Source organism: Halomonas caseinilytica (genome assembly GCF_001662305.1).
In the GTDB taxonomy this organism is placed as follows: Bacteria; Pseudomonadota; Gammaproteobacteria; order Pseudomonadales; family Halomonadaceae; genus Halomonas; species Halomonas caseinilytica.
This window is the reverse complement of the sequence record NZ_BDEP01000019.1, coordinates 1-55,186: the sequence shown is the minus strand read 5'-3', so window position 1 is coordinate 55,186 and position 55,186 is coordinate 1. Positions and strand designations below refer to the sequence as shown.

The window sequence follows — 55,186 nt, the reverse complement described above, 5'->3', positions numbered from 1 at the left end:
CGACATCCCACGACACGGAGCGAACATGAGCACCCAACAGACCCTGCCCAACCCCGGTCTCGGCACCTATCGCCTGGAAGGCGACACGGTGAGGCGCGTCATCGATACTGCCCTGAAGCTGGGTTATCGCCATATCGACACGGCGCAGTTCTACGACAACGAGGCCGATGTCGGCGCCGCCATCGCTGCCAGCGAGGTCCCCCGCGAGGAAATCTTTCTGACCACCAAGGTCTGGTTCGACCGATTGCAACCGGCCGACCTCAAGGCCAGCGTCGACGAGAGCCTCGAGAAGCTCGGCACCGAGTATGTCGACCTACTGCTGATCCACTGGCCCTCGCCCGGCGACGAGGTCCCGATGGCCGACTACCTGACGGCCCTGAGCGAAGTGCAGCAGGCCGGCAAGACCCGCCATATCGGTGTTTCCAACTTCACCCGGGCGCAGATCGACCAGGCCGTGGACATCCTCGGCCCCGGAGCCTTGCTGACCAACCAGATCGAAGTCCACCCCTTCCTGCAGAACCGGGACCTGGTCGCCCATTGCAAGAGCCACGACATCACCGTGACCGCCTTCATGCCGCTAGCGGTGGGCAAGGTGATGGAGGATGCCACCCTGCAGCGCATCGCCGAGGCCCATGACGCCACGCCGGCACAGGTGGCCATCGCCTGGCTGAACCAGCTGGACATCGTCACCTTCCCGTCCTCCACCAAGGAGACCAACCTCAAGCGCAATATCGAGGCCCTGGACATCACCCTGAGCGACGAGGAAATGGCCGAGATCGCCACCCTCGATCGCGGCGAACGCATCGCCAACCCCGAGATCGCCCCCGACTGGGACCAATAAACCGGCCTGCACCTCCTCGACTCGGCAGCTTCCGACAGCGGAGCTGCCCGGTGAACTGCGCAATTCTGTCCAAGCCCCGGCGGCCGAGTGACGCTACAGTGGTGGCGTACAGGGCACAGACGCCGCCCGAGGAGGTGCGACCGTGATGCAACAGAGCCAGTTTCGCTTCACCAGAAGCCGGCATGTGCCGGGGCTCACCATGCTGCGCGCCGCCATGAGCGACTTCCGCTATGATCGCCACGCCCACGAGGAGTATGCCTTCGGCGTGACCCTGGCCGGACGCCAGGACTTCTTCAGCAGCGGCGAATACCACTGCAGCCGCCCCGGCACCGTCATCGAGCTCAATCCGGACGAGGTCCATGACGGCCAGGCAGGCAGCGACGCTACCCTCGACTATGTGATGCTCTATGTGGACCCGGCGCAGCTCGCGCCGCTGTTCGCCAGTGCAGCAGGCCGGGAGAGCGCCAGCCAGTTTCGCGCCACCGAGACATTGCTCCACGACGACACCCTGCGTGGCGAGATCCTCGACCTCGCGCGGCGAATCGATACCGACACGGGCAGCCGCATCGATCAGGAGTACGCGCTCTATCGGATCGCCGCTCGGCTGATCCAACGGAGCGGCAACCTGGATGAGGAAGTGTCGACGGGGCGCACCGACAAGCTGCTGGAGCGGGCAAAGGCATTCATCCATGCCCACGCCGAGCACGACCTTTCCCTCGAGGAGATCAGTCAGGCGGCCCATCTCTCCAAGTATCACTTCCTGCGGTTGTTCCGTCGCCAGTTCGGCATCACCCCGCACCAGTACGTGCTCAACTGCCGCATCAACGCCGCCCGCTCGGCCCTTGATGCGGGCCAAGAGCTCAACGACGTGGTCGGCCGCTACGGTTTCGCCGACCTGAGTCACTTCAACCGCCGCTTCAAGCGCATCTACGGCATGACGCCGAAACAGTATCAGCGCAACGTCACCACCTGACCGGACCCCATCATGCTCGAGATCCTCGCCTATGCCATTGGCGTGATGTACACGCCAGGGCCAGTGAACCTGTTTGCCCTGAATTCCGGCCTGAACGGCCGCTTCGCCTCGTCGCTGGGCTTCTTCGCCGGTGTCGGCACGGCCATGCTGCTGTTGCTGCTGTTGTTCGGCTGGGTAGGGGCTCGCTGGGTCCGCGGCGATGCCTTGCTGGTAATCAGCGCACTGGGCTGCCTCTATATCGCCTACCTTGCCCTCAAGGTCATGCGCGCCGAGGTCAGCATCGACGGAACGACCCAAGGCACCCGGTTACGCTTTCGCGATGGCCTGGCCATGCAGCTGATGAACCCCAAGGGGCTGGTGGCCACTCTGCCCATCGCGACCCTCCAGTTTCCCCACGCGGGCATCGAAGGGCCTGGACTGCTGCTCGCCTCCCTGGGCCTTGCGGTGCTGGCCTCAGGCGCGCCTGGCAGCTATGCTCTGGCGGGCTTCCTGGCCGGCCGCCGCCTCGGGAACCCGCGCGTCTTCAAGACGCTCAACCTGGTCATGGCGGTCCTGCTGATTGGCGTGGCAGGCTCGATCGGCTACGAACACGTCTACCTGCCGCTTCAGGTTTAAGAGGGCTCTCCGGGTATCGCCCTCACGATGAGTCTCGCTGCTTGCGCACCTTGTTGCGCCGGTACAACCTCACCAGGGCGATCCACAGGGCCGCCACCACCATGGCCGCCAGGGTCCAGCCCTGCCAGGGGCGAGCCGCGTCCCCCATCACCGTTTCCAGAGTAATAATGAGAATGAAGCCCAGGGCCTGGCTGGCGATGGCCAGGGCGCGAAGGGTATCGAAGGCTGGTTTTGCCATGAAAGCTCCCGCTGGATGACAGCCTTGCTCGCCGGCAGTAGGCTTGGCGAAACGAATCCGCCAAGTGTAACCGGTCCGGCGCAGTGCGCCGACCCTCGACCCGGAAGCCCGAACCACATCATGGATGCCATCGCCCTGGGGCCCGTGCTGATCCCCCTGCCACGCCTCTATGCCCTCGCCGTCACGCTCTTGCTGCTGGCACTCAGCGCCTTTTTGCTCGGCCTCCCCAGGCAGCGCCATATTCGCTGGTTCAATGGTCTGCTCATCGTCTGGCTGGTAGCGGCCCGGCTCGGGCATGTCGCACTGCATCCGGCGGCCTATGCCGAGGCGCCACTGGACATCCTCAAGTTCTGGCAGCCCGGCTTCCAGGGCGTCGTGGGACTGCTGGCGGCACTGGCCTGGACGCTCTGGTCGCTGCGCGACCGGCTCGACGCCCTGCTCGGTGCCACAGGGCTGACGATCGGCGCCTCGCTGCTGTGGCTGGCCCTGACGGCACTGGCGCCGCTGGGCAACGGCATGCCGCTGCGACAGCTCCCCGACATCACCCTCGAGAACCTGGACGGGGAAAGCGTCACTCTGGCCTCCTTGAACGGCGAGCATGTGCTGATCAACCTCTGGGCGACCTGGTGTCCGCCCTGCCGGCGAGAAATGCCGCTGCTCGATGAGGTCGACGACCGCGAAGACGTCACCGTGGTGGTGGTCAACCAAGGCGAAGACCTGCTGCCTGTGGTCCGCTACCTCGATGAACAGGGGCTCACCTTCGAACATGCCCTGCTCGATCCCCGCCAGTCACTGATGGTCGAGAGCGAATCGCCGGGGCTGCCCACCACCCTGCTGTTCGACGCCGAGGGACGCGGCGTTGCCCAGCATGTCGGCGAGCTCACCCGCGCCACGCTGGACGACTGGCTGGGACCGCACTGAAACGCCTCCCGGGAGGCTTAAGCCATGGAGCGCTTTGCTGTAATATACCGCGCCCTGTATCTCGCGGTCCCATCTCATCGCGGCCGCGACGCGAGACATGATTCCTAGCATCCCGAGGCACCATGAGCGACTTCTCTCCCGGCCAACGCTGGATCAGCGACGGCGAGGCCGAACTCGGCCTGGGCACCATCCTCAACTGCGACAACCGCAGCGTTACCGTCCTCTTCGGCGCCAGCCAGGAAACCCGCACCTACAGCAGCCGGCAGGCGCCCCTGACCCGCGTGGTCTTCGGTAGCGGCGACCGCATTCAGTCCGCCGATGGCTGGCACATGACCGTCGACGACAGCAAGGAAGTCAACGGCCTGATCACCTACATCGGCGAAAGCGAACAGGGCGAGCTCTGCGAGCTGCCTGAAGCCAAGCTGGCCGATACCATGCAGTTCGACCAGGCCAGGGATCGACTGCTGACCGGCCAGGTCGACCGTAACGACTGGTTCGACCTGCGCTTCAGGACCCTGCACCACCATCACCGCGTCGAACAGAACCCGGCCCTGGGCCTGGCCGGCCCGCGTGTCGACCTGATTCCCCATCAGCTCTACATCGCCGACGAAATCGCTCGCCGGTCTTCGCCTCGCGTGCTGCTGGCCGACGAGGTCGGGTTGGGCAAGACCATCGAGGCCGGATTGATCCTGCACCGCTTGCTGCTCACCGGCCGCGCCGAGCGCGCGCTGATCCTGGTACCGGCCAGCCTGACCCATCAATGGCTGGTGGAGCTGCTGCGTCGCTTTTCGCTGGAGGTCACCCTGCTGGACGAGCAGCAGAGCCTGGCCCACGGCGACGCCAACCCCTTCGAAGCCGGTCAGCTGATCCTGGCCAGCCAGGACTGGCTGTTCGCCGATCCACACCGCCAGTCCCAGGCCGAAGCCTGCGACTGGGACCTGCTGATCGTCGACGAGGCCCATCATCTGGAGTGCTCCGAGGAGCGAGTCGGTCCCGGCTATGCCTGCGTAGAGCGCCTCGCCGCCAACGTGCCTGGCCTGCTGCTGCTCACCGCCACGCCGGAGCAGATGGGCCAGGAGAGCCATTTCACGCGCCTGCGCCTGCTCGACCCGGACCGCTACCACAGCCTGGCCGACTTCCAGGAAGAGGAACGCCACTACATCGAGGTCGCCGAGGCCATCGATGCCCTGGAGCGCCTGCCCGGTCAGGAAGAAGACCGCCAACGGGTCGCGGCGGTCATCCACGAGGCCGACAGCCAGGCCCTGCTGGACACACTGGCCTCGACGGAAAGCGATGCGGCGCAGCGCGACGCCGCCCGCGACCAGCTTCGCGACCAGCTTCTGGATCGTCATGGCACCGGACGGGTGATGTTCCGCAACAGCCGGCGCCATGTCGGCGGTTTTCCCGAGCGTCGCCTGCACGTCGAGCGCCTCGAGCCGCCGGCCGCCTACCGTCGCGTGCTGCGTCGCCTGGGGCGCGACGAGGACTACCTGGACGAGTTGCTCATCGAAAGTGGCCTCGATCATCCCGAGGTGCTCGTCTATCTGGACGCCATGTATCGGGCCCTGGCCAACGACCCCCTGAATGCCGAACCCTGGTGGCAGATCGACCCCCGGGTAACCTGGCTTCTCGAGCGCCTGACCGATCTCGGCGACGACAAGGCGCTGGTGATCGCCCATGATCGCGAGACCGCCACCGGCCTGTCCGAGGCCCTTCGCGTGCTGGGCGGCATGCATGCCCCCGTGTTCCACGAGGGCCTCTCGCTGGTGGAGCGCGACCGCGCCGCGGCCGCTTTCGCCGACGAGGAGGAAGGCAGTCAGGTGCTGATTTGCTCGGAAATCGGCTCCGAAGGTCGCAACTTCCAGTTCTGCCATCACCTGGTGATGTTCGACCTGCCGCTGCATCCGGATCAACTGGAACAGCGCATCGGCCGCCTGGATCGAATCGGCCAGCGTCATCCCATCGAAATGCATGTCCCGGTGTTCGCGAACAGCCCCGGCGAGCGCCTGCTGCGCTGGTACCGCGACGGCATGGACGCCTTCAGCGCGCCCCATGGCCTGGGCAGCGACATCTACGCCGCCTTCGGCGATACCCTGGCCGATGCCCTGCTCGACGAAGAAGCGCTGGAAGAAGTCATCGACGAGACCCGGAGCTTCTTCGAATCCCGACTGGCCGAACGCGACGCCGGCCGCAATCGGCTGCTGGAGCTCAACGCCTGCCGTCACGAACGTGCCGAGGCCGTCATCTCGTCGATTCACGAACTGGACACCGACCGCGCCCTGCGCCGCTACATCGACCAGGCCCTGGACATCTTCGGCGTCGACAGCCAGGACCTGGGCGGCGACATCCAGCTCCTGCGCCCCAGCCCGCAGATGCTTGATGGCCTGCCCGGCCTGGTCAAGGGCGAAGAAGGCTTCTCGGCGACCTTCTCCCGGGAGCGCGCCCTGGCACGCGACGATGTCCAGCACCTCAGTTGGGAGCACCCGCTGACCCGCGAGATGATGGCCCGCATCCTCGAGGGTTCCATGGGCAACACCGCCCTGGCGCTGCTCAAGCATCCGTCGATTCCCGGCGGTCGCCTGATGGCCGAACTGGTCTTCCGCACCCATTGCCCGGCGCCCAAGCGGTTGCATCTCAACCGCTTCCTGCCGCCCACGGCGGTTCGCGTGCTGCTGGGCGAGTCCGGCGCCAACCTCACCGACAAGATCTCGTTCAGCGGGCTTTCGAAGAACCTGAACAAGGTCAAGAAGGCGGTGGCCCGCGACCTGATCAAGAGTCGTCACGACCAGCTCCGCGAGCTGCTCGACCGCGCCGAGACCGAGGCCGAACGCGAGTTGCCGAGCATCGTCGAGGCCGCCCAAGACCGCATGCGCACCGCCCTCGATAGCGAACTGGCTCGCCTGGAAGCCCTGGCGCAACGCAACCCCTCGGTGCGCGAGGACGAGCTGACCGCCCTGCGCGACGAGCGCGCCACACTGGATGCCGCCATCGAAGGTACCCGGCTGCGCCTCGACGCCGTGCGCGTCATCGTCACCGTGGACGAGGACACCCGCTAGGCGCGCGTGCCTCTGGCGATCGGGCGCCGCCGGACGTCGGCGCCCGATGATGCCTCCGGGCGGTCCCGGATCGACAAGGCGTCCGCCATCGTCGATATTGGTGCGTGCCCTCAGCTCCACTCGATCCCGAAGGAGGCCGCCATGCTCGACGATACCGACATGACCCATCTGCGCCGTTGCGTGGCGCTGGCAAGCGAAGCGCTCGATCACGGCGACGAACCCTTCGGCAGCGTGCTGGTCGGCGCCGATGGTGAGGTGCTGGCCGAGGATCGCAACCGCATCGCCGGTGGCGATGCAACGCGTCATCCGGAATTCGCCCTCGCGCGCTGGGCCGCGGAACACCTTCCCCCGGCGGCTCGGGCCACTGCCACCGTCTATACCTCAGGCGAACACTGCCCGATGTGCGCTGCCGCCCATGCCTGGGTGGGGCTTGGGCGCATCGTCTACGCCAGTTCCTCGGCGCAGCTCACCGCCTGGCTGAACGAATGGGGCATCGCCCCGCCGCCGGTTCGGCCACTACCGATTCAGGAGATCGCGCCGAGCATCGAGGTCGACGGCCCAGCTCCCGGCCTGGACGACGAGGTCAAGGCCCTGCAGCGACGCTGCCACGCCTGACGCCCTCGCGCTTCCTCGCTGGCGGCCCCGGCCGGCGCTTCCGCCATGGCCGCCTCCACGCTCATCCTCGTCCGATGATGTCGTCCAGCGCCTCGGCAAGCGTCGGAAACCGGAAAGTGAACCCCGCCTGCTCGAGGCGCCGGGGCCGCATGTCGGCGCCGGTCAGCAACAGCCGGGACATCTCGCCGAACACGCCTTCCAGCAACCAGGCCGGCACTGGCAAGCGCGCCGGCCGCTTGAGCCGTTTCGCCAGCTCACGCGTGAACTCGGCATTGGTCACCGGCTGCGGAGCACTGCCATTGAACGCGCCCTCGTGCGCTTCGTGCTCGAGCAGAAAGAGGATCATCCGCACCAGATCCTGACGGTGAATCCAGGGCATGAACTGTCGACCATCACCGAAGCGGCCTCCCAGCCCGAGGCGGAACGGTGGCAACATGCGCTGCAGGGTACCGCCGCCCTGGTCGAGCACCAGTCCGATCCGCAGGATGGCCAGTCGGGTTCCGTACCCCGTCACGTCCTGGGCGGCTTCCTCCCAGCGCCGACATAGGCGGTGCGCGAATTCATCATGGGGCGGCGTGTCTTCGTCGACCTCCCGTTCGCCCTGATCGCCATAGAAACCCATGGCCGAGCCCGACACCATCACCCGGGGCGCGGTGCCGGTGTGCGACAACTGTTCGCACAGGGTGACCAGATCGTGAGTGGCATTGACTCGGGAGTCGATCAGACGCTCTTTCTGGGTATCGCTCCAACGCCGCGCCGCGATGGGTTCGCCTGCCAGATTGACAATGGCATCCGGCGGGGTGTCGACGAAATCGAGCGCCGACCGGCGGATATCGGTGCCCTTCGGCAAGCGCTCGCGCACACGTTCGGGGGTGCGCGACACGACCATCGGCCGATGGCCGTTTTCCTTCAGCAACGGACAGAGCGCCTGCCCCACGAAGCCGCTACCGCCAGTGATCAAAACGCGCATGGCTCTCTCCTTGCATGGCGGTGTGTTATACAGCCTTTGTACACCTTTGTTAGTCTAGTTGACACACGGCGACACTTGCATCGTCATCGACACAATGCCCCGCAGGAGGCCCCATCATGCACAAGGCCCTGATTCTGATGGCCCACGGCTCGAGCGATCCACGCTGGCGGGAGCCCTTCGAGCGGGTCTACCAAGCCCTCGACGAGCGACTCGCCACGCCCTTGCGCCTGGCCTACATGGAACTCTGCGACCCCTCGCTGGAATCCACCGTTGCCGAGCTGGCCGATGCCGGCATCGAGCGGGCCGAGATCCTCCCGCTGTTCTTTGCCGCAGGCCGCCACCTCCGCAAGGACGTGCCTGCCCAGGTGGAGGCTCTCGGCGCCCGTCACCCCGACATTTCCCTGACACTGCTGCCCCCGGTGGGCGAGCACCCCGACTTCATCGAGGCGCTCGCCGCGGTCATTGCGGAACGCGCCGGGGAGTGAAGCCGTCGGCTTGTACATCCGGGCCATCCTGTACAACAATCGTGGAATGCGCATGACATCAATGACAACAGCATGAGGCCCGCATGAGCGACAAGGCGAATCCCCCAGGCGACACGCCCCGTTATCCGATTCGCGAAGTCTCGCGCCTGACCGGTGTCAACTCGGTGACCCTGCGGGCCTGGGAGCGCCGCTATGGCCTGTTGCGGCCCCATCGCACCCCCAAGGGACATCGGCTCTATGCCCGTGAAGACATCGAGCGCGTCGAACGCATCTTGCAATGGCTGCACCGAGGCGTCCCGGTCAGCCAGGTGAGAGAACTGCTCGAACAGCCCGACGCCCCGGCGAGCGCCCGTCCCGGCGCCGATGACTGGGCGAGTCAGCGCCAGCAGTTGATCACCGCCATCGAGGCCCTGGACGCCGTGCGACTGGACGATCTCTTCAACCAGGTCCTGGCGCTCTACCCGGCACACGTCTGCATCGAGAAACTCTGGCAACCGGTCATCAACCACCTGGAGGAGCGCTGGGACGACCGGCTGGGCGCCGCACTGCAACGTCGCGCCCTGGAGGCCTTCCTGCGCACGCGCATCGGCACCCGCCTTTACCACGCCAACCCGCAGGCCGGGCCGCTCCGGGTTCTGATTGCCCCACTCCCCGAGGCCGACGGCCCCTTGTGGAGCCTGCTGGCAGCCCTGCTGCTCAGCGAGCAAGGCCATCGCGTCCAACTGCTGGACGCGCCATTATCGCCCCAGGAGTTGACGCTGGCAGTCGAGCGACTCGGCGCCGATGCCCTGCTGCTGACCAGTGGCAAGGCCGAGAAACCCGACCTGGTGAAACGCCAGTTGCCCCGGCTCGCCGACCAACTGGGCGTCCCCCTGGCCCTGTGCGGTCCGGTCGCGCGCATTCGTGCCGCTGATCTCGAAGATACCCGCGTCGCCGCCCTCGGCGATGACCTCCCGGCCGCGGCCTCGCATCTGAATGCCCTGCTGGCCGAGACCGCTTCCGACCGAGACCAGAGATGACCGACAACCGTTCTTGGCCATGCCTTCCACCGAAACCGGGAGCACCATGTCCCCCAATCTGATGTGGTTTCGCAGCGACCTCCGCGTACACGACAACACCGCCCTGGCCGCCGCGGCAGCGGAGGGCCCTGTGGTGGCCGTCTTCCTGCGCAGCACCGCCCAGTGGCGCCAGCATGGCCACGGCGCCAACAAGCTGGACTTCTGGCATCGTGGCGTCCTCGCCTTGCGAGACATCCTCCACGGGCTGGGCATTCCCCTGCTGCATCGTGACATCGACAGCTTCGACGCCGCGCCCGATGCCCTGCTGGCGCTCGCCCGCGAGAGCGGCGCCCGTCGCCTGCACTTCAACCGCGAGCATCCGCTCAACGAACGCCGGCGTGATGCCCGCGTCGTATCCGCTTTCGAGGAGGCCGGGCTCACCGCCGTCGGCCACCATGACGGGGTGGCCTTTGCTCCGGGGGAACTGCGCACCGGCAAGGGGAACTTCTATGGCATCTTCACGCCCTTCGCCAAGGCCTGGCACCGGCAGATCACGCCCGAACGCCTGGCACTGCGCAACGCCCCCGGGGCTCAGACCTGCCGCTCCATCGACAGCGACCCGGCGCCCGAGCCCCCGACACTCGATCAAGCACCGGCCGCCCCGGAGGACTGGCCCGCCGGGGAAGATGCCGCCGCCGACCGCCTGGCGCGTTTCTTGCGCTTCCGCGCCCGACACTACGCCGAACAGCGGGACTTTCCGGCCGAACCCGGCACCAGCGCGCTCTCCCCTTATCTGGCATTGGGCATGATATCGCACCGCCAGTGCCTGCAGGCGGTGCTCGCCGAGAACGGCGGGGGACTCGCCGAAGGCGACCTCGGCTTGACCACCTGGGTCAGCGAGTTGATCTGGCGAGAGTTCTATCAGCACGTGGCGGTCGGCTTTCCCGAGGTATGCCGCCATCGCGCTTTCCAGTCGCCCACCGAGGCACTGCCGTGGCGGGACGACGCCCCCGGCTTGCAGGCCTGGCAGGAGGGCCGCACCGGTTACCCGCTGGTCGATGCCGCCATGCGCCAGCTATGTGCCACCGGCTGGATGCACAACCGACTGCGCATGGTGACCGCCATGTTTCTCGCCAAGCACCTACTCATCGACTGGCGCAAGGGGGAAGCCTTCTTCATGGAACACCTGGTCGATGGCGAGTTCGCTGCCAACAACGGCGGCTGGCAATGGGCGGCCTCCACCGGTACCGATGCCGTGCCCTATTTCCGGATCTTCAACCCTACTACCCAGTCTCGTCGCTTCGATCCCGACGGACGCTTCATCGCCAACTGGGTACCGGAACTGGCCGACCTGCCCGCCAAGGACCGGCATGCCCCCTCCCCCGAACAGCGCGTGACCAGAGACTACCCGGCCCCGATCGTCGATCATCGCACCGCTCGCGCCAGGGCGCTCGAGGCCTTCAAGGGGCTGACGCCTTGAGCCCGAACCACGCCAGCCAAGACGGCCTGATCCGAACACTCCCGGCCACGCGATGGCATGGTGTCGTTACCGAGCCCCGTCTTCCCGTCTGTCAAGACAAGGGCGAGTGCTCGGCTCGATGCCCGCTCGGCGTGCATTCGACGAACGCGAACAGTAGACTAGGCGGTGCCGCCTGGCGGTCGCATGCCGTAAAACGGCATACAGTAATCTCGACTCTCGGAACGATTCAGTGACCAAGCAACATTCCTTTGATCGCGAAGCACTGCTGGCATGCAGCCGTGGCGAGTTGTTCGGCCCCGGCAACGCTCAATTGCCGGCCCCCAACATGCTGATGCTCGATCGCATCACGCACATCCATGAAGAGGGTGGCGAACACGGCAAGGGCGAACTGATCGCCGAGCTGGATATCCACCCGGACCTTTGGTTCTTCGACTGCCACTTCCCCGGCGACCCCGTGATGCCGGGCTGTCTCGGCCTCGATGCCATGTGGCAGCTTGTCGGTTTCTATCTCGGTTGGCTGGGTCATCCCGGTCGAGGACGTGCGCTAGGCTGCGGAGAGGTCAAGTTCACCGGTCAGATCCTGCCCGAGGCCCGCAAGGTCACCTACCATATCAATATCAAGCGCATCATCACGCGGCGCCTGATCCTCGGCATGGCCGACGGCACCGTCTCCGTCGATGGCCGCGACATCTATCAGGCCAACGATCTTCGTGTCGGCCTGTTCACCTCCACCGCGAATTTCTGAACAGGAGGCTCCCATGCGACGAGTGGTAGTCACCGGTCTGGGCATCGTGTCCTGCCTGGGCAACGACGCACAACAAGTCCTCGAGGCACTACGCCAGGGGCGATCAGGCATTCGTTTCAAAGACGACTACGCCGAACGTGGCTTCCGCAGCCAGGTTGCCGGCGTCGTCGATATCGACCTGGAGACACTGGTCGATCGCAAGCTGCGACGCTTCATGGGCGACGCGGCCGCCTATGCCTATGTTTCCATGGCCCAGGCCATCGAAGACTCGGGACTCGCCCCGGACCAGGTCTCCAACGAGCGGACCGGCCTGATCGCCGGCTCCGGCGGCGCTTCCAGCGCCAACCAGGTGGAGGCTGCCGATGTCATGCGCGAGAAGGGACTGCGCCGCGTCGGCCCCTATCGTGTCACCCGCACCATGGGTAGCACCGTCTCCGCCTGCCTGGCTACGCCCTTCCAGATCAAAGGCGTCAACTACTCGATCTCCTCGGCCTGCGCCACCTCGGCACACTGTATCGGCAACGCCATGGAGCAGATCCAGCTCGGCAAGCAGGATGTAGTCTTCGCCGGCGGCGGCGAAGAGGAGCACTGGACGCTGTCCTGCTTGTTCGATGCCATGGGGGCGCTGTCGACCCAGTACAACGAGTCTCCCGAACTGGCCTCACGCCCCTATGATCAGGCCCGTGACGGCTTCGTCATCGCCGGCGGCGGCGGCATGCTGGTTCTCGAGGAACTCGAGCATGCCAAGGCACGTGGCGCCAAGATCTATGCCGAGCTCGTCGGCTACGGCGCGACGTCCGACGGCCATGACATGGTCGCCCCCTCCGGGGAGGGCGCGATACGCTGCATGCGCCAGGCGTTGGCCTCGGTGGACGGCAACATCGACTACATCAACACCCATGGCACATCCACGCCAGTGGGCGATGTCGCCGAGCTCAAGGCCGTGCGTGAAGTCTTCGGAGACAGCACGCCGGCGATGAGTTCCACCAAGTCGTTGACCGGCCACTCGCTGGGCGCGACCGGGGTGCAGGAAACGATCTACTCGCTGCTGATGATGGAGAACGATTTCATTGCCGCCTCGGCCAACGTGGAAAATCTCGACGAGCAGGCGGCAGGCTTCGATATCGTCACCGAGCGTCGCGATACGCCCGTCGAACGCGTGCTATCCAACAGCTTCGGGTTCGGCGGCACCAACGCCTGCCTGGTATTGCAGCGATATCGCGACTGACGCGCGGTACACCATGGTAAATAAACATGGCAAATAAAGAAGGGCGCCCTTGGGCGCCCTTCTTTCGTTTCGGGCCTGGCATGCCTCGCCGGGCTACCTGCCCGCTGCCACCCCGAACGCCATCAGCCTGGCTGGGCTTCGCCGTCGGCCGCCTGGCGCGCGTCGTGCGGTCTCGGCACCTCAGAGATCTCGGCGAGCTGTGCCTCGATCCAGGCCTCGGTTTCGGCCAGCACTTCTTCCGCACTGCGCCCGACGGTCTCGATGGGCTCGCCGACCACCACCGTCAGACGTCCCGGGCGCTTGACCCAGTGACGCCCCGGCCAGCGCTCTCCGGCATTGTGAGCCACGGGCACCACCGGCATGCCGGCACGGCAGGCGATCACCGCCCCGCTCTTGTTGTAGCGTCGCCGTTGCCCCGGCTCGACACGGGTACCCTCCGGAAAGATCAGCACCGAAAGCCCTTCCTCGAGACGCTGCTTGCCCTGAGTCAGCACCTGCTTCATGGCGCGGGCAGGCTTGGAGCGATCCAGCGCAATGGGATGCAGCAGACGCAGCCCCCAACCGAAGATCGGGATATTGAGCAGTTCCTTCTTGAGCACCGTGCAGACCGGTGGCTTGAGCAACTGCAGGTAGACCGTTTCCCACTCGCACTGATGATTGGCCAGCAGGACACAAGGCCCCTCGGGCAGGTTCTCCCGGCCACGCACCTCGTAGCGTACGCCGCACACCAGGCGGAACCAGGCGATGATGAAATGGTTATAGAGGTTGAGCAGGCGATAGCGACCCGCCAGCGGCAGGAAGGGTGAAGGCGGCAGAAACAACACGCCGCAGATGAGCATGGCCAGGAAATAGCCAAGATAGAAAACCGTGCTGCGAATCACGTTCATGCCTTCCCGGGCTCCTCTTTCGTGTCGCCATCCTCGTCCCGCGCCAGGCACCAGAGGTCCAGCATTCGGCCTACCTCGAGCCGCCAGGGCTTCTGGTGCACGCCGAAGGCCTCCAGCACACGACGGCAGTTGAGTACCCGGCGCAGTGGCTGATCGTGGTGATGGTTCAGCGCCTTGACGTTGCCCAGCTCGACCGACTCGCCCCGCCCTTCGAGACGGGTAGCCAGTTGGGTGCGAACCATCGAGATGAAGGTATAGGCACTGACCGGCTCCGTCCCGGCCAGGTGATAGCTGCCCCAGGCATCGGCGCCGCAATGCTGTTGCTGCAACATGCCGATCAGCGCCATGGCCACGCCATCGGAGGACGTCGGGCAGAAGATCACATCTGACGCGGCACGCAGCTCATCGCCTTCCATCAGGCTATCGAGCAATTCGCCGAGCCAGGCATGACTGCCTTCCAGGGCAAAGAGTGGCCCGAGTCGCACGATCAGGTGGCGAGGCAGTTCGGCGCGAATACGATCTCCCGTGCGCACCAGGCGCCTCAGGCCGTCATCTCGCGGCTCGGGGATCACGTGCTCGTCGATGGGCCCCTCGAGCCCCTCTTCATAGAGCTGGTCGGAGACACACCAGACCAACGGGACGTCGCGTTCGCGGCAAGCCCGCATGCAGGCTTCCACCGCTTCGGCATGTGCCGTCACCGAGGCCGGGTCGGCATTGATCGGATGAGACAGCGGCGGAATGATCAGCGCATCGGGAACGACCTCATCGAGGCGCTCGAGCGACAGTTCCAACCCGGGCTCAATGACCAGTTCGACATCGCTACGCCGGTTACTCTCCCGGGCCAGCGCCAGGCTCAGACAGTGACCGGCATCCAGTATCAGCAGCTTCACGGCGGCTCCTTACTCGGTCATGGGGCGACCCACGTCGCGCCACGCGCCCTGGCGATCAGCGCATTGGCGATCCAAGGCCCCGCATTTTACACGAACTGCCAGGCATGCGCGGCTACTACCTCGACGACAGTGACCCTTCATTGTCGATTTGCCGAGCGCTCGCGTGACGCCGTCAATGCCAAGGCCATGGCAGACATCGATTTCGCCACATTGCCCTCCGATGCCCAGCGCATGCTCCGGGGCGGTTTCAAGGTACTGGTCGACGCCAGAACCTGGCCTTGACCTCAACTATACTTGAGGCCCTATAAACTGACGTGTCCTCACAACCAATGACCAAGGAGACACGCCAGATGTCACAGCCGCTCAAGCTCGTCTGGTGGGGGCGAACGCTGCGCGAGGCGCGCTGCACCCCGCACGATACGGAGGTCGTGGCATGACGCAACGTATCCTGCTGCTGGGCTATGCGCCCCAGACTCTGGAGGCACTGCGCGACGAACTGGCCGAACTCGGCATCGCGGCAAGTGCCATGGCATCGACCTCGCCTTGCGACGGTACCGAATTCGAGCTCGGCCTCTACGCACCTGATACATCGCCCGCCGAACGCCACCGCGCCCGAGAACGACTCGACGCACGCACCGCGCTCATCGAAGCCCCCGCGCCGCTCGCCGTCTCCCGCGCCGTCTCGGCCCTCGATGGCGCCCCTGCTCCCAGCATCGATCTGGATGCCTACTGCACGCGAATCGGCTACCGGGGGCCCAGGGAGGCAAGTTTCCGAACGCTCGCGGCACTACAGGAACACCATCCGGCCGCCATCGCCTTCGAGAATCTCGATGTCCTGCTCGGCAAGACCATCGACCTGACGCCCGAGCATCTCGATGCCAAGCTGATCGACGGCCGGCGCGGCGGCTACTGCTTCGAGCACAACAAACTGTTCAAGCGCGCTCTGGAGGCGCTCGGCTTCAAGGTCGACGGCCTGATCGCGCGCGTGCTCTGGCAAGCACCGGCAGGCAGCGCCCCCGGGCTACCGACCCATATGGCGCTACGTGTCTGGCTGGATGGTACCCCCTGGCTGGTCGACGTCGGCTTTGGCGGCAACATGCCCACGACACCGCTCGACATGACCTCCAGTGCGCCGCAGCCGACGCCTCATGGCCTTTACCGGGTCATGCCCTTCGGCGATGGCTGGCGGCTGCAGGTGCGGATCGATGACCGCTGGCACGCGCTCTACGAGCTGTCACCGACACCGCAGCTCGACATCGATTATGAGCTGCCCAACTGGTACACCGCCACTTACCCCGAGTCGCATTTCCGACATCACCTGACGGTGGCGCTCAGCACCCCGGAGGCACGCTACAGCCTGGCGGATCGCCGGCTCACCGTGCGCACGATCGAGGGTCAGCAGACGCGCACCCTGCTGGATGCCGATGGCCTGGAGCGCGCCCTGCGTGAGGCCTTCGGCCTGGCCGTCAGTCCCGACTGGCGGCCACTGCTCGAACGCCTTGCCGAGACTTGAGTGACGCCGACGGGTTGGATGAGAGAGCGAAAAGATCCCCCAGACAGTAAAACACCCCGTCACCGCGGGGCGTTTCACAAGACCTGGCGAACGACTCAGAACGGGATTTCGTCGTCGAAGTCGTCGAAGCTGCCCGGATCGGGGGCACCGTAGTTGCCACCCTGCTGGCCGCCCTGAGCGGGGGCCGGCGCAGGGGCCGGTTGCGGCTGGGGACGCTGCTGCGGCTGACCACCGCCATAGCCGCCACCCTGCTGCGGCTGGCCGCCGAAGCCTCCCGGTTGAGGCTGGCCACCGAAACCACCCTGCTGTTGCTGCTGGGGCTGGCCACCACCGAAGCCCCCCTGCGGGGCACCGCCCATGTCGCCACCGCGCGAGTCGAGCATCTGCATGTCGTTGGCGACGATCTCGGTGCTGTAGCGATCCTGGCCGTTCTGGTCCTGCCACTTGCGGGTCTGCAGGCGCCCCTCGATGTACACCTTGGAGCCCTTGCGCAGGTACTGCTGGGAAATCTCGGCCAGCTTGTTGAACATCACCACCCGGTGCCACTCGGTGCGCTCCTGGCGCTGACCGCTCTGACGGTCGGTCCAGGTATCGGTGGTTGCCAGGTTGAGGTTGGCCACCGCGGTACCGGAGGGCGTGAAGCGCACTTCCGGGTCTTGCCCGAGGTTGCCGATGAGTATGACCTTGTTGACGCCACGGGCCATGGTTGACTCCTTAATCGAATACGTAGTGCTGCGGATTCCTTGGCGCCGGCGCACCGGCGCCGCCATCATGTCAGGGTCTCACGACCCGGTGGGTTCAAGCACCGTCCTGCTTCCCGCCCTTGGCGACCAGCTCCGCCAACGCCTTCTCGTCGAGGCGTTGACGGTCGACCTTGAGGTAGGCCAGCCGCTCCTCGGGGACCACCAGCACGTCCTCGACCCCGGCTACATCGGCGAACTTCGCCATCAGGGTGTCCAGGGCATCGTCACGATGCCGTTCATCCAGCGCCACCACCTCGCTGGAGAGATGGCGTGGCGGTGTCATGCCGATCATCAGCATCAGCCAGCCCCCTCCCAGCATGGCACATCCCGCAAATACTGCGGAAAGCCCCCACTGCTGAGACAACCAGCCCCCCAGCACACCACCGAGGAAGGCGCCCAGAAACTGGCTGGTGGAATAGAGTCCCATGGCCGTGCCCTTGGCACCGGCCGGGGCCAGCTTGCTGAGCATCGACGGCAAGGTCGCCTCGAGCAGATTGAACGCCGTGAAGAAGACCAACAACCATACCATCAGTCCACGCAATCCCTCGGCGAATCCGGCCAGGCCGATCAGGCTCAGGGTGATCGCGACGATGGCCCCCAGGCACATGGTCTTCATCCGGCGACGTTTCTCGGCCACGATCACCAGCGGCACCATGGCAACGAAGGCCACCGCCATGATGCCGAGGTACACCCAGCCATGCTGCGCACTTTCGATCCCGGCATCGACCAGGCGGAACGGCACGGCAACGAAGATCGCCATCAGGATGAGGTGCAGCGAAAAGATCGAGGCATCCATGCGCCACAAGTCGATTCGCCCCAGGATGCTGGAAAGCTGGCCGCGGTCCAGCCCCACGTCGCGATGGCGGCTACGTCGAGGTGCCGGTGGCACCAGCTTCCACAGTACGGCCAGTCCCACTGCCGAGAGTCCAGCGGTGAACCAGAAGATGCCCGGCAGCCCGAATCGGGTTGCCACCAGCGGCCCCAGTACCATGGCCACGGCGAAGGCCACACCGATCGACAGCCCGATGGTGGCCATGGCCGCGGTACGCACCTGTTCACGGGTCTGGTCGGCGAGCAGGGCCATGATCGCCGCTGCCACGGCACCGCTGCCTTGCAGACAGCGACCGATGATGATGCCGCCGATGCTGTCGGCCTGAGCCGCCACCACGCTGCCGACCATGAACAGCAAGAGACCGCAGGCGATGACCGGCTTGCGGCCGATGCGATCCGAGACCAGCCCGAACGGGATCTGCAGGGCAGCCTGGGTCAGGCCATAGATGCCCAGTGCCAGGCCGACCAGCAGCGGCGTTGCTCCGCTCAGATCCTCGGCGTGCAGAGCCAGCACCGGCAACACCATGAACAACCCCAGCATCCTCGAGGCGTAGAGCCCGGCCAGGCCGGCGATGGCACGACGCTCGGAAGCCAACAGCAGTCCAGAGACCTTTCGCATAGGAATCGCGTTTCCGTAAACGGGCTGGCGCCCTTGAATGGACCGCATATTCTAGCGGTTCGTCACCACCCGGGGAAAGCCGAAGCGCGCCGGGGCTTTGCCGGGGCCACGAGCGGCCACGTATAATCGAGCTTTTGCCGCGTCTCGCAGAGGTGGGAATGGACAAGATTCTGGTCAGGGGTGCACGCACCCACAACCTCCAGCAGATCGACGTCGAGCTGCCGCGGGACAAATTGATCGTGGTCACCGGCCTGTCCGGTTCGGGCAAGTCCTCGTTGGCCTTTGACACGCTTTATGCGGAAGGCCAGCGCCGCTATGTGGAATCGCTCTCCACCTATGCCCGCCAGTTCCTGTCGATGATGGAAAAGCCGGATGTCGACCACATCGAAGGTTTGTCGCCGGCGATCTCCATCGAGCAGAAGTCCACGTCCCACAATCCTCGCTCCACCGTCGGCACCATCACCGAGATCTACGACTACCTGCGCCTGCTCTACGCCCGCGCCGGCACGCCGCGCTGCCCCGAGCACGGCGAGGATCTCGAAGCCCAGACCATCTCGCAGATGGTCGACCAGGTCATGGCCCTGCCCGAAGGCAGCAAGCTGATGCTGCTGGCCCCGGTGGTCAGTGGTCGCAAGGGAGAACACCTGCAGCTGCTCGCCGAGTTGCGCGCCCAGGGCTTCGTCCGCGCCATGGTCGATGGCCAGGTACTCGAACTCGACGACATCGCCCCGCTGGACAAGAACAAGAAGCACGACATCAGCGTGGTGGTCGACCGCATCAAGGTTCGCGATGGTCTGGCACAACGCCTGGCCGAATCCTTCGAGACGGCGCTGGGACTCGCCGAGGGCACGGCCGTGGTGCATTTCATGGACGGCGAGGCCGAGGATATCGCCTTCTCGTCGCGCTTCGCCTGTCCGGTGTGCGGCTATTCCATCGCCGAACTCGAGCCCCGGATGTTCTCCTTCAACAATCCGGCCGGCGCCTGCTCAACCTGCGACGGCCTCGGCGTCCAGCAGTTCTTCGCGCCGGACAAGCTGATCAGCCATCCCGAGCTGTCGCTGGCCGAGGGCGTGATCAAGGGCTGGGACCGCCGCAGCGTCTACTACTTCAATCAACTCCAGGCAGTGGCCGATCATTATCGCTTCACCCTCGAGACGCCCTGGCAGGATCTGGCTCGCCACGAACGCGACATCGTCCTCCACGGCAGCGGCAGCGAAGACATCGCGTTCAGCTACGTCAATGACCGCGGCCGCAAGGTGACCCGCGAGCATCCCTTCGAGGGCGTGCTGCCCAACATGCAGCGCCGTTACCGGGAAACCGAATCCAGCGCGGTGCGTGAGGAGCTCTCCCGCTACATCTCGACCCAGGCCTGTCCCGCCTGCCAGGGCAGTCGTCTGCGCAAGGAGTCCCGTCACGTCTACATCGACGAGCGCACCCTGCCGGAGGTGGTGGGCCTGCCGATCGGGGAGTCGCTGCGCTACTTCCAGGAGCTCTCGCTGCCCGGACGACGCGGCGAGATCGCCGAGAAGATCCTCAACGAGATCCGGGCACGGCTGGAATTCCTCGTCAACGTGGGGCTCGACTACCTCAATCTGGAGCGCAGTGCCGAGACGCTTTCCGGCGGCGAGGCTCAACGCATCCGCCTGGCCAGCCAGATCGGCGCCGGCCTGGTGGGGGTCATGTACATCCTCGACGAGCCCTCCATCGGCCTGCACCAGCGCGACAACGACCGCCTGCTCAAGACGCTGGAACGCCTGCGCGACCTGGGCAACACCGTCATCGTGGTCGAGCACGACGAAGACGCCATTCGCGCCGCCGACCATGTGCTCGACATCGGCCCCGGGGCAGGCGTGCATGGCGGCCGTATCGTCGCCCAGGGCACGCCCGACGACATCATGGCAACACCAGACTCGCTGACCGGCCAGTACCTGGCCAGGCAACGCCGCATCGAGGTACCGCCCTGGCGAATTCCCGGCAATCCCGAGAAGCAGGTCGTGCTGTCTGGCGCCTCCGGCAACAACCTCCAGGATGTCACCCTGACGCTTCCGCTGGGGCTCTTCGTCTGCGTGACAGGCGTCTCGGGGTCCGGCAAGTCGACGCTGATCAACTCGACGCTGATGCCCATCGCCGCCCGCGAGCTCAACCGCGCGACCGCGCTGAGCCCCGCTGCCTACGAGAGCATCGAAGGGCTCGAGGCGCTCGACAAGGTCATCGACATCGACCAGAGCCCCATCGGTCGTACCCCTCGCTCCAACCCGGCCACCTATACCGGTATCTTCACGCCGATCCGCGAACTCTTCGCCGGCACCCAGGAAGCCCGAGCACGCGGCTACAAGCCGGGGCGCTTCTCCTTCAACGTCAAGGGCGGCCGCTGCGAAGCCTGCCAGGGCGAGGGCATGATCAAGGTGGAAATGCACTTCCTGCCGGACATCTACGTGCCCTGCGATGTCTGCAAGGGCAAGCGCTATAACCGCGAGACCCTCGAGATCGCCTACAAGGGCAAGAGCATCCACGAGGTGCTCGAGATGACCGTCGAGGAAGCCCTGGAGTTCTTCTCGCCGGTGCCGGCCATTGCCCGACGCCTGCAGACGCTGATGGACGTGGGACTGTCCTACATCCGCCTCGGCCAGAGCGCCACCACCCTGTCCGGCGGCGAGGCGCAACGCGTCAAGCTTGCCCGCGAGCTGGCCAAGCGCGACACCGGCAAGACGCTCTACATCCTCGACGAGCCGACCACCGGCCTGCACTTCGAGGACATCCGCCAATTGCTCACGGTACTGCACCGCCTGCGCGACCACGGCAATACCATCGTGGTCATCGAGCACAACCTGGACGTGATCAAGACCGCCGACTGGCTCATCGATCTCGGCCCCGAAGGCGGCTCCGGCGGCGGGCGCATCATCGCCGAAGGCACGCCCGAACAGGTCGCCAAGCAGGAAGCCTCGCACACCGGCCGCTTCCTCAAGCCGATACTGGAACGCGCCAAGGCGCCCAAGGGCCAGCCGGAGACAACGGCATAGAAGAAGAAAGCAGGAAGAAGAGGCGTAAGTCCAGACACTGCGGCGTCACGGGCTTTCTTCCCTCTTAAAGGCGCCAAGTGCGGTTCTCCCTTCTTCCAGCGTCGTCAGTCGCGTTCTTCCTTAGGCGCGTAGCGACGCTCTTCGCCCTCCCGCTTCCGGCGCCACCGGGCATAAAAAACCGGCTCCCTACGGGAGCCGGTTTTCGTATCGGCCTTGAGTCGCGCGACGCGAGGATCAGTCCTCGGCGGCTTCCTCGACGACCGGACGGTCGACCAATTCGACGTAGGCCATGGGGGCGTTGTCGCCGGTGCGGTAACCGCACTTCAGCACACGGACGTAACCGCCCGGACGCTCGGCATAACGCGGACCCAGCTCGTTGAAGAGCTTGCCGACCGTTTCCTTGGAACGGGTACGGCTGAAGGCCAGGCGCCGGTTGGCGACGCTGTCCTGCTTGGCCAGAGTAATCAGCGGCTCGATATGACGACGCAGTTCCTTGGCCTTGGGCAGGGTTGTCTTGATCACTTCGTGCTCGACCAGCGACACGCACATGTTCTTGAACATGGCCTGACGATGTGAGCTGGTACGATTCAGGTGACGACCACTCTTACGATGACGCATGGTTGTGATTCCTTACCAAACTGGGACTCGAGTCGACGCTCACGCGGAGGCCTTGTCGTCCTTCAGGCTAGCGGGCGGCCAGTTCTCCAGCCGCATGCCGAGGGACAGACCGCGGGCGGCCAACACGTCCTTGATCTCGTTCAACGACTTCTTGCCGAGGTTCGGGGTCTTCAGCAGCTCCACCTCGGTGCGCTGGATCAGGTCCCCGATGTAATAGATATTCTCGGCTTTCAGACAGTTGGCGCTGCGAACGGTCAACTCGAGATCGTCCACGGGGCGCAGCAGGATCGGATCGATGTGATCCTCTTCCTCCTCGACTTCCTGTTCCTTGTCGGCTTCCAGGTCGACGAACGCGGCCAGCTGCTCTTGCAGGATGGTAGCGCTGCGACGGATCGCCTCTTCCGGATCCAGGGTACCGTCGGTTTCCAGATCGATGATCAGCTTGTCGAGGTCGGTGCGCTGTTCGACACGCGCCGCTTCGACGGAGTAGGAAACCCGACGGACGGGGCTGAAGGTCGCATCCAGCTGCAGGCGGCCGATGGCGCGAGACTCATCGTCGGCGTCGCCACGCACGTCGGCCGGCTCGTAGCCACGGCCACGCGCGATCTTGAGCTGCATCTTCAGCTCGGCTCCCTCGTTGACGTGGGCGATGACATGCTCGGGATTGACGACCTCGACATCATGGTCGAGGGCGATGTCACCCGCTGTCACGACGGCCGGGCCCTGCTTGTTCAGCGAGAGCACTGCCTCGTCGCGGCTATGCATCTTGATCGCCACGTCCTTGAGGTTCAGGAGGATCTCGATGACATCTTCCTGGACACCCTCAATCGCGCTGTACTCATGGTCGACACCGGCAATCTCGGCTTCCACCACGGCACAGCCGGGCATGGACGAGAGCAGGATGCGACGCAGTGCATTCCCCAGCGTGTGGCCGAAACCACGCTCGAAGGGTTCGAGCACGATCTTCGCGTGATGTGCGCTGATCTCTTCGACCTTGATATCGCGAGGACGGAGAAACTCTGTCACTGAACGCTGCATATGAACACCTTTCAGGCTGCCAAACGGATACTCGGTTCTGAGGGCCGCTTCCCCATCGGGAAGCGGCGCGGCCCGGCCGCTTATTTCGAGTACAGCTCGACGATCAGGTTTTCGTTGATGTCGGCAGACAGGTCACCGCGTTCAGGCAGAGCCTTGAAAGTGCCTTCCATCTTCTTGGCATCGGTCTCGACCCAGGCCACGTCACCACGGTTGGCGGCGATGCCCAGGGCATTCTGGATGCGGGCCTGGTTCTTGGCCTTCTCGCGAACGGAGACCACGTCCCCCGGCTTGACCTGGTAAGACGCCACGTTGACGGTCTTGCCATTGACGGCGATCGCCTTGTGGCTGACCAGCTGACGCGCCTCGGAACGCGTGGAGCCGAAGCCCATGCGGTAGACGACGTTGTCCAGTCGGGATTCGAGCAGTTGCAGCAACAGCTCACCAGTCGCGCCCTTCAGACGGGCCGCTTCCTTGTAGTAGTTGCGGAACTGCTTCTCGAGCACGCCGTACATGCGACGTACTTTCTGCTTCTCGCGAAGCTGCAAGCCGTAGTCGGAAATACGCTGACGACGCTGGCCGTGCACACCCGGGATCTGCTCGGATTTGCACTTCTTCTCGAAGGGAGTGACACCGCTCTTCAGAAAGAGGTCGGTGCCTTCACGACGAGACAGTTTGCACTTCGGTCCAATGTAACGAGCCATGAATCTGTCTCCTTAAACGCGGCGTTTCTTCGGCGGACGGCAGCCATTGTGGGGAATGGGCGTCGCGTCGGTGATGCTTTGCACGCGGAAGCCGGCGGCATTGAGTGCACGCACGGCGGATTCACGACCCGGACCGGGGCCTTTGACCAGCACGTCGACGTTTTTCACACCATACTCGGCTGCAGCGGTCGCTGCACGTTCACTTGCCACTTGAGCAGCGAACGGGGTGCTCTTGCGAGAACCACGAAAACCCGAACCACCGGCAGTCGCCCAAGAGAGCGCATTGCCCTGGCGGTCTGTGATCGTAATGATCGTGTTGTTAAAAGAGGCGTGGATATGCGCGACCGCATCCACTACCTGCTTTTTAACCTTTTTACGGTTGCTACGCGGGTTAGCCATGTTGATGTCTATTCCTGTCGTTACGCCAGAACGTGCGTGTTATTTGCGGATCGGCTTGCGCGGGCCCTTGCGGGTACGCGCATTGGTCTTGGTACGCTGACCGTTCAGCGGAAGACCACGACGATGACGCAGACCACGATAGCAACCCAGGTCCATGAGACGCTTGATGTTCAGCGTCACATCACGACGAAGATCGCCTTCAACGGTATACTTGCCGACCTCGGTACGCAGGGTGTCCACTTCCTCAGAGGACAGGTCCTGAACCTTGGTGGTCGGTGCAATGCCGGCCGCGACACAGATTTCCTGAGCGCGTGTACGGCCAATCCCGAAGATATAGGTCAGCGAGATCGCCGCATGCTTGTTGTCCGGGATATTGACGCCTGCTATACGGGCCATCAGCTTACTCCGAAGTTTACGAAAAACCGCTTGAACGGCTTGACGGGGCGAACCGCAGTGCTGCGCTTCGCGCCGCTCACCGATTCACTCGGTATTTTCTGAGCGGCTTGCTCGTTTGATCATCTACAAAAGGCGCAACAGCATACCCCTTTCCCTACCAAAGGGCAAGGGGCATGCCGGCACCCGGTTCATCACAACCCAGGGCTTTCAGCCCTGGCGCTGCTTGTGCCGCGGCTCGCTGCAGATGACGCGCACGGCGCCATTGCGACGAATGATCTTGCAGTTACGGCACATTTTCTTCACGGAAGCTCGAACTTTCATCGTTCTTTCTCCAAATTCGGCTCTCGGCCGCCCAAATCGATCGGCGGCGCCTTCAGCGCATGATGCCGCCGCTGCCGTAGCCTTTCAGGTTCGACTTCTTCATCACTGACTCATATTGATGCGACATGAGGTGCGATTGCACCTGGGCCATGAAGTCCATGATGACCACTACCACGATCAACAGCGACGTACCGCCAAAGAAGAACGGCACGTTCCAGGCCACGATCAGGAACTGGGGCATCAGGGAAACCGCAGTGATGTAGAGAGCACCGAACAAGGTCAGACGCGTCATGACCTTGTCGACGTAGCGAGCGGTCTGCTCGCCGGGACGGATACCCGGCAGGAAAGCTCCCGACTTCTTGAGATTGTCGGCAACATCCTTGGGGTTGAAGACCAGCGCTGTGTAAAAGAAGCAGAAGAATACCACCGCCGCCGCGAAAAGCAAGATGTAAAGCGGCTGACCGGGCCCCAGTGCCTGGGATGCCCGCTGCAACCACTCCATGCCATCCCCGGCACCGATCCACTGTCCCAGCGATGCCGGGAACAGCAGGATGCTCGAGGCGAAGATCGCCGGAATCACACCCGCCATGTTGACCTTCAGCGGTAGATAGCTGCTCTGACCGGCATACATCTTGTTGCCGACCTGACGACGTGGGTAATTCACCGTGAGGCGGCGCTGGCCTCGCTCGATGAACACCACGAAGGCCACGGTGGCGATGCCCAGCGCGGACAGGGCCAACAGCGGCAGCACGTTCCAGGCGCCTTCATTACGGGCCAGCTCGAAGGCCTGTCCCACGGCACCCGGCAACCCGGCGACGATCCCCGAGAAGATCAGCAGCGAAATACCGTTGCCGATGCCCTTCTCGGTGATCTGCTCACCCAGCCACATCAGGAACACCGCCCCGCACACAAAGGTCACGATAGCGGTGAAATAGAAACTGAAATCGGCCGTATAGGCGATCCCCTGGCTCGCCAGGCCTACCGACATGCCGGTAGCCTGAATGAGCGCCAGGAGCACGGTGCCGTAGCGCGTGTACTGGCTGATCTTGCGGCGGCCGGCCTCGCCTTCCTTCTTCAACTGCTCGAGCTGGGGCGAGACCGCGGTCAGCAGCTGCATGATAATCGACGCCGAGATATAGGGCATGATGCCCAGGGCGAGGATACTCATGCGTTCCAGGGCACCGCCCGAGAACATGTTGAACATGCCCAGGATGGTGCCCTGCTGCTCCCTGAACAAGGCAGCAAGCTGGTCAGGATTGATACCGGGAACGGGGATGTGGGCACCGATACGGTAGACCACGATGGCGAGGAGCACGAAGCGCAGACGCGCCCACAGTTCACTCAGACCGCTGCCCATCGCCGGCATGTTTCCTGACTTGGCCATTTAGTCCTCTACCTTGCCGCCGGCGGCTTCGATCGCGGCGCGGGCACCCTTGGTGACCTTGAGGCCGCGGACGGTAACCGCCTTGTTCAGTTCGCCGGAAAGGATCACCTTGGCATACCGCGTGGCATCCTTGAGCACGTTGGCTTGCTTGAGGGTGTCGAGGGTGACTTCGCCACCTTCGACCCGGGCCAGTTCGGCCAGGCGGACTTCCTCGGAAGCCAGCGCCTTGGCGGAAGTGAAACCGAACTTCGGCAGACGACGCTGCAGCGGCATCTGGCCGCCCTCGAAGCCGGGCTTCACGCTACCGCCACTACGCGACTTGAGACCCTTGTGGCCACGGCCACCGGTCTTGCCCAGACCGGAACCCATGCCACGGCCGACGCGCTTCTCGGCGTGCTTGGAGCCCGGTGCCGGGCTCAGGCTATTGAGTTTCATGGATTACTCTCCCTCAACACGCACAAGGTAGTTGACCTTGTGGATCATGCCGCGCACGGCAGGGGTGTCTTCCAGTTCGACCGTATGACCGATGCGACGCAGGCCGAGGCCCTTCATGGTGGCCTTGTGCTTGGCCAACACGCCGATGGTACTGCGGGTCTGGGTAACCTTGATCGTTGCTGACATGGTCCTTACCCCGTGATCGCTTCGACTGACAGACCGCGCTTGGCGGCCACGTCTTCCGGCGACCGTTGGGCAGTCAGACCATTGACGGTCGCCCGCACCACGTTCACCGGGTTGGTTGAGCCGTAGCACTTGGCCAGGACGTCGTGGACGCCGGCCAGCTCGAGCACGGAACGCATGGCGCCGCCAGCGATGATCCCGGTACCTTCGGAAGCCGGCTGCATGTAGACCTTGGAGGCGCCGTGACGGGCCTTGACGGAATACTGCAGCGTGCTGCCGGACAGGTTGACCTTGACCATGTTGCGACGCGCCTGGTCCATGGCTTTCTGAATCGCCACCGGGACCTCGCGAGCTTTGCCGCGACCGAAGCCGACACGCCCGTTACCGTCGCCGACGACAGTCAGGGCGGTGAAGCCGAAGATTCGGCCACCCTTGACCACCTTGGCGACACGGTTGACCTGCACGAGCTTTTCCTGCAGATCGCCGTTTTGCTGTTCGTTCTTCGCCATCGTAAAACCCTTTAGAATTCCAGGCCGCCTTCACGAGCGGCGTCGGCCAGGGCCTTGACGCGGCCGTGGTACTTGAAACCGGCGCGATCGAAAGCCACTTGGGTGATGCCAGCCTGCTTGGCGCGCTCGGCAATCATTTCGCCGACCTTGCTGGCGGCGTCGACATTGCCGGTCGCTCCCTCGCGCAGCGTCTTGTCCAGCGTCGAAGCACTGGCCAGGACCTTTCCACCATCCGGCGAGATGATCTGCGCGTAGATGTGGCGCGGGGTACGATTGACGCACAGGCGATGCACGCCCAGCTCGCGGATCTTGGCACGAGCGCGGCGGGCACGACGGAGACGAGATTCTTTCTTCGCGTTCATAACCCTGCCTTACTTCTTCTTGGCTTCTTTGCGACGGATCTGCTCGTCGCCATACCGAATACCCTTGCCCTTGTAGGGCTCGGGCGGACGGAAGGCGCGGATTTCCGCGGCAACCTGGCCGAGCTTCTGCTTGTCCGCGCTCTTCAGCACGATAGTGGTGTTCTTCGGCGTTTCAGCCGTGACACCTTCAGGCAGTTCATAGTCGACCGGGTGGGAGAAGCCCAGTGTCAGGTTGAGCGTCTGGCCTTTCGCTTGTGCACGATAACCGACGCCGTTGATTTCGAGGGTCCGGGTGAAGCCCTCGGACACACCCGTGACCAGGTTCTGAACCAGGGCACGAGTAGTGCCGACCATCGCCCAGCTCTTGGCGGACTCGCTCGGCTGGAAAGTCAGCTGACCCTCTTCCTGGCCGATTGTCACGTCGGGATGCACGGCCATGGACAGCGAGCCCTGGCCTCCCTTCACGGACAGCTGGTCGCCATCGAGCTTGATCTCGACGCCGCTGGGCAGTTTAACCGGATATTTGGCTACGCGGGACATTCCAAACTCCTAGAATACGGTGCAGATGACTTCACCACCGACACCAGCCTGACGAGCCGCGCGGTCGGTCATCACCCCCTGGGAGGTGGTGACGATCGCGATACCCAGGCCATCGGCAACCTTGGGCAGGGAATCCTTGCCCTTGTAGCTGCGCAGAGACGGCTTGGAGACCCGCTGCAGATGCTCGATGACCGGCTTGCCTTCGAAGTACTTGAGTGTCACGTTCAGCTCAGGCTTGACCGAGCCGCTGACGTCATAGTCAGTGACGTAACCTTCTTCCTTCAGCACGCGGGCCACCTCGACCTTGAGCTTGGAGGACGGCATGGAAACCGTCTCCTTGGTGGCCATCTGCGCATTGCGGATACGGGTGAACATATCCGCCAGAGTGTCTTGCATGCTCATTTACGTTGCGCTCCTGATGATTCTACGTGGCGTTACCAGCTGGACTTCTTGAGTCCGGGCACGTCGCCACGCATGGCGGCTTCACGCAGCTTGTTGCGGCCAAGACCGAACTTGTTGTAGTAGCCGTGCGGACGACCGGTGACGCGGCAGCGATTGCGCTGGCGAACCGGGCTGGAGTCACGCGGCAGCTGCTGCAACTTGAGCTGTGCGTCGAAGCGCTCTTCGTCGGAAGCGTTCACGTCCTGGATAATCGCCTTGAGCTCGGCGCGCTTGGCGGAGAACTTCTCCACCAGCTTGGCGCGCTTCGCTTCACGCTCTACCATGCTTTTCTTTGCCATGATCCCACCCTTATTTCTTGAACGGGAAGTTCAGCGCGCCGAGCAGCGCACGACCTTCTTCATCGGTGTTGGCGGTGGTGGTAATGGTGACATCCAGACCACGGATCCGGTCGATCTTATCATATTCGATCTCCGGGAAGATGATCTGCTCACGCACCCCCATGGAGTAATTGCCACGACCGTCGAAGGACTTCGGGTTGAGACCACGGAAGTCACGAACGCGGGGGATCGCGATATTCACCAGGCGATCGAGGAAGTCCCACATGCGCTCACGACGCAGAGTCACCTTGATCCCGATCGGCCAGCCTTCACGCACCTTGAAGCCCGCGATGGACTTGCGTGCCTTGGTTACCAGCGGCTTCTGACCGGACAGCTTCTCCAGGTCGCCGATGGCGTTGTCGATCAGCTTCTTGTCGCTGATCGCGTCGCCGATGCCCATGTTCAGAGTCACCTTGGTGATCCGGGGCACCTGCATCACGTTGGCGTAGCTGAACTGCTCTTGCAGCTGAGCCGCCACCTCGTTTTGATAACGTTCTTTCAAGTTCGCCATTTTGCTACCCGACTCGCGTTAAGCGTCGATCTGCGCTTGCGTCGACTTGTAGATACGTACCTTGGTACCGTCTTCCTGAACCTGGAAGCCGACGCGATCCGCTTTACCGGTCTCCTGGTTGAAGATGGCAACGTTGGACGCGTGAATCGGAGCCTCGCGCTCGACGATACCGCCCTGATTACCCGCCATGGGGTTGGGCTTGGTGTGACGCTTGATCATGTTCACACCGGACACGACATAACGCTCGTCCTTGAGGACGCGCTTGACCGTGCCACGCTTGCCCTTGTCCTTGCCGGCGATGACGATCACTTCGTCGTCACGTTTGATCTTTTGCATATCCGCCTCGCTCCTTACAGCACTTCAGGCGCCAAGGAAATGATCTTCATGAACTTCTCGTTGCGAAGTTCACGGGTCACCGGCCCAAAGATCCGGGTACCAACCGGCTGTTCGTTGATGTTGTTCAACAAAACCGCCGCATTTCCATCGAAGCGAATCAGCGAGCCGTCGTTACGACGGACGCCACTACGGGTGCGAACCACTACCGCCTTGAGGACCTGGCCTTTCTTGACCCTGCCACGCGGGATAGCTTCTTTCACCGTGACCTTGATGATGTCACCCACGCGGGCATAACGGCGGTGGGAACCGCCGAGCACCTTGATGCACTGCACCCGGCGCGCCCCGCTGTTGTCGGCGACATCCAGCATTGTCTGAGTCTGAATCATCGGTTTTCTCCAAACCTAATCTGACTGCGCAGGCTTGACTGGCGTTAGCCGATCAACCCTTGGCCTGTTCGACGACTTCGACCAGCGTCCAAGCTTTCTTCTTGGACAGCGGACGGCACTCCTCGATGGACACCGTGTCACCGGCCTTGGCCTGGTTGGTCGCGTCGTGGGCGTGCAGCTTGGTGGAGCGCTTGACATACTTGCCATAGATCGGGTGGCGCTCACGACGCTCGATCATGACGACGATGGACTTGTCCATCTTGTCGCTCACCACCTTGCCGGTGAGCGTACGGGCTTTCTTTGCTTCGGCCATCTCAGACACCTGCCTTCTCGTTGAGCACAGTCTTCACACGGGCAATATCCCGACGAACCTGCTTGAGCAGATGAGTCTGGCTCAGCTGGCCGGTGGCCTTCTGCATGCGCAGGTTGAACTGCTCACGGAGGAGTTCGAAGAGCTGCTCCTGGAGCTGTTCTGCTGACTTCTCGCGAATTTCCTGGGCTTTCATCACATCACCGTCCGTTTCACAAAGGTGGTGGAGACCGGGAACTTCTGTGCGGCCAGGCTGAACGCCTCGCGAGCCAGCTCCTCGGATACGCCTTCGATCTCGTACAGGACACGGCCGGGCTGGATCTGTGCGACCCAGTACTCGACAGAGCCCTTACCCTTACCCATGCGGACTTCCAACGGCTTCTTGGAAATCGGCTTGTCGGGGAAGACCCTGATCCAGATCTTGCCGCCACGCTTGACGTGACGCGTGATGGCACGACGACCGGCCTCGATCTGACGGGCGGTGACACGGCCACGACCAGTGGCCTTGAGGCCATACTCGCCGAAGCTTACCTTGTTGCCGCGATGCGCGAGGCCGCGATTACGGCCCTTCTGCACCTTGCGGAACTTGAGACGCTTGGGTTGTAACATCGATTCGCTCTCCCCTTACCTGGAACCTTTCTTCTTGGAGGGCGCGCCTTGAGACTGCTTGGCCTTGGCGCGGACCTCCTCGATGCCCCCGAGGATTTCACCTTTGAAGATCCAGACCTTGACACCGATGATGCCGTAGGTGGTCTTGGCTTCGTAGGTGGCGAAGTCGATGTCCGCACGCAGGGTATGCAGCGGCACGCGACCCTCGCGGTACCACTCGGTACGGGCGATTTCCGCACCGCCGAGGCGGCCGGAGAGCTGCACCTTGATACCGCCGGCGCCCAGGCGCATGGCGTTCTGGACGGAACGCTTCATGGCACGACGGAACATCACGCGACGCTCGAGCTGGCCGGCGATGTTCTGCGCGACGAGCTTGGCGTCGAGCTCCGGCTTGCGGACTTCCTCGATGTTGACGTGCACCGGCACGCCCATCATCTGAGCAAGATCACGGCGAAGCTTGTCGACATCCTCGCCCTTCTTGCCGATCACGATACCCGGACGTGCGGTATGGATGGTGATACGGGCGTTGTTGGCCGGACGCTCGATGATGATATTGCTCACCGAGGCGTTCTTCAGGCGCTCCTCGAGGAAACGACGCACCTCGAGATCGTTGTTCAGCTTGTCGGCATAGGCGCCGCGCTCGGCATACCAGACCGAGGTATGGTCCTTGACGATACCCAGGCGGATGCCTGTCGGATTGACTTTCTGACCCATCTGGTCGACTCCTACTTCTCGGCTACCTTGACGGTGATGTGGCAGGTGCGCTTCAGGATACGGTCCGCACGGCCCTTGGCCCGCGGCCGAATGCGCTTGAGCGTCATGCCCTCATCGACGCAGATGGTCGAGACACGCAGCTCGTCGATATCCATGCCGTTGTTTTCTTCCGCGTTCGCAATGGCGGACTGCAGCACTTTCTTGACCAGCTTGGAGGCCTTCTTCGGGGAGAAGGTCAGCAGGTCGAGTGCCTCGGCGACCGGTTTACCGCGCACCTGGTCAGCCACCAAACGGGCCTTCTGGGCGGATAAACGAGCGCCACGCAGCTTTGCTGTGACTTCCATCTCTAATCCTCTCTCGGCTTACCGTTTGGCTTTCTTGTCCGCCGCATGACCGCGATACGTGCGGGTGGCAGCGAATTCGCCCAGCTTGTGGCCAACCATTTCCTCGGAGACATGCACCGGGACGTGTTGGCGACCGTTATGGACTGCAATGGTGAGCCCGACCATGTTGGGCAGGATCATGGAACGACGCGACCAGGTCTTGATCGGTTTGCGGTCGTTCTTTTCCACTGCAACCTCAACCTTCTTCAACAGGTGAAGGTCAATAAAAGGACCTTTCTTCAGTGAACGTGGCACAGCCGTTACCTCTTGATGTCTTGGCGTTGGATCTTACTTCCGGGCCTTGCGGCGACGGATGATCAGCTTGTCGGTGCGCTTGTTCTTGCGGGTCTTGTGGCCCTTGGTGGGGATGCCCCACGGAGACACCGGATGACGACCACCGCTGGTGCGGCCTTCACCACCACCATGCGGGTGATCCACCGGGTTCATGGCCACGCCGCGAACAGAGGGGCGCACGCCTCTCCAGCGTTTCGCACCGGCCTTGCCAAGCTGACGCAGGCTGTGCTCGGTGTTGCTCACTTCACCCAGGGTCGCACGGCACTCGGCCAGCACCTTGCGCATCTCGCCGGAGCGCAGACGCAGGGTGGCATAGTTGCCTTCGCGAGCGACCAACTGCGCGCTGGTGCCGGCACTGCGAGCAAGCTGAGCGCCCTTGCCGGGCTTGAGCTCGATGCAATGCACGGTAGAACCCAGCGGGATATTACGCAGCGGCAGGGTGTTACCCTTCTTGATCGGCGCGTTCACGCCGGACTCGAGGCGATCACCAGCACTCACCCCGCGCGGGGCAATGATGTAGCGACGCTCGCCGTCCAGGTACTTGAGCAGCGCGATGTGGGCGCTGCGGTTCGGATCGTGTTCCAGACGCTCGACGATGGCCGGAACGCCATCCTTGGTGCGCTTGAAATCGATGATCCGATAGTGCTGACGATGTCCACCGCCCACGTGGCGGGTGGTGATACGACCGTTGTTGTTACGCCCACCGGACTTGGACTGCTTCTCGAGCAACGGCGCGTAAGCGCGGCCCTTGTGCAGTTCCTCGCCGACGATCTTGACGACGTGGCGACGACCGGCGGATGTGGGTTTAGTCTTGACGATTGCCATGATCCGTACTCCTGCCCTTATTCGGCGCCAGAGAAGTCTTCAAGCGTTTCGCCGGCGGCCAGTGTCACGTACGCCTTGCGATAACCCTTGCGCTGACCGAGACCGTTCGCGCTGCGCTTGGTCTTGCCCTTGACGTTCAGCACCTGAACGCGGTCAACCTTCTTGCCGAACAGTTCCTGCACGGCGACCTTGATCTCGGGCTTGGTCGCGTCGTCCGCCACCTTGAACACGTACTGGTTGCGCTCGGCGGCCATGGCGGCCTTCTCGGTCACGTGCGGACCCAGCAGCACCTTGAATACACGTTCCTGGTTCATGCCAGCTTCTCCTCGAATTTGCGCAGAGCGGAGACGGTGGCCAGCACCTTGTCGAAGGCAACCAGACTCACCGGGTCGGCGGCGGCGACATCCACCACATCCACGTTGGGGATGTTGCGGGCGGCGAGGTAGAGGTTCTCGTCAACCTCTTCGGTAACGATCAGCACCTTCTCCAGGCCCAGCTCGCCCAGCTTGGCGACCAGCTGCTTGGTCTTGGGGCTCTCGACGCCGAAGGCATCGACGGCTACCAGGCGTTCCTGACGAACCAGCTCGGACAGGATCGAACGCATGGCCGCACGGTACATCTTGCGGTTAACCTTCTGGGAGTGGTCCTGCGGACGAGCCGCGAAGGTCACGCCACCGGCACGCCAGATCGGCGAACGGATGGTACCGGCGCGGGCACGGCCGGTGCCCTTCTGACGCCACGGCTTCTTGCCGCCGCCACGCACGTCGGAACGGTTCTTCTGGGCGCGGGTGCCCTGGCGACCACCAGCCAGATAGGCGGTGACGACCTGATGCACGAGCGCTTCGTTGAATTCTTTGGCGAAGGTGGCGTCGGACACTTCGACGGTGCCGGCACCGGCGCCTGCAAGATTCAGATTCATCGGTTAACTCCCCTCAGCCTGCTTTGACGGCGCTGCGCACGATGACATCACTGCCGGTGGCGCCGGGTACGGCACCCTTGATCAGCAGCAGGTTGCGCTCGGCATCGACACGGACGACTTCCAGGGTCTGCACGGTGCAGCGGGCGTTGCCCATCTGACCGGCCATCTTCTTGCCCTTGAATACGCGGCCCGGGGTCTGGCACATGCCAATGGAACCCGGTGCACGGTGAGCCAGGGAGTTACCGTGGCTGTTGTCCTGGGTACGGAAATTCCAGCGCTTCACGGCGCCTTGATAACCCTTACCCTTGGAGGTACCGGTCACGTCGACGTGTTGACCAGTTTCGAAGAGGGATACGGTGAGCTCGCCGCCCACTTCCGGAGCCTCGGCGCCTTCTTCCAGGCGGAACTCCATCAGCGAACGACCGGCCTCGACACCTGCCTTGGCGAATTCCCCAGCCTGGGCTTTCGACAGATGCTTGGCCTTGCGGGAGCCGGTTGTCACCTGAACCGCCGCGTAGCCGTCGGACTCGACGGACTTCACACGCGTAACGCGGTTGGGCTCAACCTCGATAACGGTCACGGGCACTGAGGCACCGTCTTCGGTAAAGACACGGGTCATCCCGGCCTTTTTACCGACCAAACCGATAGTCATGCTTAGTCTCCTTTAGTGTACGGGGCTATCACCCGCTATGGCTGCCCTTTCCAGAGCATTCCACTAGCACGTTGTATGACGCCATCCCGGCGTGGCGGCTGCTGAACCTCAGTGGCGCTTGGGAGGGACGCTGGGCCGCGAGTGTCTAGTGTGGTATCAGTCGAGCTTGATCTGCACGTCCACGCCGGCGGCGAGGTCGAGCTTCATCAGGGCGTCAACGGTTTTCTCGGTCGGCTCGACGATATCGAGCACGCGCTTGTGCGTACGAATTTCGTACTGATCACGAGCATCCTTGTTCACGTGCGGCGAGATCAGCACGGTATAGCGCTCGCGATTGGTCGGCAGAGGGATCGGACCCCGGACCTGGGCGCCGGTACGCTTGGCGGTATCCACGATCTCCGCAGCGGACTGGTCGATCAGGCGATGGTCGAAAGCCTTCAACCGAATGCGAATCTTCTGGTTCTGCATTTGCCCTAAACTCCAATGGATCTTGACGGCGCGAGCCGTCAACCCACGCATTCAAAGGATGCGCATTATAGGCGCACCAAAAACGAGAGTCAAACCCTCATCACGGTGCGCAGAAAGGGGGCTCCTTGCGGAGCCCCCTTCGATCGGTCGAGCGCTTGTCGCTTACTCGATGATCTTGGCCACGACGCCGGCGCCGACGGTACGACCGCCTTCGCGAACGGCGAAGCGCAGACCGTCATCCATGGCGACCGGAGCGATCAGGCTGACGACCATCTTGACGTTGTCGCCCGGCATGACCATTTCGACGCCTTCCGGTAGTTCGCAGGTACCGGTGATGTCGGTGGTACGGAAGTAGAACTGCGGACGATAGCCCTTGAAGAACGGAGTGTGACGACCACCCTCGTCCTTGGACAGCACGTAGACCTCAGCCTCGAACTTGGTGTGCGGGGTGATGGTGCCCGGCTTGGCCAGGACCTGACCACGCTCGACATCGTCACGCTTGGTACCACGCAGCAGTGCACCGATGTTCTCGCCTGCGCGACCTTCGTCGAGCAGCTTGCGGAACATTTCGACACCGGTAACGGTGGTCTTGGCGGTTTCCTTGATACCGACGATCTCGACTTCCTCGCCAGCCTTGACGATGCCGCGCTCGACACGACCGGTCACCACGGTGCCACGGCCAGAGATGGAGAAGACGTCCTCGATCGGCATCAGGAACGGCTGATCGATGGCGCGCTCCGGCTCCGGAATGTAGGCATCCAGGGCCTTGATCAGGTTGGCAACGGCGGTGGTACCCATGCCGTTGTCATCCTTGCCTTCCAGCGCCATCAGAGCAGAACCGGTGATGATCGGGCAGTCGTCGCCCGGGAAGTCGTACTCGTTGAGCAGTTCACGGACTTCCATCTCGACCAGCTCGAGCAGCTCTTCGTCGTCGACCATGTCGGCCTTGTTCAGGAACACGACGATGGTCGGCACGCCGACCTGGCGAGACAGCAGGATGTGCTCGCGAGTCTGCGGCATGGGGCCGTCGGCGGCGGAACAGACCAGGATAGCGCCGTCCATCTGGGCGGCACCGGTGATCATGTTCTTGACGTAGTCAGCGTGCCCCGGGCAGTCGACGTGAGCGTAGTGACGCTCTTCGGACTGGTACTCGACGTGAGCGGTGGCGATGGTGATACCGCGCTCGCGCTCTTCCGGTGCGTTGTCGATGGAGTCGAACGCACGGGCATCACCGCCGAAGACTTCCGCGGACACACGAGTCAGGGCCGCAGTCAGCGTGGTCTTACCGTGGTCGACGTGACCGATGGTGCCGACGTTGACGTGCGTTTTGGAACGTTCGAATTTTTCCTTAGCCACTGCTATGACCTCTTTACGTTAGCTAACGGTTAACCGTTCTGATTGATGACGGCTTCAACGACGCTGGACGGCGCCTCTTCGTAATCCGCAAACTCCATGGTGTAGCTTGCGCGGCCCTGGCTTTGAGAACGCAGATCGGTTGCGTAACCGAACATCTCAGCCAGCGGAACGGTGGCGCGAATGACCTTCCCGGCGGGCGTGTCATCCATCCCCTGGACCAGGCCTCGGCGACGGTTCAGGTCGCCCATGACATCCCCCATGAACTCCTCGGGTGTCACGACTTCGACCTTCATCACCGGCTCGAGCAGCACGGCCTTGGCCTTGGGTGCGCCTTCCTTGATCGCCATGGAAGAGGCGACCTTGAACGCGGTCTCGTTCGAGTCCACGTCATGGTAGGAACCGTCGAACAGCGTAACCTTGACGTCAATCATCGGGTAGCCCGCGATGACACCGTTCTGGAGCTGCTCATAGGCCCCCTTCTCGACAGCGGGCACGTATTCCTTCGGAACCACGCCGCCGACGATTTCAGAAGCGAACTTGAAGTGCATGTCTTCGTCGTCGCCCTTGTCTTCGGCCGTCAACGGCTCGATGCGCAGGTGCACATGGCCGTACTGGCCGCGACCACCGGACTGACGGACGAACTTGCCTTCCTGCTCGACACTCTGACGAATGGTCTCGCGGTAGGCCACCTGCGGCTTGCCGATGTTGGCATCCACCTTGAACTCGCGACGCAGACGGTCAACGATGATGTCCAGGTGCAGCTCGCCCATCCCGGAGATGATGGTCTGCCCGGTCTCTTCGTCGGTCTTGACCTGGAAGGACGGGTCTTCCTGGGCCAGCTTGCCCAGCGCCGTACCCATCTTCTCCTGGTCGGGCTTGGACTTCGGCTCGACGGCCACGGAGATCACCGGATCCGGGAACTCCATGCGCTCCAGCACGATCTTGTCGTTCAGGTCGCACAGAGTGTCACCGGTGGTGACGTCCTTGAGCCCGATGCAGGCGGCGATATCGCCGGCCAGCACTTCCTTGATCTCCTCGCGGGAGTTGGAGTGCATCTGCACGATACGGCCGACACGCTCTTTCTTCTCCTTGACGGAGTTGTAGACGCTGTCGCCGGACTTCAGCACGCCGGAGTAGACGCGAATGAAGGTCAGGGTGCCGACGAAGGGATCGGTGGCGATCTTGAAGGCCAGCGCGGCGAAGGGGGCATTGTCGTCCGCCTCGCGGGTCGCGACGGTGCCGTCCTTGTCGTCCAGCTCGCCTTCGATGGCCTTAACCTCGGTGGGAGACGGCATGTACTCGATCACGCCGTCCAGCACCGCCTGCACGCCCTTGTTCTTGAACGCGGAGCCACAGGTGACCAGCACGATCTCGTTGTCGAGGGTACGACGACGCAGGCCAGCCTTGATGTCTTCCACGGACAGGTCCCCTTCCTCGAGGTACTTGTCCATCAACTCTTCGGAGGCCTCGGCGGCGGACTCGACCATCTGCTCGCGATACTTCTGAGCGGTCTCTTCCAGCTCGGCGGGAATGTCGACCAACTTGTAGTTCATGCCGAAGTTGTCTTCATCCCACTCGATGGCCTTCATGCGAATGAGATCGATAACGCCCTTGAAGTCGTCCTCGGCACCCCAGTTGATCTGGATCGGCACGACATTGGCGCCCAGCTTGTTCTTGAGCTGGTCGATCACCATGAAGTAGTCAGCGCCGGCACGGTCCATCTTGTTGACGAACACCATCCGCGGCACTTCGTACTTGTTGGCCTGGCGCCAGACGGTTTCCGTCTGAGGCTGCACGCCGGAGCTGCCGCACAGCACCACGACCGCGCCGTCGAGCACGCGCAGGGAACGCTCCACCTCGATGGTGAAGTCCACGTGTCCCGGGGTATCGATGATATTGATGCGGTGCTCATCGAACTGCTTGTCCATCCCCTGCCAGAAGCAGGTCGTCGCCGCGGAGGTGATGGTGATGCCACGCTCCTGCTCCTGCTGCATCCAGTCCATGGTGGCGGCACCATCATGGACTTCGCCGACCTTGTGAGAAAGGCCGGTATAGAACAGGATACGCTCGGTAGTGGTCGTCTTACCGGCGTCGACGTGGGCTACGATACCGATATTGCGGTAACGCTTGAGCGGAGTCTTGCGAGCCACGATGTAACTCCCGTTGGTTGGCGATGCGGTTTAGAAGCGCTGAACTTAGAACCGATAGTGAGAGAAGGCCTTGTTGGCTTCTGCCATGCGGTGTACGTCCTCACGCTTCTTGACGGCCGAACCCTTGCCTTCGGCGGCATCCAGCATCTCGCCAGCCAGACGCTGCACCATGGTCTTCTCACCACGGCGGCGAGCGGCATCCACCATCCAGCGCATGGCGAGCGCCTGACGGCGAGACGGGCGCACTTCGACCGGCACCTGATAGGTCGCCCCGCCGACACGGCGAGACTTGACCTCGACCATGGGCTGGATGGTTTCCAGCGCCTTGTCGAAGATCTCCAGCGGCTCTTCCTTGCTACGCTCGGCAACCCTGTCCAGCGCACCATAGACGATACGCTCAGCTACGGACTTCTTGCCGCTGATCATCAGGTGGTTCATGAACTTCGCCAGGCGCTCGCTTCCGAATTTCGGATCCGGCAGGATCTCGCGCTTGGCCGCAACTCTTCTTCTAGGCATGATAAGCCCTCGTTCGAAGGGTCCTTCAGGTAAACCCGAGACGACCTAGCGGCGCTCGACCTTACTCTTATCAGACCGTGACTATAAAACTCTCGGTGGCCGTAGCCCTTGCGTCGAACGCCTTGATCAGGCCTTCGGACGCTTGGTGCCGTACTTGGAACGGCCCTGCTTACGATTCTGAACGCCGGAGGTATCCAGAGCACCGCGCACCGTGTGGTAACGGACACCCGGAAGGTCCTTGACCCGGCCGCCACGAATCAGGACCACGGAGTGCTCCTGGAGGTTGTGGCCTTCACCGCCGATGTAGGAAGCCACTTCATAGCCGTTGGTCAGGCGCACACGGCAGACCTTACGCAGGGCCGAGTTCGGCTTCTTCGGGGTAGTGGTATAGACGCGCGTGCAAACGCCGCGCTTCTGCGGGCAAGCTTGCAGCGCCGGCACGTCGCTCTTGGCGGCCTGGCGCTTGCGCGGCTTGCGCACGAGCTGATTGATCGTTGCCATTTATTGCTCCAAATGGGTTGCCTTGGCGGAAGCGAGTAGCCGTTCGCTTCCTGTCTTGCGCACTTTCCCAATGGTGCGAGCGCACCCGCCCCACTGTTAAAGGCTGCGCATTCTAATGTCTGATACTGCCGTCCGTCAAGCGTGGGCCCGCGTCATGCGGGCCCACGCCAATGGTTGCATCAGATGTCGTCGTCATCCGAATCCAGCGCGGTGAGCTGGGCGCCCAGCTCCTGCTCCACGTCCTGGGCGGAGGGATGGAGCAGCCGCTCGGCATCCTCCCGCTTGCGACGGCGCTCCGCGTGATGGGTCAGACCGGTACCGGCCGGGATCAGACGTCCCACCACCACGTTTTCCTTCAGACCGCGCAGGTAATCGCGCTTGCCGGTGACCGCCGCCTCTGTCAGCACCCGCGTGGTTTCCTGGAAGGAAGCCGCGGAGATGAACGACTCGGTCGCCAGGCTGGCCTTGGTGATACCCAGCAGCAGGCGCTGGTACTTGGCCGGGAACTTGTCCTCTTTCGCCAGGCGGGCGTTCTCCTCGAGCACGCGCACCAGCTCGACCTGATCGCCCGGGATGAACTCGGAATCACCGGCGTCGGTGACTTCCACCTTGCGCAGCATCTGACGCACGATCACTTCGATGTGCTTGTCGTTGATGCCCACGCCCTGCAGACGATAGACGTCCTGCACCTCGGCGACGATGTACTTGGCCAACTCGGCGATACCCAGCAGACGCAGGATATCGTGCGGGTTGCTCGGCCCGTCCGAGATCACCTCGCCCTTCTCGACGGTCTCGCCTTCGAAGACCGCGATCTGGCGCCATTTCGGGATCAGCATCTCGAACGGCTCGCCATCCTCGGGCGTGATCGTCAAGCGACGCTTGCCCTTGGTTTCCTTGCCGAAGCTGATGACACCGCTGACCTCGGCGAGGATCGCCGGCTCCTTGGGCTTGCGCGCTTCGAACAGGTCGGCAACCCGCGGCAGACCACCCGTGATGTCCTTGTTGCCGGTTGCTTCGACCGGAATCCGGGCAACCACTTCGCCAACACCGATGCGTGAGCCGTTGTCCACGGTCACCACGGCCTTGCCGGGCAGCAGGTACTGGACCGGCGTATCGGAGCCGGTCACGGTGACCGGCTTGCCGGCCTCGTCGGCGAGCAGGATCATCGGGCGCTTGTCGCGACCGGCCATCGGACGCGCCGCCGACTCGATCACCTCGATGGAAGACAGGCCCGTCATCTCGTCCACGCTGCGGTGGATGGTGACGCCCTCGTCCATGTCGGCGTACTGCACCTGACCCTCGGCCTCGGCGATGATCGGGTGAGTGTGCGGATCCCACTTGGCCACGGCCTGGCCGGCTTCGACCTCGTCGCCGTCCTTGACCGACAGCTCGGCACCATAGGGCAGCTTGTAGTACTCGCGCTCACGGCCATGCCCATCGGCAACGGCCAGGGCACTGGAGCGAGAGACCACGACCAGCTTGCCGTCGGCACGCTCGACGTGCTTGATGTTGTGCAGCCGCACCTTGCCGCCGTGCTTGACCTGGACACTGTCCACTGCGGAGGCACGAGAGGCTGCACCACCGATGTGGAAGGTCCGCATGGTCAGCTGGGTGCCAGGCTCGCCGATGGACTGAGCGGCGATGACACCCACCGACTCGCCGACGTTGACCTGATGGCCCCGCGCCAGGTCGCGACCGTAACAGGCCGAGCAGACGCCGTGACTGGTGCCACAGGTGATCGCCGAACGCACCACGATCTCGTCGACACCCATGGTGTCGAGTTCGGCACACCACTTCTCGTCGAGCAGGGTACCGCGCGGAATCAGCACTTCCTCGGTATTCGGGTCGACGACATCCTGAGCGACCACGCGACCCAGCACACGCTGTGCCAGGGAGACGATGATGTCGCCACCCTCGATGACCGGGTGCAGAGTCAGGCCGTTCTCGGTGCCGCAATCACTCTCGGTGATGACCATGTCCTGGGCCACATCGACCAGACGGCGGGTCAGATAACCGGAGTTGGCGGTCTTCAGTGCCGTATCCGCCAGACCCTTACGCGCGCCGTGCGTCGAGATGAAGTACTGCAGGACGTTCAGGCCTTCGCGGAAGTTGGCGACGATCGGCGTCTCGATGATCGACCCGTCCGGCTTGGCCATCAGGCCACGCATGCCGGCCAGCTGACGAATCTGCGCCGCGCTGCCCCGGGCACCGGAGTCAGCCATGATGAAGACGCTGTTGAAGGAATCCTGCTCGACCTCGTTGCCCTCGCGGTCGATCACGCTTTCCTTGGAAATCCCCGTCATCATCGCCTTGGCGACCTGGTCGTTGGCACGCGCCCAGATATCGATGACCTTGTTGTACTTCTCGCCCGCGGTCACGAGACCGGAGGAGAACTGGTCCTCGATTTCCTTCACTTCTTCCTCGGCAGCCTCGACGATCTCGGCCTTGGCATCCGGGATGACGAAGTCATTGACCCCGATCGAGGCGCCGGACCAGGTGGCCATGCGGAAGCCGGTGTACATCAACTGGTCGGCGAAGATCACCGCGGGTTTCAGGCCAGCGCGACGATAGACCTCGTTGATCAGCTTCGAGATGGCCTTCTTCTTCATCGGCTGGTCGACCAACGAGAAGGGAGCCCCCTCCGGCAAGATGCGATAGAGCAACGCACGACCCACGGTAGTGTCGTAGATCTTGCGGCTGTACGTCTTCTCGCCACCCTCTTCCTCGATGATGGTCTCGTCGAGGCGCACCTTGATGCGGGCATGCAGGGAAACGCTCTGGGTGCCGAACGCGCGCTCGACCTCGTCCAGGCCGGAGAACACCATCCCTTCGCCCTTGGCGTTGATGCGCTCGCGGGTCATGTAATAGAGACCGAGCACCACGTCCTGGGACGGCACGATGATCGGCTCGCCGTTGGCCGGTGACAGCACGTTGTTGGTGGCCATCATCAGGGCACGCGACTCGAGCTGGGCTTCCAGGGTCAGCGGTACGTGAACCGCCATCTGGTCGCCGTCGAAGTCGGCGTTGTAGGCAGCACAGACCAGCGGATGCAGCTGGATCGCCTTGCCCTCGATGAGCAGCGGCTCGAAGGCCTGGATACCGAGACGGTGCAGGGTCGGTGCCCGGTTGAGCAGCACCGGATGCTCGCGGATGACCTCGGCGAGAATGTCCCAGACTTCGGGCAGCTCGCGCTCGACCATCTTCTTGGCAGCCTTGATGGTGGAGGCCTGGCCATTGTGCTGCAGCTTGGAGTAGATGAACGGCTTGAACAGTTCCAGCGCCATCTTCTTGGGCAGACCGCACTGGTGCAGGCGCAGGGTCGGGCCCACGGTGATCACCGAGCGGCCGGAATAATCGACGCGCTTGCCGAGCAGGTTCTGACGGAAACGCCCCTGCTTGCCCTTGATCATGTCGGCCAGCGACTTCAGCGGGCGCTTGTTGGAGCCCGTGATCGCGCGACCGCGACGGCCGTTGTCGAGCAGCGCATCGACCGCTTCCTGCAGCATGCGCTTCTCGTTGCGCACGATGATATCCGGCGCATTGAGGTCGAGCAGGCGCTTGAGGCGGTTGTTGCGGTTGATCACGCGACGGTAGAGATCGTTGAGATCCGAGGTCGCGAAACGACCGCCATCCAGCGGCACCAGCGGACGCAGGTCCGGCGGCAGCACCGGCAGCACTTCCATGATCATCCAGGCCGGATCGTTGCCGGACCCCTGGAAGGCTTCAAGCAGCTTGAGGCGCTTGGAGAGCTTCTTGATCTTGGTTTCGGAGTTGGTCTGCGGGATCTCCTCGCGCAGACGCTCGATCTCTTCCTCGAGGTCGATGTCCTTGAGCATGGCCTGCACCGCCTCGGCGCCCATGCGGGCGTCGAAGTCGTCGCCGAACTCCTCGAGGGCCTCGAAGTACTGCTCGTCGTTGAGCAGCTGGCCGCGCTCGAGGGTCGTCATGCCAGGATCCACGACCATGAAGCTCTCGAAATAGAGCACGCGCTCGATGTCACGCAGGGTCATGTCCAGGAACATGCCGATGCGCGACGGCAGTGACTTCAGGAACCAGATGTGAGCGACCGGGCTGGCCAGCTCGATATGGCCCATCCGCTCACGACGCACGGCGGCCTTGGTGACCTCGACGCCGCACTTCTCGCAGATGATGCCACGATGCTTCATGCGCTTGTACTTGCCGCACAGGCACTCGTAATCCTTCACCGGACCGAAGATCTTGGCACAGAACAGGCCGTCACGTTCCGGCTTGAAGGTACGGTAGTTAATGGTCTCGGGTTTCTTGACCTCGCCGAAGGACCAGCTGCGAATCATGTCCGGCGACGCCAGGGTAATCTTGATCGCGTCGAACTCGTCGGACTGAGACTGCGATTTGAGGACTTTCACCAAATCTTTCATGGGTCGGCTCCGTTGCGGAGTTGTCATGGGCGGGGGCGCGCACGCCCCCGCGGACCGTCATACTGCGAAGCGCCGTTACGGCAGCCTCAGCTCTCCAGTTCGATGTCGATACCCAGCGAGCGGATCTCCTTCACCAGCACGTTGAAGGATTCCGGCATGCCCGCCTGCATGGCGTGGTCGCCATCCACGATGCTCTTGTACATCTTGGTACGACCCTCCACGTCGTCAGACTTGACGGTGAGCATCTCCTGGAGCGTGTAGGCTGCGCCGTAGGCCTCCAGGGCCCAGACCTCCATCTCCCCGAAACGCTGGCCGCCGAACTGGGCCTTGCCGCCCAGCGGCTGCTGGGTAACCAGCGAGTAGGAGCCGGTGGAGCGCGCATGCATCTTGTCATCCACCAGGTGGTTGAGCTTGAGCATGTACATGTAGCCCACGGTCACCGGTCGGTCGAAGGCTTCGCCGGTCCGGCCATCGTAGAGCGTCATCTGACCGGATTCCGGCAGACCGGCCAGCTTGAGCAGGTGCTTGATTTCATGCTCACGGGCACCATCGAAGACCGGCGTGGCCATGGGCACACCTGCCTTGAGGTTCTTCGCCAGAGCGATGACCTCTTCATCGGACAGCGAGTCCAGTTCCTCGACCCGGGTGCTACTGGCTGTATTGTAGACCTGTCCCAGGAACTCGCGGATTTCACCGACCTGCTGGTCGCGTGCCTCACGCAGCATCTGCTCGATCCGGACACCGAGCCCACGTGCCGCCATGCCCAGGTGCGTCTCGAGAATCTGGCCGACGTTCATCCGCGACGGCACCCCCAAGGGGTTGAGAATCAGGTCGATGGGTTCGCCGTTGTCGTCAAAGGGCATGTCCTCGATCGGCATGATCGCGGAGATGACACCCTTGTTACCGTGGCGGCCCGCCATCTTGTCGCCCGGCTGCATGCGACGCTTCACGGCCAGATAGACCTTGACGATCTTCAAGACGCCAGGCGCCAGATCGTCGCCCTGAGTGAGCTTGCGCTTCTTGTCCTCGAAGCGCTCGTCCATTTCCTTGCGACGATTCTCGAGCTGTTCGTCGGCCTGAGCCAGCAGCTCATTGAGCGACTCGTCCTGCATGCGCAGCTTGAACCACTGCTGACGCGGTAGTTCCTCGAGGTACTCGTCGCTGAGCACGTCGCCCTTCTTGAGCTTGGGCCCACCGTTGACGGCCTGGCCGGACAGGGTGCGTTGCAAGCGCTCGAAGGTGGCGTCCTCGGCGATCCGGTAGGTTTCCTGAAGATCCTTGCGAACCTCGTCGAGCTGCATCTGCTCGATGGACAGCGCGCGGGAATCCTTCTCCACCCCATCGCGCGTGAACACCTGGACGTCGATGACCGTGCCCTTCATGCCGGTCGGCGCACGCAGCGAGGTGTCCTTCACGTCGGACGCCTTCTCGCCGAAGATCGCACGCAGCAGCTTCTCTTCGGGCGTCAGCTGTGTCTCGCCCTTGGGCGTGACCTTGCCGACCAGGATATCGCCCGGGCCGACCTCGGCCCCGATGTAGACGACACCGGCCTCATCCAGCTTGGACAGTGCGGACTCGCCAACGTTGGGGATGTCCGAGGAAATTTCCTCGGCGCCCAGCTTGGTGTCGCGGGATACGCAGGTCAGCTCCTGGATGTGGATGGACGTGAAACGGTCCTCCTGGACGGCCCGCTCGGAAAGCAGGATCGAGTCCTCGAAGTTGTAACCGTTCCACGGCATGAAGGCGATGCGCATGTTCTGACCAAGCGCCAGATCCCCCATGTCGACGGACGGACCGTCGGCCAGAATATCGCCCCGTGCCACGGTGTCTCCCGTATGCACGATCGGACGCTGGTTCTGGCAGGTGTTCTGGTTGGAACGCAGGTACTTGGTCAGGTTGTAGATGTCGACGCCGGCTTCGCCGCCGATGATCTCGTCCTCGTTGACCCTCACCACGATCCGCTTGGCATCGACCGAGTCGATCACCCCGCCACGACGCGCCACAGCACAGACGCCGGAGTCGCGAGCGACGAAACGCTCCATACCGGTGCCCACCAGCGGCTTCTCGGCGCGCAGGGTCGGCACGGCCTGACGCTGCATGTTCGCCCCCATCAGGGCGCGGTTGGCGTCATCGTGCTCGAGGAACGGAATCAAGGCCGCTGCCACGGACACCACCTGACGCGGTGAGACGTCCATCAGAGTGACCTGCTCGGGGCGCATGAAGGTCGTCTCGCCCTTGTGGCGAACCTGCACCAGGTCATCGACCAGCTTGCCGCTCTCGTCCACGGTAGCCGACGCCTGGGCGATGACGAAGTCGCCCTCCTCGATCGCCGAGAGGTGCACCACCTCGTCGGTCACCTGGCTGTCCACGACCTTGCGGTACGGCGTCTCGAGGAAGCCATAGCTGTTGGTATGGCTGTAGGTGGCCAGGGAGTTGATCAGACCGATGTTCGGCCCCTCCGGCGTCTCGATCGGGCACAGACGACCATAGTGGGTCGCGTGCACGTCACGCACCTCGAAGCCGGCCCGCTCACGGGTCAGGCCACCCGGACCGAGGGCGGAGACACGACGCTTGTGAGTCACCTCGGACAGCGGGTTGTTCTGGTCCATGAACTGCGAGAGCTGGCTGGAACCGAAGAACTCCTTGACCGCCGCCGCGACTGGCTTGGCATTGATCAGGTCCTGCGGCATCAGGCCTTCGCTCTCGGCCATGGAGAGACGTTCCTTGACCGCGCGCTCGACGCGCACCAGGCCGACCCGGAACTGATTCTCGGCCATCTCGCCGACACAGCGGATGCGGCGGTTGCCCAGGTGGTCGATGTCGTCGACATCGCCGAAGCCGTTACGGATGTTGATCAGCTCGCCCAGCACATCGAGGATGTCGCGCTGATCGAGCACGCCGGAGCCCGTGTCGGACTCACGACGCAGGCGACGATTGAACTTCATGCGACCGACACCGGACAGGTCGTAGCGGTCTTCGGTGAAGAACAGGTTGTTGAACAGCGTCTCGGCCGCTTCCTTGGTGGGCGGCTCGCCGGGACGCATCATGCGGTAGATCTCGACCAGCGCCTCGAGCTGGGAGCCGGTGGTGTCCAGCTTGAGGGTATCGGAGATGAAAGGACCGCAATCGAGATCGTTGGTGTAGAGCGTCTCGATGGTGGTAATGCCGGCCTGGCCCAGGCTTTCCAGCAGCTCGGGCGTGAGCGCGGTGTTGCACGGGCAGATCAGCTCACCGGTGTTCGGGTTGACCTGATCCTTGGCCAGGGTCTTGCCGAACAGATAATCCATCGGCACTTCGAGGCGCTCGAGCCCGCTCTTCTCGAGCTGACGAATGTGCTTCTGGGTCACACGACGGCCTTCTTCGACGATGACGTTGCCGTCACCATCCTTGATGTCGAAGGTCGCGGTTTCGCCGCGCAGGCGCGACGGCACCAGATCCACGGAGAAGCCGGACTTCTCGATGTGGAAGGTGCTGGTCTCGAAGAACTCGTCGAGGATCTCCTCGGCGCTCATGCCCAGCGCACGCATCAGCACGGTCGCCGGCAGCTTGCGGCGACGGTCGATACGCACGAAGACGTTGTCCTTGGGATCGAACTCGAAGTCCAGCCAGGAACCGCGGTAGGGAATGACCCGTGCGGAATACAGCAGCTTGCCGGACGAGTGGCTCTTGCCCTTGTCATGGTCGAAGAACACACCCGGACTGCGGTGCAGCTGGGAGACGATGACGCGCTCGGTACCGTTGACGACGAAGGTACCGTTCTCGGTCATCAGGGGGATTTCCCCCATGTAGACTTCCTGCTCCTTGATGTCCTTGATCGCCTTGTTCGACGAATCCTTGTCGTAGATGATCAGGCGGACCTTGACGCGCAGGGGGGCCGAGTAGGTGACGCCACGCAGCTGACATTCCTTGACGTCGAACGCCGGCGTGCCGAAACGGTAGCTGACGTATTCCAGAGCAGCGTTGCCGGAAAAGCTCTCGATCGGGAAGACGGAGCGGAAGGCGGCATGCAGGCCGACGTCTAGACGTTCTTCGGGTGAGCGGTCCTGCTGGAGAAAGTCGTAATAGGAATCAAGCTGGATGGCCAGCAGGTAAGGCACATCCATCACTTGGGGCAGTTTGCCGAAATCCTTGCGGATGCGTTTTTTCTCAGTGTATGAGTAAGCCATCTGTATTCCCCAGCTTGTTCACCATGGGTGACCGATGCGTGTCGGCGCCACCCGACGGGGGTCGGCTCCGTCAGGCGCTGACGGCGAGCCCCCGGAAGAGGCTCGCCATCGGAATTCGGCCAACCGGCGCCCCGCAGGGCTACCGGCTAGCGACAACAGAAAAAGGCCGGCAGCGGATGTACCGCCACCAGCCGTACAAGCTTACGCCGCGCGTGAAGCCGTAGGCACAAGAGTTACTTGAGCTCCACGGAAGCGCCGGCTTCTTCCAGCTTGGTCTTGGCTTCTTCGGCATCTTCCTTGGACATGCCTTCCTTCAGGGTTGCCGGCACGCCGTCGACGGCGCCCTTGGCTTCCTTCAGGCCCAGGCCGGTGATCTCGCGGACGGCCTTGATGACGTTGACCTTCTTGTCGCCGGCACCGGTCAGCACCAGGTCGAATTCGGTCTGTTCTTCGGCGGCTTCAGCTTCGCCACCAGCGCCCGGGCCAGCCACGACGGCAGCAGCAGCGGACACGCCGAACTTCTCTTCCATCGCTTCGATCAGCTCAGCGACTTCCATCACGGACATGTCGGCGACGGCGTTGATGATGTCTTCTTTGGTCAGTGCCATTTTCACGTTCCTAACTTTGCGGGAGTCTCGATGATTCGACGACTCGGTGATTCAATGTTCGACTCGCGTGACGCGCCCGAGCTCCTGGCTCAGGCCGCCTCTTCCTGCTTCTGGTCGCGCAGCGCGGCGAGGGTGCGAACCAGCTTGCCGGCGGAGGCTTCCTTCATGACGGACATCAGCTTGGCAATGGCCTCGTCACGGGTCGGCAGGGTTGCCAGGCGATCGAGATCGCTTGCCGGGATGAACTCGCCTTCGTAGGCCAGCGCCTTGACTTCGAAGTCCTTCTCCGTCTTGCCGAACTCCTTGAACAAACGGGCGGCAGCACCCGGATGATCAGTGGAGAAGGCCAGAAGGGTCGGACCCACGAAGCTGTCATTCAGGCACTCCCACTGAGTGCCCTCCAGGGCGCGACGTGCCAGAGTGTTGCGCACAACACGGATCTGCACGCCATTCTCGCGGGCCTGCTTGCGCAGGTCGGTCATCTTGCTGACCGAGACACCACGAGAATCGGCAACAACGACGGAGAGAGCATCCTTGGCCGCTTCACTGACCTCGGCAACAATTGCTTTCTTGCCTTCGAGTGCTAGTGGCACAGTGATCACTCCTTCGTGCCGGAACCTCTCAAGAGCGTTCCGGTGGTTACCATCTCCCCCTCCGCAAGCGGTGGGGGTCCTGGGTGATGGTGCTCACCAGACGTCTGGCGGCCACACCATCTGCGCAGGCCTCCACTGAGGACGATTAAGCCGCCTTCCTGAATGAAGGCGGCACCTGCGGTCTTTGACGGTGCCCCGCCGGCTCTTGTCGAAACAGCGCACGGGGACCGCAAAGTTTCTTGCTCTTTATCGCTCCGCGATTCAGACCAGCGCGGAATGGTCGACGGTCACGCCCGGGCCCATGGTGGTGGACAGGGAGACCTTCTTGAAATACACACCCTTGGACGTGCTCGGTTTGAGCTTCTTCAGGTCGGCGATCAGCGCCTCCAGGTTGCCCCGGATGGCAGCAGCGTCGAAGTCGACCTTGCCCAGTGTGGTGTGGATGATGCCATTCTTGTCGGTACGGAACCGCACCTGACCCGCCTTGGCGTTCTTGACCGCAGTGGCGACGTCGGGGGTCACGGTACCGACCTTGGGGTTCGGCATCAGGCCGCGCGGACCGAGAATCTGGCCCAGCTGGCCGACGACGCGCATGGCATCCGGCGAGGCGATGACCACGTCGAAGTCGAGCTGGCCCTTCTTGACCTGCTCGGCCAGGTCGTCCATGCCGATGACATCAGCCCCGGCTTCCTTGGCCGCGTCAGCATTGGCGCCCTGAGTGAAGACGGCGACGCGCACGTCCTTGCCAGTACCATTCGGCATGACGGTGGCGCCACGCACGACCTGATCGGATTTACGCGGATCGACACCCAAGTTGATGGCGACGTCGACAGATTCCTTGAACTTCACATTGGAGAGTTCGGAAAGCAGCTCGACGGCCTCATCCAGGCTGTATGCCTTGTTCGGGTCGACCTTTTCACGGAACAGCTTTGCACGCTTGGTCAGCTTAGCCATGATCAGAGACCCTCCACGTTCAGGCCCATGCTACGGGCGCTACCGGCAATGGTGCGCACCGCGGCGTCGAGATCGGCGGCCGTCAGATCCGGCTCCTTGGCCTGAGCGATCTCTTCGAGTTGCTCGCGGGTCACGGTGCCGACCTTGTTCTTGTTCGGCTCGCCAGAGCCGGACTTGATGCCAGCCGCCTTCTTCAGCAGGACCGACGCGGGCGGGGTCTTGGTGACGAAGGTGAAGCTGCGGTCGGCATACACGGTGATGACGACCGGGGTCGGCAGACCCGGCTCGAGGTTCTGCGTCTCGGCGTTGAAGGCCTTGCAGAACTCCATGATGTTGACGCCGTGCTGACCCAGCGCGGGCCCCACGGGAGGACTCGGATTGGCTTTACCAGCTGCGACCTGCAGCTTGATGTAAGCCTGTACTTTCTTGGCCATGATGGACTCCAGATGGGTAATAGCGCCTTGCGGCTCCCCGGGTTAAGCGGCCACCTAGGCGACCGCCACGTTCATGCTCGGGTCACTCTTTCTCGACCTGAGCGAATTCCAGCTCGACGGGCGTGGAGCGACCGAAGATCAGCACGCTGACCTGCAGGCGGCTCTTGTCGTAGTTGACTTCCTCGACCACGCCATTGAAATCGGCGAAAGGCCCGTCAATGACACGCACCGACTGCCCCGGCTCGAACATGGTCTTCGGCCGCGGCTGCTCGACGCCGTCCTTGACACGACTGAGAATGGCGTCTGCCTCACGCTGCGTGATAGGCGCCGGCTTCTCCTTCGTGCCACCGATGAACCCCATGACTCGCGGGGTCTCATTGACCAGGTGCCAGGTCTCATCGGCCATTTCCATCTCGACCAGCACATAGCCGGGATAGAACTTGCGTTCGCTCTTGCGGCGCTTGCCGTCACGCACCTCAACGACTTCTTCGGTCGGCACCAGGATCTCGCCGAAGCGGTCCTCCATGCCATACAGCTTCACGCGCTCAATGAGCGAGCGCATGACATGCTTCTCGAAGCCGGAATAGGCGTGTACGACGTACCAACGCTTGGACATGCGGACTCCTAACCAATGACGCCGGACATCGCCCAGCCAAGAAGCGTGTCGATGAGCCACAGCATCAGCCCCACCACCAGCACGGCAACCAGCACGATGGCGGTCGTCTGGATGGTTTCGGGACGTGTCGGCCAGACAACGCGCTGAATCTCTTTCTTCGCGTTGCGGGCCAGCTCCAGCAGCTCGCGACCCTTCGTGGTGGTCAATGCCAACAGCGCCGCCACCACGCTGAGCGCGACGACACCGAGCACACGATAAAGTAATGCCATGTCGGCAAAGTACGTATTGCCGACCACGGCCAGAACCAACAGAATGACGACAACCGCCCACTTGAGCCCGTCGTGGCGCGACTCCTGCACCTCGGCGTTATGTTTCATGACCACGAGACTCCTCAGGGGCAGCAATCGAAAACAAGACAGTATACGGGATATTGCCAGCCTGGGGAAGACTGGCAGGCCAGGAGGGACTCGAACCCCCAACCTGCGGTTTTGGAGACCGCTGCTCTGCCAATTGAGCTACTGGCCTGTATGCCTTCAAGGCCCGCCTTTGCAGCGACCCCGAGCGACAGCGGGCGCCATGATAGCGAAGCCCTTTTCGCCTGGCAACCCCTTCCGGCACGCTCACTTCCGGAAGAAAAAGAAAAGGCGAGCTCTCGCTCGCCTTTTCGCAATGGAGCTCATGGACGGATTTGAACCGTCGACCTCACCCTTACCAAGGGTGTGCTCTACCCCTGAGCTACATGAGCGCTTACAACCGACATCGAAACGATGTCAAAACACTGGAGCGGGCAGCGGGGATCGAACCCGCATCATCAGCTTGGAAGGCTGAGGTTCTACCATTGAACTATGCCCGCCTGCCCACTCTTGCGCCATTCTCGCTCAGCGAGCACGGCAGAATCTGGTGGAGGGGGAAGGATTCGAACCTTCGAAGCTTTCGCGGCAGATTTACAGTCTGCTCCCTTTGGCCACTCGGGAACCCCTCCAACTGGCGGAGCATTTTACAGCTCCAGGTTACGGTGTCAAGTGATTGTTTTCTCAATCATCCTGACAGGACATCCTCGTCGAGACAGGGCTGCCGCTCCGGAACGCGACGCATTCTGTCAAAGCAGCATGGAGAATGCAAGGCCAGCGCGAATCTTTTCCAATGCCACCGGCCGTGGCACCTCCGGCGCCCCCGACATTCGGCCGGCTCGCTCGGCCGCGGTCAACGGAAAACAGGCCTCGAGGCCACCATAGACCATATCGGGCCACACGGCATGCGGCGCCTGGATACCCCGTGACACCACCCGTGCGTCGCCCCCCGTCACCAGCAGCGGCAAGGCGACGCCTTGCTGATCGCATACCTCGCTGTAGATACGGTTCACTGCACTGACCGCCGCCATGTAGATGCCATGATTGACCGCCTCGACGGTGCGAACCCCCGGCTCCAGGAGCTCGTCGGCCTCACTGTCCGGATCGATGGCCACGTTTCGGGTACCCAGCTTCAGGCTCTCCTTCATCAGGCGCAGCCCCGGCAGTATGTAACCACCGAGATGTCGCCCACCGGGCAGCACGAAGTCCATGGTGATGGCACTGCCACAATCCACCGAGCAACAGCCGCCCGCCAGCTGATAGCCTGCCAACACCCCCATCCAGCGGTCGACGCCCAGTCGAGCGGGCTCTTCATAGCCATTGGTCACGCCCAGGGCTTCCGGCGTGGAGCGGGCCACATGGACTCCCCCCACCCGATGCCGCAACAGCGTCACCGTCCGGGCAAGCACCGCCTGACGGGCCACGCTGGAGATGCGGACCGACTCGACCACGTCCAGGTCCGGAATATCCGCACCCGGGCGCCACTCCTCTCGGGTCCAGACGGCCCCTCGGGAACGTATCTCGCTACTGTCGGCATCCTTGAGTCGCCACTTCGACAACGTATTCCCGATGTCCAGGTCGAGGATCATACGCGGCCCCGCACGCTGATCTCACCTCCAGCAAGCTTCCAGCGCTCGGTGGACCGCCTGACCCACAGGTTGCCCGACGCATCCACCTGCTCCGCAATGGCAACATCGCGACGATCCCCCTGGATTACCTCGACCTCCTGCCCGGCAAACGCATGACGCGCATTCCAGGCATCCTGCCAGGCAGCAAACCCGTGCTGCTCGAAGTCCGCCAGCAGCGGCATCAATTGAGCCAGCAGCTCGATGGCCAACTGGTTGCGCGCAAGCGCCGGGGCCTGGTCACGAACCGCCGACACCGGCTGTTCGATACCTGCCCGGAACTCGGCGGACAGATCGACATTGATGCCGATTCCCACCACGACCTCACAAGGCCCCGCGGCATCACCACTCATTTCCACCAGGATGCCGGCCAGCTTGCCGAACGCGCCACTCGAGGTCTCCAGCAGCACATCATTGGGCCACTTGAGCAATGGCGCCACACCATGTGATTCCAGCACGCGGGACAACACGACACCGACAGCCAGGCTCAAGCCCTCCAGGGCTGCGACCCCCGACTCGAAGCGCCACCCCACCGACAACATCAAGGTACGCCCCCATGGAGTCACCCAGGCTCGACCTCGACGCCCCTTGCCAGCACTCTGCTGCTCGACAAGGCAAACCTCGCCGTGTCCGGCCCCCTGTTCAAAGCGATCCCGCACGAACTGATTGCTCGAAGGCAGCACCTCTTCGACGAACAGCCGAGTCACGCAACGCCTGGCTTCTCGCGGCAGGCCGGCCACGATGGCGCTGCCATCGAGCAGTTCCAGCGGCTCGGCAAGCCGGTAGCCCTGCCCTTTCACCGCCTCCATGGGAATGCCCAGCGACTCGAGCTTACGCAACTGCTTCCATACCGCCGCACGAGAAACACCCAGCCGCTCCCCAAGCTGTTCGCCAGAATGGAACTCACCATCGCTCAGCAAGCGGATCAGGTCTCCGATGGTCATGCACAGGCCCCAACCAAGGAAAACCCATATTCTATCGGAACAGGCCAAGCGCCGGAAATTCGCCTTATCGCTACCTCCATGATGGCCCCTGCATATTCGTTCAGCGATCAAGTCATCGACGTAGCACGGGGCGCTTCGTCCAGCCACCCGACACAAAACCCCCGACCTCAGTGAGGCCGGGGGTCTCGGTATAAGTGCCTGACGCCTCCACGGCCACGCCGTGGCCTCGAGCCTGG

General features: G+C 63.2%; 61 protein-coding genes and 4 tRNA genes. 13 read left to right on the top strand and 52 right to left on the bottom strand.

Features of this window, described 5'->3' with window-relative positions; genetic code table 11:
• Positions 1–25 precede the first annotated feature (25 nt).
• The 3 genes from dkgB (at position 26) to A9O65_RS14045 (ending at position 2,429) form a co-directional block, all read left to right on the top strand.
• Positions 26–841, top strand: a complete 816-nt coding sequence (gene dkgB / locus A9O65_RS14055; protein ID WP_064702412.1) for a 2,5-didehydrogluconate reductase DkgB — start codon at positions 26–28, stop codon at positions 839–841.
• A 142-nt stretch (positions 842–983) separates the two neighbouring features.
• Complete coding sequence (locus A9O65_RS14050) at positions 984–1,814, top strand: AraC family transcriptional regulator (protein WP_082920024.1); 831 nt, start codon at positions 984–986, stop codon at positions 1,812–1,814.
• 12 nt (positions 1,815–1,826) lie between these two features.
• A complete protein-coding gene (locus A9O65_RS14045) occupies positions 1,827–2,429 on the top strand; it encodes a LysE family translocator (RefSeq protein ID WP_064700168.1) in 603 nt (200 codons plus the stop codon).
• Between the two features lie 22 nt (positions 2,430–2,451).
• On the opposite strand, the gene A9O65_RS14040 is transcribed toward A9O65_RS14045, so the two are convergent.
• On the bottom strand, positions 2,452–2,667 hold the full coding sequence (locus A9O65_RS14040) for a hypothetical protein (protein WP_064700167.1): 216 nt from the start codon (positions 2,665–2,667) through the stop codon (positions 2,452–2,454).
• A gap of 120 nt (positions 2,668–2,787) precedes the next feature.
• Between A9O65_RS14040 and A9O65_RS14035 the strand changes: the two genes are divergently transcribed.
• From A9O65_RS14035 to A9O65_RS14025, 3 genes are all read left to right on the top strand, one after another.
• Positions 2,788–3,588 carry a TlpA disulfide reductase family protein gene (locus tag A9O65_RS14035; RefSeq protein WP_064702411.1) on the top strand — a complete coding sequence of 267 codons (801 nt, stop codon included), beginning with the start codon at positions 2,788–2,790 and terminating at the stop codon, positions 3,586–3,588.
• A gap of 122 nt (positions 3,589–3,710) precedes the next feature.
• Complete coding sequence (rapA, locus tag A9O65_RS14030; RefSeq protein ID WP_064702410.1) at positions 3,711–6,644, top strand: RNA polymerase-associated protein RapA; 2,934 nt, start codon at positions 3,711–3,713, stop codon at positions 6,642–6,644.
• Positions 6,645–6,785: 141 nt separating this feature from the next.
• Complete coding sequence (locus A9O65_RS14025) at positions 6,786–7,259, top strand: nucleoside deaminase (protein WP_064702409.1); 474 nt, start codon at positions 6,786–6,788, stop codon at positions 7,257–7,259.
• A 61-nt stretch (positions 7,260–7,320) separates the two neighbouring features.
• On the opposite strand, the gene A9O65_RS14020 is transcribed toward A9O65_RS14025, so the two are convergent.
• Entirely contained in the window at positions 7,321–8,229 is a 909-nt protein-coding gene (locus A9O65_RS14020; RefSeq protein WP_064702408.1) for a TIGR01777 family oxidoreductase, read from the bottom strand.
• 116 nt (positions 8,230–8,345) lie between these two features.
• On the opposite strand from A9O65_RS14020, the gene A9O65_RS14015 reads away from it, so the two are divergent.
• The 5 genes from A9O65_RS14015 to fabB all read left to right on the top strand — a co-directional run bounded on the left by A9O65_RS14015 (position 8,346) and on the right by fabB (position 13,165).
• Positions 8,346–8,714 (top strand): sirohydrochlorin chelatase, encoded by a 369-nt coding sequence (locus A9O65_RS14015; protein WP_064702407.1) that lies wholly within the window; start codon positions 8,346–8,348, stop codon positions 8,712–8,714.
• An 83-nt stretch (positions 8,715–8,797) separates the two neighbouring features.
• Positions 8,798–9,733, top strand: coding sequence for a MerR family transcriptional regulator (locus tag A9O65_RS14010; RefSeq protein WP_064702406.1), 936 nt, complete (start codon positions 8,798–8,800; stop codon positions 9,731–9,733).
• Between the two features lie 46 nt (positions 9,734–9,779).
• A complete protein-coding gene (gene phrB / locus A9O65_RS14005; protein WP_064702405.1) occupies positions 9,780–11,192 on the top strand; it encodes a deoxyribodipyrimidine photo-lyase in 1,413 nt (470 codons plus the stop codon).
• Positions 11,193–11,421: 229 nt separating this feature from the next.
• Positions 11,422–11,937 (top strand): 3-hydroxyacyl-[acyl-carrier-protein] dehydratase FabA, encoded by a 516-nt coding sequence (gene fabA, locus A9O65_RS14000; protein WP_064700158.1) that lies wholly within the window; start codon positions 11,422–11,424, stop codon positions 11,935–11,937.
• A gap of 13 nt (positions 11,938–11,950) precedes the next feature.
• Positions 11,951–13,165, top strand: a complete 1,215-nt coding sequence (fabB, locus tag A9O65_RS13995) for a beta-ketoacyl-ACP synthase I (protein WP_064700157.1) — start codon at positions 11,951–11,953, stop codon at positions 13,163–13,165.
• 122 nt (positions 13,166–13,287) lie between these two features.
• Here the strand turns inward: fabB and A9O65_RS13990 are convergent, their stop codons facing one another.
• Together A9O65_RS13990 and A9O65_RS13985 are read right to left on the bottom strand one after the other, a co-directional pair.
• Complete coding sequence (locus A9O65_RS13990) at positions 13,288–14,052, bottom strand: lysophospholipid acyltransferase family protein (protein ID WP_064700156.1); 765 nt, start codon at positions 14,050–14,052, stop codon at positions 13,288–13,290.
• Positions 14,049–14,942 (bottom strand): sugar nucleotide-binding protein, encoded by an 894-nt coding sequence (locus tag A9O65_RS13985; protein ID WP_064702404.1) that lies wholly within the window; start codon positions 14,940–14,942, stop codon positions 14,049–14,051. The genes A9O65_RS13990 and A9O65_RS13985 overlap by 4 nt, the downstream gene beginning before the upstream one ends.
• Before the next feature lie 433 nt (positions 14,943–15,375).
• On the opposite strand from A9O65_RS13985, the gene A9O65_RS13980 reads away from it, so the two are divergent.
• A complete protein-coding gene (locus A9O65_RS13980) occupies positions 15,376–16,455 on the top strand; it encodes an arylamine N-acetyltransferase family protein (RefSeq protein ID WP_139180684.1) in 1,080 nt (359 codons plus the stop codon).
• A 95-nt stretch (positions 16,456–16,550) separates the two neighbouring features.
• On the opposite strand, the gene ssb is transcribed toward A9O65_RS13980, so the two are convergent.
• Together ssb and A9O65_RS13970 are read right to left on the bottom strand one after the other, a co-directional pair.
• Positions 16,551–17,159, bottom strand: coding sequence for a single-stranded DNA-binding protein (gene ssb, locus A9O65_RS13975; protein ID WP_064700154.1), 609 nt, complete (start codon positions 17,157–17,159; stop codon positions 16,551–16,553).
• A gap of 94 nt (positions 17,160–17,253) precedes the next feature.
• Complete coding sequence (locus A9O65_RS13970) at positions 17,254–18,648, bottom strand: MFS transporter (protein WP_064700153.1); 1,395 nt, start codon at positions 18,646–18,648, stop codon at positions 17,254–17,256.
• Positions 18,649–18,806: 158 nt separating this feature from the next.
• Here A9O65_RS13970 and uvrA point away from each other — a divergent pair, with 158 nt between their 5' ends.
• Positions 18,807–21,668, top strand: coding sequence for an excinuclease ABC subunit UvrA (gene uvrA, locus A9O65_RS13965; protein WP_064702403.1), 2,862 nt, complete (start codon positions 18,807–18,809; stop codon positions 21,666–21,668).
• 234 nt (positions 21,669–21,902) lie between these two features.
• Here uvrA and rplQ read toward each other — a convergent pair whose 3' ends face one another.
• The 46 genes from rplQ to A9O65_RS13735 form a co-directional block, all read right to left on the bottom strand.
• Positions 21,903–22,286 (bottom strand): 50S ribosomal protein L17, encoded by a 384-nt coding sequence (rplQ, locus tag A9O65_RS13960; protein WP_013331017.1) that lies wholly within the window; start codon positions 22,284–22,286, stop codon positions 21,903–21,905.
• Positions 22,287–22,325: 39 nt separating this feature from the next.
• Positions 22,326–23,324, bottom strand: a complete 999-nt coding sequence (locus A9O65_RS13955) for a DNA-directed RNA polymerase subunit alpha (RefSeq protein WP_064700151.1) — start codon at positions 23,322–23,324, stop codon at positions 22,326–22,328.
• Between the two features lie 80 nt (positions 23,325–23,404).
• Positions 23,405–24,025 (bottom strand): 30S ribosomal protein S4, encoded by a 621-nt coding sequence (gene rpsD, locus A9O65_RS13950; protein WP_064700150.1) that lies wholly within the window; start codon positions 24,023–24,025, stop codon positions 23,405–23,407.
• A 12-nt stretch (positions 24,026–24,037) separates the two neighbouring features.
• A complete protein-coding gene (gene rpsK, locus A9O65_RS13945) occupies positions 24,038–24,424 on the bottom strand; it encodes a 30S ribosomal protein S11 (protein WP_013331014.1) in 387 nt (128 codons plus the stop codon).
• Between the two features lie 39 nt (positions 24,425–24,463).
• Positions 24,464–24,820: a 30S ribosomal protein S13 gene (gene rpsM / locus A9O65_RS13940; RefSeq protein WP_064700149.1), complete on the bottom strand. Its 357-nt coding sequence runs from the start codon at positions 24,818–24,820 to the stop codon at positions 24,464–24,466.
• Positions 24,821–25,027: 207 nt separating this feature from the next.
• Positions 25,028–25,141: a 50S ribosomal protein L36 gene (gene rpmJ, locus A9O65_RS13935; RefSeq protein ID WP_008959154.1), complete on the bottom strand. Its 114-nt coding sequence runs from the start codon at positions 25,139–25,141 to the stop codon at positions 25,028–25,030.
• A 52-nt stretch (positions 25,142–25,193) separates the two neighbouring features.
• Positions 25,194–26,525 carry a preprotein translocase subunit SecY gene (gene secY / locus A9O65_RS13930; protein WP_064700148.1) on the bottom strand — a complete coding sequence of 444 codons (1,332 nt, stop codon included), beginning with the start codon at positions 26,523–26,525 and terminating at the stop codon, positions 25,194–25,196.
• Positions 26,526–26,960 (bottom strand): 50S ribosomal protein L15, encoded by a 435-nt coding sequence (gene rplO / locus A9O65_RS13925; RefSeq protein ID WP_064702402.1) that lies wholly within the window; start codon positions 26,958–26,960, stop codon positions 26,526–26,528.
• A gap of 3 nt (positions 26,961–26,963) precedes the next feature.
• On the bottom strand, positions 26,964–27,146 hold the full coding sequence (gene rpmD, locus A9O65_RS13920; protein ID WP_013331010.1) for a 50S ribosomal protein L30: 183 nt from the start codon (positions 27,144–27,146) through the stop codon (positions 26,964–26,966).
• Between the two features lie 5 nt (positions 27,147–27,151).
• Entirely contained in the window at positions 27,152–27,652 is a 501-nt protein-coding gene (rpsE, locus tag A9O65_RS13915; protein ID WP_064700146.1) for a 30S ribosomal protein S5, read from the bottom strand.
• 11 nt (positions 27,653–27,663) lie between these two features.
• Positions 27,664–28,014, bottom strand: coding sequence for a 50S ribosomal protein L18 (gene rplR, locus A9O65_RS13910; RefSeq protein ID WP_064700145.1), 351 nt, complete (start codon positions 28,012–28,014; stop codon positions 27,664–27,666).
• Between the two features lie 9 nt (positions 28,015–28,023).
• A complete protein-coding gene (gene rplF / locus A9O65_RS13905) occupies positions 28,024–28,554 on the bottom strand; it encodes a 50S ribosomal protein L6 (protein ID WP_064702401.1) in 531 nt (176 codons plus the stop codon).
• Positions 28,555–28,563: 9 nt separating this feature from the next.
• Positions 28,564–28,956 carry a 30S ribosomal protein S8 gene (gene rpsH / locus A9O65_RS13900; protein WP_064700143.1) on the bottom strand — a complete coding sequence of 131 codons (393 nt, stop codon included), beginning with the start codon at positions 28,954–28,956 and terminating at the stop codon, positions 28,564–28,566.
• A 32-nt stretch (positions 28,957–28,988) separates the two neighbouring features.
• Positions 28,989–29,294 (bottom strand): 30S ribosomal protein S14, encoded by a 306-nt coding sequence (rpsN, locus tag A9O65_RS13895; protein WP_013331005.1) that lies wholly within the window; start codon positions 29,292–29,294, stop codon positions 28,989–28,991.
• 10 nt (positions 29,295–29,304) lie between these two features.
• Positions 29,305–29,844, bottom strand: a complete 540-nt coding sequence (rplE, locus tag A9O65_RS13890; RefSeq protein WP_013331004.1) for a 50S ribosomal protein L5 — start codon at positions 29,842–29,844, stop codon at positions 29,305–29,307.
• Between the two features lie 18 nt (positions 29,845–29,862).
• Positions 29,863–30,180, bottom strand: a complete 318-nt coding sequence (gene rplX / locus A9O65_RS13885) for a 50S ribosomal protein L24 (protein WP_064700142.1) — start codon at positions 30,178–30,180, stop codon at positions 29,863–29,865.
• A 14-nt stretch (positions 30,181–30,194) separates the two neighbouring features.
• Entirely contained in the window at positions 30,195–30,566 is a 372-nt protein-coding gene (gene rplN / locus A9O65_RS13880; protein WP_064700141.1) for a 50S ribosomal protein L14, read from the bottom strand.
• Positions 30,567–30,618: 52 nt separating this feature from the next.
• The gene (gene rpsQ, locus A9O65_RS13875) at positions 30,619–30,879 is read right to left on the bottom strand and encodes a 30S ribosomal protein S17 (protein WP_064700140.1); all 261 of its coding nucleotides are present in this window, start codon (positions 30,877–30,879) and stop codon (positions 30,619–30,621) included.
• A 1-nt stretch (position 30,880) separates the two neighbouring features.
• Entirely contained in the window at positions 30,881–31,072 is a 192-nt protein-coding gene (gene rpmC, locus A9O65_RS13870; protein WP_013331000.1) for a 50S ribosomal protein L29, read from the bottom strand.
• Positions 31,072–31,485, bottom strand: a complete 414-nt coding sequence (rplP, locus tag A9O65_RS13865) for a 50S ribosomal protein L16 (RefSeq protein WP_013330999.1) — start codon at positions 31,483–31,485, stop codon at positions 31,072–31,074. Before rplP ends, rpmC begins: the two co-directional genes overlap by 1 nt.
• Before the next feature lie 15 nt (positions 31,486–31,500).
• Complete coding sequence (gene rpsC / locus A9O65_RS13860; RefSeq protein WP_064700139.1) at positions 31,501–32,199, bottom strand: 30S ribosomal protein S3; 699 nt, start codon at positions 32,197–32,199, stop codon at positions 31,501–31,503.
• Between the two features lie 11 nt (positions 32,200–32,210).
• Positions 32,211–32,543 carry a 50S ribosomal protein L22 gene (rplV, locus tag A9O65_RS13855; RefSeq protein WP_013330997.1) on the bottom strand — a complete coding sequence of 111 codons (333 nt, stop codon included), beginning with the start codon at positions 32,541–32,543 and terminating at the stop codon, positions 32,211–32,213.
• 18 nt (positions 32,544–32,561) lie between these two features.
• Positions 32,562–32,837 carry a 30S ribosomal protein S19 gene (gene rpsS / locus A9O65_RS13850; protein ID WP_013330996.1) on the bottom strand — a complete coding sequence of 92 codons (276 nt, stop codon included), beginning with the start codon at positions 32,835–32,837 and terminating at the stop codon, positions 32,562–32,564.
• Positions 32,838–32,870: 33 nt separating this feature from the next.
• A complete protein-coding gene (rplB, locus tag A9O65_RS13845) occupies positions 32,871–33,701 on the bottom strand; it encodes a 50S ribosomal protein L2 (RefSeq protein WP_064700138.1) in 831 nt (276 codons plus the stop codon).
• A 17-nt stretch (positions 33,702–33,718) separates the two neighbouring features.
• The gene (rplW, locus tag A9O65_RS13840) at positions 33,719–34,015 is read right to left on the bottom strand and encodes a 50S ribosomal protein L23 (protein ID WP_064700137.1); all 297 of its coding nucleotides are present in this window, start codon (positions 34,013–34,015) and stop codon (positions 33,719–33,721) included.
• Positions 34,012–34,620 carry a 50S ribosomal protein L4 gene (gene rplD / locus A9O65_RS13835; RefSeq protein WP_064700136.1) on the bottom strand — a complete coding sequence of 203 codons (609 nt, stop codon included), beginning with the start codon at positions 34,618–34,620 and terminating at the stop codon, positions 34,012–34,014. Before rplD ends, rplW begins: the two co-directional genes overlap by 4 nt.
• A gap of 13 nt (positions 34,621–34,633) precedes the next feature.
• A complete protein-coding gene (gene rplC / locus A9O65_RS13830) occupies positions 34,634–35,272 on the bottom strand; it encodes a 50S ribosomal protein L3 (protein ID WP_064700135.1) in 639 nt (212 codons plus the stop codon).
• A 156-nt stretch (positions 35,273–35,428) separates the two neighbouring features.
• Entirely contained in the window at positions 35,429–35,740 is a 312-nt protein-coding gene (rpsJ, locus tag A9O65_RS13825; RefSeq protein ID WP_010626466.1) for a 30S ribosomal protein S10, read from the bottom strand.
• 162 nt (positions 35,741–35,902) lie between these two features.
• Positions 35,903–37,096, bottom strand: a complete 1,194-nt coding sequence (tuf, locus tag A9O65_RS13820; RefSeq protein ID WP_064700134.1) for an elongation factor Tu — start codon at positions 37,094–37,096, stop codon at positions 35,903–35,905.
• 29 nt (positions 37,097–37,125) lie between these two features.
• A complete protein-coding gene (fusA, locus tag A9O65_RS13815; RefSeq protein WP_064702400.1) occupies positions 37,126–39,246 on the bottom strand; it encodes an elongation factor G in 2,121 nt (706 codons plus the stop codon).
• Positions 39,247–39,291: 45 nt separating this feature from the next.
• Positions 39,292–39,762, bottom strand: a complete 471-nt coding sequence (gene rpsG, locus A9O65_RS13810) for a 30S ribosomal protein S7 (RefSeq protein ID WP_013330989.1) — start codon at positions 39,760–39,762, stop codon at positions 39,292–39,294.
• 126 nt (positions 39,763–39,888) lie between these two features.
• Entirely contained in the window at positions 39,889–40,263 is a 375-nt protein-coding gene (rpsL, locus tag A9O65_RS13805; RefSeq protein WP_013330988.1) for a 30S ribosomal protein S12, read from the bottom strand.
• Between the two features lie 179 nt (positions 40,264–40,442).
• Entirely contained in the window at positions 40,443–44,660 is a 4,218-nt protein-coding gene (rpoC, locus tag A9O65_RS13800) for a DNA-directed RNA polymerase subunit beta' (RefSeq protein WP_064700132.1), read from the bottom strand.
• Positions 44,661–44,746: 86 nt separating this feature from the next.
• Complete coding sequence (gene rpoB, locus A9O65_RS13795) at positions 44,747–48,826, bottom strand: DNA-directed RNA polymerase subunit beta (RefSeq protein WP_064700131.1); 4,080 nt, start codon at positions 48,824–48,826, stop codon at positions 44,747–44,749.
• Positions 48,827–49,059: 233 nt separating this feature from the next.
• Positions 49,060–49,434 (bottom strand): 50S ribosomal protein L7/L12, encoded by a 375-nt coding sequence (gene rplL, locus A9O65_RS13790; protein WP_064700130.1) that lies wholly within the window; start codon positions 49,432–49,434, stop codon positions 49,060–49,062.
• A gap of 89 nt (positions 49,435–49,523) precedes the next feature.
• The gene (gene rplJ, locus A9O65_RS13785) at positions 49,524–50,027 is read right to left on the bottom strand and encodes a 50S ribosomal protein L10 (protein ID WP_064700129.1); all 504 of its coding nucleotides are present in this window, start codon (positions 50,025–50,027) and stop codon (positions 49,524–49,526) included.
• Between the two features lie 261 nt (positions 50,028–50,288).
• The gene (rplA, locus tag A9O65_RS13780; RefSeq protein WP_064700128.1) at positions 50,289–50,981 is read right to left on the bottom strand and encodes a 50S ribosomal protein L1; all 693 of its coding nucleotides are present in this window, start codon (positions 50,979–50,981) and stop codon (positions 50,289–50,291) included.
• 2 nt (positions 50,982–50,983) lie between these two features.
• Positions 50,984–51,415: a 50S ribosomal protein L11 gene (rplK, locus tag A9O65_RS13775; RefSeq protein WP_064700127.1), complete on the bottom strand. Its 432-nt coding sequence runs from the start codon at positions 51,413–51,415 to the stop codon at positions 50,984–50,986.
• 82 nt (positions 51,416–51,497) lie between these two features.
• On the bottom strand, positions 51,498–52,031 hold the full coding sequence (nusG, locus tag A9O65_RS13770) for a transcription termination/antitermination protein NusG (protein WP_064700126.1): 534 nt from the start codon (positions 52,029–52,031) through the stop codon (positions 51,498–51,500).
• An 8-nt stretch (positions 52,032–52,039) separates the two neighbouring features.
• Positions 52,040–52,408, bottom strand: a complete 369-nt coding sequence (gene secE / locus A9O65_RS13765; protein WP_064700125.1) for a preprotein translocase subunit SecE — start codon at positions 52,406–52,408, stop codon at positions 52,040–52,042.
• 72 nt (positions 52,409–52,480) lie between these two features.
• Positions 52,481–52,556 (bottom strand) — tRNA-Trp (locus tag A9O65_RS13760).
• Positions 52,557–52,701: 145 nt separating this feature from the next.
• Positions 52,702–52,776 (bottom strand) — tRNA-Thr (locus A9O65_RS13755).
• 34 nt (positions 52,777–52,810) lie between these two features.
• A tRNA-Gly gene (locus tag A9O65_RS13750) sits at positions 52,811–52,884 on the bottom strand.
• A 45-nt stretch (positions 52,885–52,929) separates the two neighbouring features.
• A tRNA-Tyr gene (locus A9O65_RS13745) sits at positions 52,930–53,013 on the bottom strand.
• 117 nt (positions 53,014–53,130) lie between these two features.
• Entirely contained in the window at positions 53,131–53,970 is an 840-nt protein-coding gene (locus tag A9O65_RS13740) for a type III pantothenate kinase (RefSeq protein ID WP_064700124.1), read from the bottom strand.
• Positions 53,967–54,950, bottom strand: coding sequence for a biotin--[acetyl-CoA-carboxylase] ligase (locus A9O65_RS13735; RefSeq protein ID WP_064700123.1), 984 nt, complete (start codon positions 54,948–54,950; stop codon positions 53,967–53,969). The genes A9O65_RS13740 and A9O65_RS13735 overlap by 4 nt, the downstream gene beginning before the upstream one ends.
• Positions 54,951–55,186 lie beyond the last annotated feature (236 nt).

Excerpts from the sequence above, each read along its gene's own strand:
- dkgB (WP_064702412.1), top strand. The coding sequence starts at position 26 with ATGAGCACCCAACAGACCCTGCCCAACCCCGGTCTCGGCACCTATCGC.
- A9O65_RS14045 (WP_064700168.1), top strand. The coding sequence starts at position 1,827 with ATGCTCGAGATCCTCGCCTATGCCATTGGCGTGATGTACACGCCAGGG.
- A9O65_RS14040 (WP_064700167.1), bottom strand. The coding sequence starts at position 2,667 with ATGGCAAAACCAGCCTTCGATACCCTTCGCGCCCTGGCCATCGCCAGC.
- A9O65_RS14035 (WP_064702411.1), top strand. The coding sequence starts at position 2,788 with ATGGATGCCATCGCCCTGGGGCCCGTGCTGATCCCCCTGCCACGCCTC.
- rapA (WP_064702410.1), top strand. The coding sequence starts at position 3,711 with ATGAGCGACTTCTCTCCCGGCCAACGCTGGATCAGCGACGGCGAGGCC.
- A9O65_RS14025 (WP_064702409.1), top strand. The coding sequence starts at position 6,786 with ATGCTCGACGATACCGACATGACCCATCTGCGCCGTTGCGTGGCGCTG.
- A9O65_RS14020 (WP_064702408.1), bottom strand. The coding sequence starts at position 8,229 with ATGCGCGTTTTGATCACTGGCGGTAGCGGCTTCGTGGGGCAGGCGCTC.
- A9O65_RS14015 (WP_064702407.1), top strand. The coding sequence starts at position 8,346 with ATGCACAAGGCCCTGATTCTGATGGCCCACGGCTCGAGCGATCCACGC.
- A9O65_RS14010 (WP_064702406.1), top strand. The coding sequence starts at position 8,798 with ATGAGCGACAAGGCGAATCCCCCAGGCGACACGCCCCGTTATCCGATT.
- phrB (WP_064702405.1), top strand. The coding sequence starts at position 9,780 with ATGTCCCCCAATCTGATGTGGTTTCGCAGCGACCTCCGCGTACACGAC.
- fabB (WP_064700157.1), top strand. The coding sequence starts at position 11,951 with ATGCGACGAGTGGTAGTCACCGGTCTGGGCATCGTGTCCTGCCTGGGC.
- A9O65_RS13990 (WP_064700156.1), bottom strand. The coding sequence starts at position 14,052 with ATGAACGTGATTCGCAGCACGGTTTTCTATCTTGGCTATTTCCTGGCC.
- A9O65_RS13980 (WP_139180684.1), top strand. The coding sequence starts at position 15,376 with ATGACGCAACGTATCCTGCTGCTGGGCTATGCGCCCCAGACTCTGGAG.
- ssb (WP_064700154.1), bottom strand. The coding sequence starts at position 17,159 with ATGGCCCGTGGCGTCAACAAGGTCATACTCATCGGCAACCTCGGGCAA.
- A9O65_RS13970 (WP_064700153.1), bottom strand. The coding sequence starts at position 18,648 with ATGCGAAAGGTCTCTGGACTGCTGTTGGCTTCCGAGCGTCGTGCCATC.
- uvrA (WP_064702403.1), top strand. The coding sequence starts at position 18,807 with ATGGACAAGATTCTGGTCAGGGGTGCACGCACCCACAACCTCCAGCAG.
- rplQ (WP_013331017.1), bottom strand. The coding sequence starts at position 22,286 with ATGCGTCATCGTAAGAGTGGTCGTCACCTGAATCGTACCAGCTCACAT.
- A9O65_RS13955 (WP_064700151.1), bottom strand. The coding sequence starts at position 23,324 with ATGCAGCGTTCAGTGACAGAGTTTCTCCGTCCTCGCGATATCAAGGTC.
- rpsD (WP_064700150.1), bottom strand. The coding sequence starts at position 24,025 with ATGGCTCGTTACATTGGACCGAAGTGCAAACTGTCTCGTCGTGAAGGC.
- rpsK (WP_013331014.1), bottom strand. The coding sequence starts at position 24,424 with ATGGCTAACCCGCGTAGCAACCGTAAAAAGGTTAAAAAGCAGGTAGTG.
- rpsM (WP_064700149.1), bottom strand. The coding sequence starts at position 24,820 with ATGGCCCGTATAGCAGGCGTCAATATCCCGGACAACAAGCATGCGGCG.
- rpmJ (WP_008959154.1), bottom strand. The coding sequence starts at position 25,141 with ATGAAAGTTCGAGCTTCCGTGAAGAAAATGTGCCGTAACTGCAAGATC.
- secY (WP_064700148.1), bottom strand. The coding sequence starts at position 26,525 with ATGGCCAAGTCAGGAAACATGCCGGCGATGGGCAGCGGTCTGAGTGAA.
- rplO (WP_064702402.1), bottom strand. The coding sequence starts at position 26,960 with ATGAAACTCAATAGCCTGAGCCCGGCACCGGGCTCCAAGCACGCCGAG.
- rpmD (WP_013331010.1), bottom strand. The coding sequence starts at position 27,146 with ATGTCAGCAACGATCAAGGTTACCCAGACCCGCAGTACCATCGGCGTG.
- rpsE (WP_064700146.1), bottom strand. The coding sequence starts at position 27,652 with ATGGCGAAGAACGAACAGCAAAACGGCGATCTGCAGGAAAAGCTCGTG.
- rplR (WP_064700145.1), bottom strand. The coding sequence starts at position 28,014 with ATGAACGCGAAGAAAGAATCTCGTCTCCGTCGTGCCCGCCGCGCTCGT.
- rplF (WP_064702401.1), bottom strand. The coding sequence starts at position 28,554 with ATGTCCCGCGTAGCCAAATATCCGGTTAAACTGCCCAGCGGCGTCGAG.
- rpsH (WP_064700143.1), bottom strand. The coding sequence starts at position 28,956 with ATGAGCATGCAAGACACTCTGGCGGATATGTTCACCCGTATCCGCAAT.
- rpsN (WP_013331005.1), bottom strand. The coding sequence starts at position 29,294 with ATGGCAAAGAAAAGCATGGTAGAGCGTGAAGCGAAGCGCGCCAAGCTG.
- rplE (WP_013331004.1), bottom strand. The coding sequence starts at position 29,844 with ATGGCGAACTTGAAAGAACGTTATCAAAACGAGGTGGCGGCTCAGCTG.
- rplX (WP_064700142.1), bottom strand. The coding sequence starts at position 30,180 with ATGCAAAAGATCAAACGTGACGACGAAGTGATCGTCATCGCCGGCAAG.
- rplN (WP_064700141.1), bottom strand. The coding sequence starts at position 30,566 with ATGATTCAGACTCAGACAATGCTGGATGTCGCCGACAACAGCGGGGCG.
- rpsQ (WP_064700140.1), bottom strand. The coding sequence starts at position 30,879 with ATGGCCGAAGCAAAGAAAGCCCGTACGCTCACCGGCAAGGTGGTGAGC.
- rpmC (WP_013331000.1), bottom strand. The coding sequence starts at position 31,072 with ATGAAAGCCCAGGAAATTCGCGAGAAGTCAGCAGAACAGCTCCAGGAG.
- rplP (WP_013330999.1), bottom strand. The coding sequence starts at position 31,485 with ATGTTACAACCCAAGCGTCTCAAGTTCCGCAAGGTGCAGAAGGGCCGT.
- rpsC (WP_064700139.1), bottom strand. The coding sequence starts at position 32,199 with ATGGGTCAGAAAGTCAATCCGACAGGCATCCGCCTGGGTATCGTCAAG.
- rplV (WP_013330997.1), bottom strand. The coding sequence starts at position 32,543 with ATGGAAGTCACAGCAAAGCTGCGTGGCGCTCGTTTATCCGCCCAGAAG.
- rplB (WP_064700138.1), bottom strand. The coding sequence starts at position 33,701 with ATGGCAATCGTCAAGACTAAACCCACATCCGCCGGTCGTCGCCACGTC.
- rplW (WP_064700137.1), bottom strand. The coding sequence starts at position 34,015 with ATGAACCAGGAACGTGTATTCAAGGTGCTGCTGGGTCCGCACGTGACC.
- rplD (WP_064700136.1), bottom strand. The coding sequence starts at position 34,620 with ATGAATCTGAATCTTGCAGGCGCCGGTGCCGGCACCGTCGAAGTGTCC.
- rplC (WP_064700135.1), bottom strand. The coding sequence starts at position 35,272 with ATGACTATCGGTTTGGTCGGTAAAAAGGCCGGGATGACCCGTGTCTTT.
- rpsJ (WP_010626466.1), bottom strand. The coding sequence starts at position 35,740 with ATGCAGAACCAGAAGATTCGCATTCGGTTGAAGGCTTTCGACCATCGC.
- rpsG (WP_013330989.1), bottom strand. The coding sequence starts at position 39,762 with ATGCCTAGAAGAAGAGTTGCGGCCAAGCGCGAGATCCTGCCGGATCCG.
- rpsL (WP_013330988.1), bottom strand. The coding sequence starts at position 40,263 with ATGGCAACGATCAATCAGCTCGTGCGCAAGCCGCGCAAGCGCCAGGCC.
- rpoC (WP_064700132.1), bottom strand. The coding sequence starts at position 44,660 with ATGAAAGATTTGGTGAAAGTCCTCAAATCGCAGTCTCAGTCCGACGAG.
- rpoB (WP_064700131.1), bottom strand. The coding sequence starts at position 48,826 with ATGGCTTACTCATACACTGAGAAAAAACGCATCCGCAAGGATTTCGGC.
- rplL (WP_064700130.1), bottom strand. The coding sequence starts at position 49,434 with ATGGCACTGACCAAAGAAGACATCATCAACGCCGTCGCCGACATGTCC.
- rplA (WP_064700128.1), bottom strand. The coding sequence starts at position 50,981 with ATGGCTAAGCTGACCAAGCGTGCAAAGCTGTTCCGTGAAAAGGTCGAC.
- rplK (WP_064700127.1), bottom strand. The coding sequence starts at position 51,415 with ATGGCCAAGAAAGTACAGGCTTACATCAAGCTGCAGGTCGCAGCTGGT.
- nusG (WP_064700126.1), bottom strand. The coding sequence starts at position 52,031 with ATGTCCAAGCGTTGGTACGTCGTACACGCCTATTCCGGCTTCGAGAAG.
- secE (WP_064700125.1), bottom strand. The coding sequence starts at position 52,408 with ATGAAACATAACGCCGAGGTGCAGGAGTCGCGCCACGACGGGCTCAAG.
- A9O65_RS13740 (WP_064700124.1), bottom strand. The coding sequence starts at position 53,970 with ATGATCCTCGACCTGGACATCGGGAATACGTTGTCGAAGTGGCGACTC.
- A9O65_RS13735 (WP_064700123.1), bottom strand. The coding sequence starts at position 54,950 with ATGACCATCGGAGACCTGATCCGCTTGCTGAGCGATGGTGAGTTCCAT.